This is a genomic window from uncultured Amnibacterium sp. (assembly GCF_964245895.1).
GTDB lineage: Bacteria > Actinomycetota > Actinomycetes > Actinomycetales > Microbacteriaceae > Amnibacterium.
In genome coordinates this window covers 1-40,837 of sequence record NZ_CAXTOQ010000011.1, presented here as the reverse complement: position 1 = coordinate 40,837, position 40,837 = coordinate 1, and the positions used below count along the sequence as shown (strand labels likewise).

At 73.5% G+C, this 40,837-nt stretch carries 40 protein-coding genes and 1 tRNA gene; 21 read left to right on the top strand and 20 right to left on the bottom strand.

Annotated features, from left to right (window positions below; translation table 11 throughout):
* The 3 genes from ACFE60_RS03275 to ACFE60_RS03265 all read right to left on the bottom strand — a co-directional run.
* The coding region (locus ACFE60_RS03275) for a GDP-mannose 4,6-dehydratase (protein ID WP_375387408.1) at window positions 1-85 on the bottom strand (85 nt) is incomplete at its 3' end.
* A 281-nt stretch (window positions 86-366) separates the two neighbouring features.
* Window positions 367-2,613, bottom strand: a complete 2,247-nt coding sequence (locus ACFE60_RS03270; protein ID WP_375387405.1) for a hypothetical protein — start codon at window positions 2,611-2,613, stop codon at window positions 367-369.
* Complete coding sequence (locus ACFE60_RS03265) at window positions 2,610-3,353, bottom strand: SGNH/GDSL hydrolase family protein (RefSeq protein WP_375387404.1); 744 nt, start codon at window positions 3,351-3,353, stop codon at window positions 2,610-2,612. Before ACFE60_RS03265 ends, ACFE60_RS03270 begins: the two co-directional genes overlap by 4 nt.
* Window positions 3,354-3,540: 187 nt before the next feature.
* Between ACFE60_RS03265 and ACFE60_RS03260 the strand changes: the two genes are divergently transcribed.
* A complete protein-coding gene (locus ACFE60_RS03260; protein ID WP_375387403.1) occupies window positions 3,541-4,734 on the top strand; it encodes a lipopolysaccharide biosynthesis protein in 1,194 nt (397 codons plus the stop codon).
* Here the strand turns inward: ACFE60_RS03260 and ACFE60_RS03255 are convergent.
* From ACFE60_RS03255 to ACFE60_RS03235, 5 genes are all read right to left on the bottom strand, one after another.
* The gene (locus tag ACFE60_RS03255) at window positions 4,688-5,980 is read right to left on the bottom strand and encodes an O-antigen ligase family protein (RefSeq protein ID WP_375387402.1); all 1,293 of its coding nucleotides are present in this window, start codon (window positions 5,978-5,980) and stop codon (window positions 4,688-4,690) included. The two genes, ACFE60_RS03260 and ACFE60_RS03255, sit on opposite strands and share 47 nt — an antisense overlap.
* Entirely contained in the window at window positions 5,977-6,978 is a 1,002-nt protein-coding gene (locus tag ACFE60_RS03250) for a glycosyltransferase family 4 protein (RefSeq protein WP_375387407.1), read from the bottom strand. The genes ACFE60_RS03255 and ACFE60_RS03250 overlap by 4 nt, the downstream gene beginning before the upstream one ends.
* 98 nt (window positions 6,979-7,076) lie before the next feature.
* On the bottom strand, window positions 7,077-8,354 hold the full coding sequence (locus ACFE60_RS03245; RefSeq protein WP_375387401.1) for a YveK family protein: 1,278 nt from the start codon (window positions 8,352-8,354) through the stop codon (window positions 7,077-7,079).
* Window positions 8,355-8,364: 10 nt separating this feature from the next.
* Window positions 8,365-9,330, bottom strand: a complete 966-nt coding sequence (locus tag ACFE60_RS03240) for a glycosyltransferase family 2 protein (protein ID WP_375387406.1) — start codon at window positions 9,328-9,330, stop codon at window positions 8,365-8,367.
* Window positions 9,331-9,403: 73 nt separating this feature from the next.
* The gene (locus ACFE60_RS03235) at window positions 9,404-10,231 is read right to left on the bottom strand and encodes a glycosyltransferase family 2 protein (RefSeq protein ID WP_375387400.1); all 828 of its coding nucleotides are present in this window, start codon (window positions 10,229-10,231) and stop codon (window positions 9,404-9,406) included.
* Window positions 10,232-10,727: 496 nt separating this feature from the next.
* Between ACFE60_RS03235 and ACFE60_RS03230 the strand changes: the two genes are divergently transcribed.
* On the top strand, window positions 10,728-11,279 hold the full coding sequence (locus ACFE60_RS03230) for an NYN domain-containing protein (RefSeq protein ID WP_375387399.1): 552 nt from the start codon (window positions 10,728-10,730) through the stop codon (window positions 11,277-11,279).
* A 606-nt stretch (window positions 11,280-11,885) separates the two neighbouring features.
* On the opposite strand, the gene ACFE60_RS03225 is transcribed toward ACFE60_RS03230, so the two are convergent.
* From ACFE60_RS03225 to ACFE60_RS03210, 4 genes are read right to left on the bottom strand one after another with little or no spacing between them, the layout of a single operon-like run.
* A complete protein-coding gene (locus ACFE60_RS03225; protein WP_375387398.1) occupies window positions 11,886-13,055 on the bottom strand; it encodes a hypothetical protein in 1,170 nt (389 codons plus the stop codon).
* On the bottom strand, window positions 13,052-13,843 hold the full coding sequence (locus ACFE60_RS03220) for a hypothetical protein (RefSeq protein WP_375387397.1): 792 nt from the start codon (window positions 13,841-13,843) through the stop codon (window positions 13,052-13,054). The genes ACFE60_RS03225 and ACFE60_RS03220 overlap by 4 nt, the downstream gene beginning before the upstream one ends.
* 58 nt (window positions 13,844-13,901) lie before the next feature.
* Window positions 13,902-14,282 carry a hypothetical protein gene (locus ACFE60_RS03215; RefSeq protein ID WP_375387396.1) on the bottom strand — a complete coding sequence of 127 codons (381 nt, stop codon included), beginning with the start codon at window positions 14,280-14,282 and terminating at the stop codon, window positions 13,902-13,904.
* Window positions 14,283-14,319: 37 nt separating this feature from the next.
* The gene (locus ACFE60_RS03210; RefSeq protein ID WP_375387395.1) at window positions 14,320-14,877 is read right to left on the bottom strand and encodes a hypothetical protein; all 558 of its coding nucleotides are present in this window, start codon (window positions 14,875-14,877) and stop codon (window positions 14,320-14,322) included.
* Between the two features lie 461 nt (window positions 14,878-15,338).
* Between ACFE60_RS03210 and ACFE60_RS03205 the strand changes: the two genes are divergently transcribed.
* Window positions 15,339-15,590 (top strand): hypothetical protein, encoded by a 252-nt coding sequence (locus tag ACFE60_RS03205; protein ID WP_375387394.1) that lies wholly within the window; start codon window positions 15,339-15,341, stop codon window positions 15,588-15,590.
* Between the two features lie 167 nt (window positions 15,591-15,757).
* Here the strand turns inward: ACFE60_RS03205 and ACFE60_RS03200 are convergent, their stop codons facing one another.
* Together ACFE60_RS03200 and ACFE60_RS03195 are read right to left on the bottom strand one after the other, a co-directional pair.
* Window positions 15,758-16,186 (bottom strand): cytotoxic translational repressor of toxin-antitoxin stability system, encoded by a 429-nt coding sequence (locus tag ACFE60_RS03200; protein WP_375387393.1) that lies wholly within the window; start codon window positions 16,184-16,186, stop codon window positions 15,758-15,760.
* Window positions 16,183-16,632: a hypothetical protein gene (locus ACFE60_RS03195; protein ID WP_375387392.1), complete on the bottom strand. Its 450-nt coding sequence runs from the start codon at window positions 16,630-16,632 to the stop codon at window positions 16,183-16,185. Before ACFE60_RS03195 ends, ACFE60_RS03200 begins: the two co-directional genes overlap by 4 nt.
* A 193-nt stretch (window positions 16,633-16,825) precedes the next feature.
* Between ACFE60_RS03195 and ACFE60_RS03190 the strand changes: the two genes are divergently transcribed.
* The gene (locus ACFE60_RS03190) at window positions 16,826-18,091 is read left to right on the top strand and encodes an acyltransferase family protein (protein ID WP_375387391.1); all 1,266 of its coding nucleotides are present in this window, start codon (window positions 16,826-16,828) and stop codon (window positions 18,089-18,091) included.
* A gap of 267 nt (window positions 18,092-18,358) precedes the next feature.
* Here the strand turns inward: ACFE60_RS03190 and ACFE60_RS03185 are convergent, their stop codons facing one another.
* Entirely contained in the window at window positions 18,359-18,484 is a 126-nt protein-coding gene (locus tag ACFE60_RS03185; RefSeq protein ID WP_375387390.1) for a hypothetical protein, read from the bottom strand.
* Window positions 18,485-18,569: 85 nt separating this feature from the next.
* On the bottom strand, window positions 18,570-18,818 hold the full coding sequence (locus ACFE60_RS03180) for a hypothetical protein (protein ID WP_375387389.1): 249 nt from the start codon (window positions 18,816-18,818) through the stop codon (window positions 18,570-18,572).
* Window positions 18,819-18,930: 112 nt separating this feature from the next.
* Between ACFE60_RS03180 and ACFE60_RS03175 the strand changes: the two genes are divergently transcribed.
* Together ACFE60_RS03175 and ACFE60_RS03170 are read left to right on the top strand one after the other, a co-directional pair.
* Window positions 18,931-19,527, top strand: coding sequence for an acetyltransferase (locus ACFE60_RS03175; protein ID WP_375387388.1), 597 nt, complete (start codon window positions 18,931-18,933; stop codon window positions 19,525-19,527).
* A 120-nt stretch (window positions 19,528-19,647) separates the two neighbouring features.
* Window positions 19,648-20,274, top strand: coding sequence for a hypothetical protein (locus tag ACFE60_RS03170; RefSeq protein WP_375387387.1), 627 nt, complete (start codon window positions 19,648-19,650; stop codon window positions 20,272-20,274).
* A 19-nt stretch (window positions 20,275-20,293) separates the two neighbouring features.
* On the opposite strand, the gene ACFE60_RS03165 is transcribed toward ACFE60_RS03170, so the two are convergent.
* Together ACFE60_RS03165 and ACFE60_RS03160 are read right to left on the bottom strand one after the other, a co-directional pair.
* Window positions 20,294-21,178 carry an excalibur calcium-binding domain-containing protein gene (locus ACFE60_RS03165; RefSeq protein WP_375387386.1) on the bottom strand — a complete coding sequence of 295 codons (885 nt, stop codon included), beginning with the start codon at window positions 21,176-21,178 and terminating at the stop codon, window positions 20,294-20,296.
* A gap of 106 nt (window positions 21,179-21,284) precedes the next feature.
* A complete protein-coding gene (locus tag ACFE60_RS03160) occupies window positions 21,285-21,470 on the bottom strand; it encodes a hypothetical protein (protein WP_375387385.1) in 186 nt (61 codons plus the stop codon).
* Between the two features lie 211 nt (window positions 21,471-21,681).
* On the opposite strand from ACFE60_RS03160, the gene ACFE60_RS03155 reads away from it, so the two are divergent.
* The 15 genes from ACFE60_RS03155 (at window position 21,682) to ACFE60_RS03085 (ending at window position 39,506) form a co-directional block, all read left to right on the top strand.
* Window positions 21,682-23,598 carry a glycoside hydrolase family 127 protein gene (locus ACFE60_RS03155; RefSeq protein ID WP_375387384.1) on the top strand — a complete coding sequence of 639 codons (1,917 nt, stop codon included), beginning with the start codon at window positions 21,682-21,684 and terminating at the stop codon, window positions 23,596-23,598.
* A gap of 426 nt (window positions 23,599-24,024) precedes the next feature.
* Window positions 24,025-24,822 (top strand): glycosyltransferase family 2 protein, encoded by a 798-nt coding sequence (locus ACFE60_RS03150; RefSeq protein WP_375387383.1) that lies wholly within the window; start codon window positions 24,025-24,027, stop codon window positions 24,820-24,822.
* A gap of 61 nt (window positions 24,823-24,883) precedes the next feature.
* Window positions 24,884-26,107: a glycosyltransferase gene (locus tag ACFE60_RS03145; RefSeq protein ID WP_375387382.1), complete on the top strand. Its 1,224-nt coding sequence runs from the start codon at window positions 24,884-24,886 to the stop codon at window positions 26,105-26,107.
* 49 nt (window positions 26,108-26,156) lie between these two features.
* Window positions 26,157-29,513, top strand: coding sequence for a hypothetical protein (locus tag ACFE60_RS03140; protein WP_375387381.1), 3,357 nt, complete (start codon window positions 26,157-26,159; stop codon window positions 29,511-29,513).
* Complete coding sequence (locus ACFE60_RS03135) at window positions 29,510-30,259, top strand: hypothetical protein (protein WP_375387380.1); 750 nt, start codon at window positions 29,510-29,512, stop codon at window positions 30,257-30,259. The genes ACFE60_RS03140 and ACFE60_RS03135 overlap by 4 nt, the downstream gene beginning before the upstream one ends.
* Window positions 30,256-32,496 (top strand): glycosyltransferase family 4 protein, encoded by a 2,241-nt coding sequence (locus ACFE60_RS03130; protein WP_375387379.1) that lies wholly within the window; start codon window positions 30,256-30,258, stop codon window positions 32,494-32,496. Before ACFE60_RS03135 ends, ACFE60_RS03130 begins: the two co-directional genes overlap by 4 nt.
* Window positions 32,493-33,602 (top strand): glycosyltransferase family 4 protein, encoded by a 1,110-nt coding sequence (locus ACFE60_RS03125; RefSeq protein ID WP_375387378.1) that lies wholly within the window; start codon window positions 32,493-32,495, stop codon window positions 33,600-33,602. Before ACFE60_RS03130 ends, ACFE60_RS03125 begins: the two co-directional genes overlap by 4 nt.
* Entirely contained in the window at window positions 33,599-34,813 is a 1,215-nt protein-coding gene (locus tag ACFE60_RS03120) for a cellulase family glycosylhydrolase (protein ID WP_375387377.1), read from the top strand. Before ACFE60_RS03125 ends, ACFE60_RS03120 begins: the two co-directional genes overlap by 4 nt.
* Complete coding sequence (locus ACFE60_RS03115; RefSeq protein WP_375387376.1) at window positions 34,810-35,826, top strand: hypothetical protein; 1,017 nt, start codon at window positions 34,810-34,812, stop codon at window positions 35,824-35,826. The genes ACFE60_RS03120 and ACFE60_RS03115 overlap by 4 nt, the downstream gene beginning before the upstream one ends.
* Window positions 35,827-35,899: 73 nt before the next feature.
* A complete protein-coding gene (locus ACFE60_RS03110) occupies window positions 35,900-36,169 on the top strand; it encodes a hypothetical protein (RefSeq protein ID WP_375387375.1) in 270 nt (89 codons plus the stop codon).
* A gap of 158 nt (window positions 36,170-36,327) precedes the next feature.
* Window positions 36,328-37,005 carry a LuxR C-terminal-related transcriptional regulator gene (locus ACFE60_RS03105; RefSeq protein ID WP_375387374.1) on the top strand — a complete coding sequence of 226 codons (678 nt, stop codon included), beginning with the start codon at window positions 36,328-36,330 and terminating at the stop codon, window positions 37,003-37,005.
* The gene (locus ACFE60_RS03100; RefSeq protein ID WP_375387373.1) at window positions 37,002-38,159 is read left to right on the top strand and encodes a sensor histidine kinase; all 1,158 of its coding nucleotides are present in this window, start codon (window positions 37,002-37,004) and stop codon (window positions 38,157-38,159) included. The genes ACFE60_RS03105 and ACFE60_RS03100 overlap by 4 nt, the downstream gene beginning before the upstream one ends.
* A complete protein-coding gene (locus ACFE60_RS03095; RefSeq protein WP_375387372.1) occupies window positions 38,156-39,133 on the top strand; it encodes a hypothetical protein in 978 nt (325 codons plus the stop codon). The genes ACFE60_RS03100 and ACFE60_RS03095 overlap by 4 nt, the downstream gene beginning before the upstream one ends.
* A 108-nt stretch (window positions 39,134-39,241) precedes the next feature.
* Window positions 39,242-39,376 (top strand): hypothetical protein, encoded by a 135-nt coding sequence (locus tag ACFE60_RS03090; RefSeq protein ID WP_375387371.1) that lies wholly within the window; start codon window positions 39,242-39,244, stop codon window positions 39,374-39,376.
* A gap of 59 nt (window positions 39,377-39,435) precedes the next feature.
* Window positions 39,436-39,506: transfer RNA gene (locus ACFE60_RS03085), tRNA-Gly, on the top strand.
* A 48-nt stretch (window positions 39,507-39,554) separates the two neighbouring features.
* On the opposite strand, the gene ACFE60_RS03080 is transcribed toward ACFE60_RS03085, so the two are convergent.
* Window positions 39,555-39,944 carry a DUF6855 family protein gene (locus tag ACFE60_RS03080; protein WP_375387370.1) on the bottom strand — a complete coding sequence of 130 codons (390 nt, stop codon included), beginning with the start codon at window positions 39,942-39,944 and terminating at the stop codon, window positions 39,555-39,557.
* A gap of 314 nt (window positions 39,945-40,258) precedes the next feature.
* The gene (locus tag ACFE60_RS03075) at window positions 40,259-40,549 is read right to left on the bottom strand and encodes an excalibur calcium-binding domain-containing protein (RefSeq protein ID WP_375387369.1); all 291 of its coding nucleotides are present in this window, start codon (window positions 40,547-40,549) and stop codon (window positions 40,259-40,261) included.
* Window positions 40,550-40,837: the final 288 nt, after the last annotated feature.

The following is a 40,837-nucleotide window of genomic DNA, read 5'->3' as shown; positions in this document are numbered from 1 at the left end:
ACCCCTTCGCCAGCAGCAGCTCAGCCAGGTACGACCCGTCCTGACCCGTGATCCCAGTGATGAAAGCGACCTTCTTGAACGGCACGGGCGGCTCCGGATGACGGGGTAGACAGGGACGGCGCGCGCTCCGTTGGACACGGTTGGTCCTATGGTGCCAGGAGTTCGCGCATCTGGGCACTACGTCTGCCGCCTATACGCATGCTGTTGCGCTGCAGTGTCAGGACCCGGCGCTTGCTCGAGGCCCGTCAAGATCGCAAACGAACCTGACTGCAACATCCGCTGTCCACGGCTCACCGGGGTGAACCTCAGCGACGATTGGGGCTCCTCCCGGGCCTTTCCCGCTCGTATCGCGACCACCAGGGCGGGTCAGCGCATGAACCGCAACGCCACATCGATCACGGCGTAGCCGCTGCCGCCCGTCGCGAGGTAGACCCGGCCGGATGCGCGCGGGTCAGCGGCGATCGAGCGGACGGGTGCCGCCAGGTCGAGCACTGGGCCGGCGCAGCGGCGCCAGGTCTTCGCACCGTCGATGGAGACGTGCAGACCGGCATCGTCCGGCGCACCCGCGTAAAGGTAGACGGCGTCGGCGGGACCGTTCGCTTGGCGCGGACCGGCTGCGAGCGCGACGCCTCCCCGGACCGAAACGTCCGACGTCCAATCCCCCGCCGGGGTGCCGCGGAGCACGCCGCCGTCACTCGTGCCCGTGACCGCAAGCAGGCCCGAACCGATGGCCAGAACTCTGACGCCGTACCGCGCGTTCCGCACGGTCTCGAGTCCGCGGGTGGCGACCTTGCTCCAGGACGCTCCGCGATCGGTGCTGCGCCAGAGCACCGGGGTCCCCTCGCGGGTCGACCCGAAGATGGTGAACTGACCGCGATGCCTCGGGTCGGCCACGAGCGCCTTGCGAGCGAGCGTGAAGGTCGGGTGCAGCAGGTCGTCTTCCGTCAGGCCGAGCAGGTGCGCGCGCACCCAGGTTGTGCCGCGGTCGGCCGTCCAGTAGACGGCGGAGGCGGTGCCGGACAGGTTCGAGGGCAACCAGACGAGGTTGTCGTTGTCGTCGGCGGAGATCGCGATGTTCCCGAAGAGCAGGTCGGCCGGGGGGCTCTTCTGCAGCGCCGGGAAGCGGGTCCAGGTGCGGCCGCCGTCGGTCGAGTAGCCGGAGGCGCGTCGCTCGTGGACGGTTCTGCCCGTCGGGTCCTGGTGGTCGTCGAGCACGGCGGCGACGAAGGTCGGATCGGTCGGCGAGACGCTGAGGTCCCAGGCGGAGCCGAAGCCTCGGCGAAGCGGGGTGACGGTCGGCCGCGAGCCGGTCGGTGGAGTCACCGCGAGCACGCCGCGGTCGAACGATGCCGTCAGCAGCGGGCCGTCGGCCGGCTTGAGGACGCTGTTGCCCACCAGCTCCTCGATGCCGCTGCTCGCCAGGGTCAGCAGCGCGGCGCCTCCGGTGGCATCGATGTCCCAGACGCCCATCCCCTCCGCGTACAGCAGCCGGTCGTCGACGTATCTGACCTGGCCGCTCGACAGGGTCTCCAGGGTCACCCGTTCGGGCCAGGTGCTGCTGCCGCCACCGCCGATCGACCAGCGGCGACTCGTCCACATCGGGCGGGCGGCGGTCAGGTCGCTGCTCGCGTAGAGCACCTGCGAGGGGTCGACGTACGACGGCACGAGGAAGCCGTGATCGGGATCCGTCGGGTCGACGGCGATCGACCGGGCGCTGACGGCGCTCGGCCCGATCGATGTCGCTCCTCCCCCGTCGAGATCGGCGCGGAACAGTCCGCCGGTGCCGGCCATCGACTCGACGCACAGCAGCAGGCCGCCGTCGCTCGGTTGCAGGTCGCTGATCCGATCCATCGGGTGCTTGAGCGGGTGCACCTTCGTCCAGCTGCCGCCGCGGTCGGCGGAGCGCCACAGGCCGGAGCCGACAACGGCGAGCCACAGCACCGGGAACGGCGTGCCCTCTCCCGCGCTCGTGGCGAGCACCGCGGAATACGTCCCGGTCCCCGCGGATGGCACGGGAAGGGTCGACCAGGTGCCGCCGAAGTCGTCCGACGCGTACAGCTGCCGGTCCCCCGTTGCGACGACGAGGCGGCTGTCGTCCTGCGGATCGAACGCGATGCGGTCGCCACCGGCGCCGTCGGTCGTCTCGGCGACCGGCCACCTGGACCTCGACCGGGTCCACCGAACCCCGCCGTTCTTCGACAGCAGCAGGTTCCCGAGCGTTCCGCTGTCGCTCGGGGCGACGAGCAGCGCGACCCTCCGCGCGTCGGTGGCGGCGCAGGCGATCGCGTCCACGCGGTAGTCGGCCGGGTCGACGTCGTCGCCGACGGCCGCGACCGTGAGCAGCTGGCGCCAGACGCCCTGGGGTCCGAGCGCGTAGGCGCCGCCCACGTCGGTGCGGGCGTAGGTGATCGCGCCGGACTGGGCGAAGCCCGTGACCCAGCCGCCTCCGCCGATGGCGACCGGGCGATAACCACCGACCGGCGTACTGGTCCGGCGATCGGTCGGCTCGTCGGGCGTCTCCGTGCAGCCGACCAGGCCGGCGGTGACGGCGCCCGCGCCGAGCAGTGCGAACGTGCGACGGGAGACGGCCGCGCCTGGATCCCGGTCGGTCACCGCGCCCCGTCGAGCGCGGTCACGACCGCCCGGGCCAGCACCGCGTGGCCCTCGTCGTTCGGGTGGACGCCGTCGCTCACGATCAGCCCCGACTTCCCCCGCAGCGGTTCGCCGATGTCGAGGTAGCGGCCGCGGCTGCACGTGCTCACCGCACCGCGGACCAGGTTCTGGATCGTCACCAACTGCGACGGCGGCGTCCTGCTGTCCCATACAGGGGACACGGCGTAGACGTCGGCGTCCGGGTACTTCGCGCAGAGCGCGTCGTAGAACGTCGGGATCGCCTTCTGCAGGTTCGCGGTGGATCGTCCGACGTCGTTGCGGCCGCCGAACACCAGCACGGCGTCGGGGGCGTTGTCGGGGGCGTCCGAGAGGGCGCCGCTGAACGTGGGGCAGGAGGACGTGTCGCACCCGGCGACGCCCGTCGTGCCGGCCGTGGCGTAGCCGGTGCCGCCATGCGCCTCATCGTCGATCCGCCAGCGCTCGAGCACGGCCAGCCGTCGCACGAATCCCTGCTCCGTCGTCGACGCACCCGTTCCGACCGCGTACGAGTCGCCGAACACCGCGACCCGCCGCAGAGGGAGCGGTGTCGTCATCGGGGCGGGCCGGAACTGCTCGGACGAGCTGTCGACCAGACCGAGCGCGCTCTGCCTGGCGGCGAGCGCCGCGCCCAGCAGCACGAGCAGCACGACCGCCCCGCCGATCACCGGGATCACCCGGAACCGCCTCAGCCACCGCCCCACGCGGCAATGGTAGGTGCGCCTGCTGGCGGCCCCGCCTCCCCTCCGCGCAGCCGGAGCCCCTCCGCTACGCTCGCCCGGCGGAGCCCCGGTCGCAACGGACCTCACGTTCCCGGAGCCGGAGGTCGACCCCATCGCCAGGACCCGCGACGCCGAAGCAGCGGCGCGTCTCCTCGGTCGCTGAGCGCCCGTGCCGGTGCCGGTGCTGAAGCGGCTCCTCGAGCTCGCGCTCTACGCGACGTCGCCGCTGGCGACCCTGATCACCGCTCCCCTACTCGCGCGAGGGCTGGAGCCCGCCGCTCGGGGACAGTTCGGCGTGATCATGGCGGTCGCCGCGTTCTTCGTCACCGTCGGGGCATGGGGGCAGCAGGAGCTGATCATCGCCCGCGCCCGCGAGGGTGATCTGCGCTACCGCGAGCACCGTCGCGTCGCCCTGGTGTTCGGCGGTGGCGCCGCTGTCGCCACCCTGATCGTCCTGCTCGTGCTCGGCCTGCCACTGGCCGGGTCGATCGCCGGCGCGGTGTTCGTGCCGCTGCTCGTGTTCACCGGGCTGTGGCGGTCGCTCTCCATCGCGGGCGGACGACTGCGCGGGCCGGCCTTCATGAACCTCGCCACGGCGCTGATCCGGATCGCCGCCCTGGGGACCCTCGTCGCCGCCTCCGCGCTCGACCTGACGACGGCCGTCGTCGCGTCGCAGGCGTCGGTGGTCCTCGGCGCCGTGATCGCCGTGCTCCCGTACGCGCTGCGTCACCACGGCGCCGACGGCGCCACCGGTCCCGGTCGCTCGATGCTCGCGCTGGGCGCGGCGGTCATCGCGTTCGACGTGTTCAACGCCGTCGCGCTGCGCGCTGACCTGGTGGTGCTGCAGCTGCGGACGTCGCCCGAGCAGCTGGGCATCTACGCCGCACCCGCGAGCGTGACCACCGCCGCGCTCGCCCTCTCCGCGCCATTCAAGGCGCGGATCCAGATCCTGCTGGTGCGGCATCGCCCCGTCGGCGAGATGGAGAAGGAGATCCTGCTCGTCGGCATCATCGGCTCGCTCGGCGCCGCCGCACTGGTCCTGCTGGCGCCGTTCCTCGTCGCCGTCCTGTTCGGTGCGGATTACGCCGGCTCCGTGCTCCCCCTGCAGATCCTCGCCGTGGCCGTGGTGCCGCTGCTGATCTTCGACCTGGCTCAGGGCATCCTCACGACCCTCGCCGCGCGTCGTCAGCTGATCGTCTGCGGGGCGTTCTCCGCTGCGGCGACGGTCGTCGCGATGCTCGTGCTCGTCGGCGGCCCGCAGGCCGCCGTGCAGGCCGCGATCGCCTCCCTCCTGAGCAACGTCGCCAGCGCGGCGGTCACGCTGGCGGTGGCGCTGCGAGCGGCGCGGAGCGCGACGCGCTGAGCACCTCCCGCGCCCTGCCAGCGGCCGCGAGCGCCGCGGCGAGCAGGTAGATCGTCAGCGACGACAGGATGCTCGCCTCGGCGTAGTTGTGCAGCACCAGCGCGCCCAGCAGTCCCACGCCCCACGCGCCCGCGAACTCGCCGCGGATGAGGTTACGCACCGAGAGCACGAGCAGCACCAGGACCACGAGCCCGAGGAGCGCGGCACCCACCCAGCCGGTCTCGAGCAGGGTCTGCAGGTAGCCGCTGTGTGCGCTGGAGACGGCGAACCCGACGGACGACGACATGAAGTCGCCCACCACGCTGCCCGCGTCCCACGGCACGCCGCGGCCGAAGCCGATGAACGGCCGCTGCTGGATCAGGTCCTGCGCGGCCTGCCAGATCACGACGCGGCCGGTCAGGGTGCTGTCGCGCTGCAGGCCGGTGATCGCCGCCTCCGGATCGGAGGCCGCCACTGCCGCGACCGCCACCACCCCGACGAACAGCAGCGGGACCACGACGGTCCGCGCCCCGCGGGGCAGCAGCGCGATGATCCGCAACGCCACGAGCAGGGCGGTCGCCGCGAGGAAGGCCGCGAGCGCCGTGCTCGAGCTGGTCGCGAGGAGCCCGGCGACCATCGCCGCCGCGAGTCCGAGGCGCGGCAGCAGGCGCTCCGCGCCGCCGATCAGCAGCAGCGCAACGGCTGCGACGGTCGGGACCAGCAGCACGGCGGCGAGCACGTTGCGCTCCACGTAGATGCCGTGCAGGGCGCCGTTCTGGTAGTCGCCCTGCTCCAGGGCGGCCGCGGGGTCGACCACGGCGAACAGCACCGATGCGGCGAGCGCGAGGAAGCCGCCGAGCGCGACCCCCGCCAGCAGCTGCTGCCGCGACAGCGCAGTCCCGGCGACCGAACCCGCGAGCACGGCGAGCGCGCTGGCGGTCGTCTGCACGAGCGTGAAGCTCGGGTCGACGCTCCAGGTCGTCGTCACCAGCCACCACGCCAGCAGCGCCACCAGGGGCAGGGAGACCCGCACCGCGGCCGCCCGCACGCCCATGGACCGGATCAGATGCAGGTGCAGCAGCACGACCGGGATCAGCACCGGGACGAGGCGGAGGAAGTTGAGCGCGCCGGGCGGGCTGATCAGGAAGACGCTGCCCGCGGTCAGCAGCACTCCGATCCGCGCCAGCCGGGCCGGGTCGCCGGGGGCGCGCGGATCATTGCCGGGCCGGTGGAGGACGCTCAGCGCGGCTGCCGGCGAGGTGCTCATCGCGCGAGGACCTCCGCGTACAGCCGGTCGACGGACTCCAGCATGACGTCCAGCGTGAACGCGCGCTCGTACGCCTGACGGGCAGCGTGGCCCCACGCCGCCGGCGAGCCGCGGTCGGCCTCGTCCGCGAGCCTCCGGGCGAGCACGGCGTCGCCCTGCCCTGGCGGGTACAGCACGCCGGCGGCGGGCTCGACCTCGAACACGTCACGGCATGAGCCGACGTCCGGCAGCACCACGCCGCGTCCCGCGCTTAGCGCCTCCAGCGCGACCAGCGGCAGGCCCTCGTGGCGCGAGGTCATCAGCAGCACGTCGGCCGCGTCGAGGTGAGAACGAGGAACGTCGACCGGGCCAATGAACTGCGCCATTCCACCCAGGCCGCGGTCCGCCGCCGCCGCGTTCCAGCGGGCGACGTCACCTGGGCCGACCCAGACCGCCCGTTCGATTGCGTCGAGGTGGTGCAGCTCGTCCACGACGCGGAGGAAGCGGGCCGGGTCCTTCTGCTCGGTGAGACCGCCCACGGAGACCAGGCGCAGCCCTCGCGAGCGGCGCGCGTCCGGCATCGGTTCTTGCGCGCCACCGTCCGGCACGCCGTTGACGATGAGTCGAACGGAGTGGGGCGGCCGGGCGAAGTCGTCGACGAGCATCCGCTGCACCGCGGTCCCGCACGCGATGAGGTACGGGCTTCGGAAGCTGACAGCGCGAGCAATCTTCGTCGCCGCGAAGGTGTTGTGCACGTGCTCGACGACCACGGTCGACAGTCCGCGAACGGCCTGGTTGGCGACGATGGCCAGCATCCGTCCGTGCACGTGCACGATCTGCACCCGTCGGCGTCGAAGAATCCGGCGCAGGCGAGCGATCATCAGTCCGGCGTCCACGAGCCGTGCGGATGGACGCCACGGCAGTCGATCGACGGCGGCGTCGAGGTCCTGCCACAGCGGTCCGCCGTCTCGAGCGACGACGGCGACCGCATCGCCTCGCGCTGCACGGTCGTTGCTCATCTGCACGACCAGCTGCTGCGCGCCGCCGATCTTCAGATCGTCCACGAGGTGCAGCACGCTGCGGGCTGGACGACGCGTGCTGTCGCGGACCGGCCAGCTCACGAGCGACCGATCGACTTCTGCTGAGGAGGCAGGCCGCTGCGACCCGCCGGCTTGGGCTTCGGTCGCTGCTTCGGCGCGGTCCGGGTGTCGCGGAACGGGACCATGAACAGCTCCGGTGACGCGAACGAGGACGCGAGATCGAGGGCGTCCGCGAGATCCCGCCTGGACGTCCGGCCCAGGCCGACGACGACGAGCGTCGCATCGACCTCGCGGGCCACGAGCATCTCGTAGATCGTGCGGGAGGTGCGGTCCGCGCGGACGAAGATCATGTCGTTGTAGGGCCGAGCGGCGCCGATGATCGACCGCATGTCCGCGCGCAGGTCGATCGTCCCCGTGTTCGCGGCTCGGCGGCCCTGCCGTGTCGGCGGCTCCTGACCCGGCACGGACGTCAGGTCGTACAGCTGCGCGCTGAGGCCCAGTTGCACCGCGCTCTCCAGCAGCAGAGCAGCGGCGTCCGGGCTGCCGCCGGGCGCGGCATCCACCAGAGCCACGACCCGGGCCCGAGCATCCCGCTGCGGCAGCGTCGCCAGCGCGGTGACCGCCTGCAGGCCGGAGGAGGGCTCGGTCACGGTCAGCACGGACAGGCGGCGCTCGTCGCGGCCGGATCCCGCGCCGAAGGTGCCGAGGAAGGGCACGTCCGTCTCGTGCCGCACGTCCGCGCCGTCGCGGATGCGGCGCTGCAGCCGCTCCAGCAGCAGCGCGAGAGCGACCGCGAGCACGACTCCTGCCCCCGCACCGGCGGCGAGGTACTGCAGGAGCGCGTTCGGATCGACCAGCTGCGCTCGCGTCGCCGGCTGCACCGAGGTGATCGTGGCGATGGGCGCACCACCGGCCGACGTCGGGATCAGCGCCCCGATCGCGTCGACGCTCTGGCCCGCGATCGTGTCGGCGTACTTGCGGGCATCAGCCGGGTCCGGGAGTCGAACGGTGAGGTCGATGATCGAGGTGGAGGGCTCGACCTCCACGTCGATGCGCGACGCGAGGTCGGTCACCGAGTACCGACCGCCCGAGCCGCGCGAGACCGGTTCGAGGACGAACGGGCTGGAGCTCACGGTGGCGAAGCTCTTCGCGACGAGCTGCGTGTAGGTGGTGCCCTGCGCGAGGTCCGTGCCGTTCGTCGCGATGTCGACGCGCACGAACAGCCGCGCCGTGGACTGGTAGTCCACCGGGCGCAGGATGAAGAGCACCGTCGCCGCGCACAGCGCGGCCAGGATCACGAGGGCGACGAGCGCGCTCCGGCGGCGCACCGCCAGCAGGTAGGTACCGAGTTCCACTGTCGTTCCTTCAGGCGTCGCGCCGCGCGGATGCCGGCCCGGTCCGCGCGACGCGGTCCGTCGGCGCTGCGGGCGTCGGGCGCCGCGTGGACCTCCGAGCGTGCAGGCGGTACCGCAGCGCCGACGGCAGCAGCGCCATGGCGATGAATCTGATCAGACTCCGCGCCGCGATCCGGCCCCGCATCGCGGTGACGAGCGCCACGATCACCCCGCGGAGGTCCCCCGATCCTCTCGCACTCCGCGCGACCTCCGTGAGACAGAAGTCGGAGAACGCCCGCAGGCTCAGCCGATCGCGTCGTCCCACGACCCAGGACAGCGAGTCCCGCCAGGTCGACGCGGTGCTGACCGATTCGCGTGCGCGAGGGGCGTGCACCACGGCGAGCGGCTCCATCAGCACGGTCCAGTCCGCTCCCGCGGCCTCCAGGTCCAGGTACCAGTCCCACTCCTCGTGCGTCCGGAGGTGCTCCGGGAACGGGTGCTCGACCGCCAGCTGTCGGGGGACGACCAGCGTGGGCAGCGCGAGCAGCCCCTCCCCCGCCGCGCTGCGCACGAACATGTAGTCGCCGATGGGCTCGCCCGCGCGGTTGGCGCGCGTGGGCCACAGGAACACGTCGCCGTCGATGCGCCACTCCGCGACCGTCGCGCAGACCGTCCGCGCACCGCCTCCCGGACGCTGCCCGATGTGCTGCAGCTGGCGCTCGAGCTTCGTCGGCAGCCACTCGTCGTCGTCGTCGAGCAGCGCGATCCACGGGCTGCTGCTGTGCGCGATGCCGACGTTCCGCGCCTGCCCGGGGCCTCCGTTGCGCTCCAGCGGCACGACGAGGAGCCGGGGATCGGCCACCTGCTGGAGCGCGCGCGCCGTCTCCGCGTCCGGTCCGTCGATGACGACGACGACCTCGGCCGGAGGCGAGGTCTGCTGCAGGGCGCTGCGGACCGCGCGGAGCACCTGCTGGGGACGGTTCCGCGTCGGGATCACGACCGCGACAGCGCCGTCCCGAGGGTGCTCGCGGGACGCCGTCACCAGGAGCGGGCCGAGGGAGGGCGCTGGCTCATCGGTCGCTCGCCGGCGGCTCGTCGCGCCGCAGCTCGCGGGTCTTGACCCCGATCTGCCAGTAGTAGGACGCGAGCGCGAAGGCGTAGTCGAATCCTGCTCGACCGTCCAGGAACCCTCGTCGCAGCAGGTAGCTGTATCCGAAGAACACCGCCGGCTTGAACGGCAAGCGGGCGAACCGCTGCCCCTTGGCCGAACGAGCCTCGGCGATCGTGTGCTTCAGCTCGGGATGCACGTTCAGGTACGCCTCCCAGTCCGAGTACCGGTTGTGCCGGTCGAACCAGGAGGACACGGGATCGACGTCGTCGTGCTGCAGGTGCTCCTGCAGGCGTCCCGTCTCCCCGATGACCTCCGGCTGGTAGTGCCCCTCGACCTCCCGGATGCCGGGCGCCTCGAGGTCGTTCACCTCGGGGAACCGCACCCGCGAGCGGCGTAGCAGGGAGCGCTTCGTCACGCGGTGGCCGTGCTCAAGCACGCGGCCTGCAAACCAGTAGTCCAGCTCGATGTCGTACGCGCTCGCGATCGCTTCGGGGGCCGTCGCGTCGGCGATCTCCTGCACCAGCTCTGCCGACGGATACTCGTCCGCGTCCAGCAGCAGGACCCACTCGTTCCGCGCACCCGCGTGATCGAGCGACCACTGCTTCTTCTTCGGGTGCCCGCCGTTCCAGGTGAACTGGACCACCGTGGCGCCCGCGTCCTGCGCGATCTGCACGGTGCGGTCGGTGCTCCAGGAGTCGACGACGATCACCTCGTCGAAGTCGTCGAGACGGTTGAGCGTGAAGCCGATCCCCGCCTCCTCGTTCTTCGCGAGGACGATCGCGGTCACCGGGATCGTCCGGCGCCCCCGCTGACGGAGCTCGGCCGAGGTGCCCGGTCGGTGGGTGCCGGCACGGTCCACGCCACGTGCTCGCGGCCGCCTGACCAAGCCTGACTCGCCGCGCGGGCCGCCGCGACCGCGGGAGCCGCCTGCCCTTCGCGGGTCGGTGCGCCGGTCAGTCAACGCCGAGCCCTGCTTCGGTTCGGACCATCCGGTCTCCTCGCCTTCTCACCGCGGCCGTGCTCAGTCCGTGGTGTTCGTGTCGGAGTCCGCGCGGACGCGAACCGGCCATCGCCTCTGATCGCGACAGTCTGGGTACCGCGACCGGGGAGCAGCGTTCTCGAACCCGTGGGTCCCGGAACTCGACCGCGATGCTCCCAGTCCATCATGCCGACGCCGCGGCGCACTTCCAGACGTCCACGCATTCATCGTCGATCCACGTCCGACCGCGCCTCGGTCACCCGGCTCCCACTCCGCGCCCCCGGGCACGCCGTAGCGTTCGCCCATGCCCGACCGGACCTACGTGCTGATCGACGGGGAGAACCTCGACGCGACCCTGGGCACGGCGATCCTCCACCACGCGCCGAAGCCCGCCGACCGCCCTCGCTGGGAACGGGTGATCGAGTTCGCCCGCGGCCTCGGGCGGCCGGACGTCATCGGCCTCTTCTTCATCAACTCCAGCCGCGGCGACACGCCGTGGCCCTTCGTCGCGGCGATCCAGAACGCCGGCTTCCGCGCGATCCTCCTGGCCGGCACCGGCCCCGAGAAGGTCGTCGACGTCGGCATCCAGAAGACCCTCGAGGCCCTCGTCGCCCGCGACTGCGACGTGCTGCTCGGCTCCCACGACCGCGATTTCGCCCCGCAGGTCGAGCAGCTGATCGACAGCGACCACGGCGTCGCCATGCTCGGCTTCCCGGAGGCCATGAGCGGCGTCTACGCCGAGCTCGGCGTGCGCACCTACGACCTCGAGTACGACGCGAAGGCCTTCAACCAGCGCCTCCCCCGCATCCGCGTCATCCCCCTCGCCGAGTTCGACCCCGAGGAGTTTTTGGACTGAGGAGAGCCAGTCCAGCTGCTTGCCGCGAGGAGCTCACCGGTCGCTGTGCGCAGCAGTGACAGCAGCACAGACGCCGCGAGCGCCAGCACCACCCCGGCGAAGATCGCGACGCTGACCCAGATCGGCTGTCCTGCCGGTGAGCGGCCGGAACCCCTTGAGAAGAACGCCGTGGTGATCGGCACGATGGCGAGGACGCCCACCGCGACCTCGACCGCACGACCGAGCAGGCGGCCCATGCCTTCGAGTGCCGGCCCGCCGCTCGACGCCACGCCGTAGAGCACACCGCACGCCCCCGATACGGCCACGTCGGTCGCGGTGCTGCCTGGTGCGGGTTCGGTGAACAACCCGAGCACGACCTGGGCGGCCAGCGTGACCGTCAGCCACTTCCCGGGCTCGCGCCAGCCGCCGGGCGCCTCCCGCAGCGACAGCGGACCACGTCGGCCGCCGACGCCCCTGAAGGAGGACCATGGAGACCACACCCGGGCTGGCGAGCAGCAGGACTAACTCACCGATGCCCGCCGTCACGACCGGTGCTCCAAGCTCGGTGACCGACGATCACAGGCGTGAGGGCGGCAGAGCGATGTGTCGCCCGGCCGCCCTGTTCGGTCATCCGCAGAGGCCGACGCCGTCCGACGTGAGGATCACGCGCCGGTTCGCGGCGGCGATCTCGTCGGCCGATCTGCCGTCCGTAGCGACCTCCTTTTGGAAGCCGCACCACTCGTGTCCGACCCCTGCGGGCGGCGCTAGCAGGTCACTCGGTACATGCAGCTTCTCGAGCAGCGCGATCACGGTCTGAGCCCGACGCTTGGAGAGCCCGAGATCATCCACCTGCGTCGCTTCGCCCTGCGCGGACGTCGCACCCGTGACGGTGACGTGCACCCGGTACTTGACGATGCTGGTGGCGACCGGCCTCAGGACCGCCTCCGCGGCCTCCCGATCCGACAGCCGATCCGATCCGCCCTTGAAGTGCAGTTGGTCGTCGTTCAGCGAGAACGGCGCCTTCCAGATGTCGGGCTTTCCGATCGGGACGGTCGTAACCGTCGGGAGCCCCGACCTCGGCGCGTCAGTGAGGTGCTCCGACAGGGGCTTCAGCTCACCGCCCGCCTTCGCGATCACGGCTGACCAGATCGCCTCGAGGTTCTGCTTCGCGGACTCCGGCAGGACGGCCTGCGGCGCGGCAACGTCGCCGAGCCCGGACCAGTAGATGGTCAAGCCCTTCAGCTCCGCCGGTAGCTCGTGGTTCGCAGCCAGGGTGTCGGCCACGGACTTCGGGGCGCGATAGAGCAGCCCGTCCTTGGCGAAGTCGAGCATGCCGGCCGTCTGCAGCCCGCTGCCGACCACGACGACACCCATCGACGACCCGCTGTCCGTGCTCGCCGCGTCGGCGATCGCGCCGAGGTAGTCGACCTCCTTGGTCGTCGCCGCGCTCTTCGCGAGCGCCTGCTTCACCGTCGCCACGGCCTTGACGTGGTCATCGATGCAGATCGATACGTCGTTCGCGGCTGAGGAGAGCGGGATCGGTCCGGTAATTTGCGGGGTCCCGCTCGGCGTGACGATCGTCACGGAGCCGTTGCTCATGGCCGCGTCGTCGAGCAGGTTCGATGCCTCCGTCGAGAGCTTCGGCGCGGCCGAGTTGCTCGTGGCGCCGTACACGATGCCGAGGTGGCGCGGACTGCTGCGATCGCACGACTGGGAGTCGGAGTCGCTGCAGGCCGTGAGCGCGGTCAGGCTGATCAAGGACGCCGCGGCGACTGCGACGAGGCGGGACGTCCTCAATGCTCCTCCCCCTTGTCGGCGAGGGGCAGCACGGTCAGCGGATCGCGACGGGCGTTCAGCTCCCGCATGAGGTGGGAAGTGATGCTGGGGTCGCTCTCGGCCTCGGCGATGACCGCGAAGATGTCGGCGCGCAGCCGGGTCATCCGCTCGTCCACGACCTTCTTCGCAAGCAGGAGACGCTCCGCGTCGCGCTGATCCATCTCCTTGGCCGACTCGAGATCGGATTCGGCCTCGTGCACCGCGACAGCGCTCGCATCGCGCTGCTGCAGGGCGGCACGCTCGGCCTTCTCGGCGCGTTCGACCGCGACGAGCAGGGGGCGGCTGGTGAACCAGGTGATGAAGAAGCTGGCGAGACCGGTCGCGGTCAGGAAGAACGCGGTCATGTACGCCATCAGGCTCGAAGGCGCCAGCAGGTCGACGCCGCCTGCACTGCTGATTCCGGTCGCCAGCTGCGCGGCGGTCGGGAAGTCGACGTTCGCCGCGATCCGCATGGCGGTCACAAGCACGAGCACGGCTACCCACACGACGCCGATGACGACGAGGAACCGGCTCCACCCGCGATACAGGATGCCGTCGGCGATGCGACGTCCGACGATCGCCGCGATGTGCGGGAGCAGGATCATCATCACCGAGAAGCCGGCGGTAACGAGGTACAGCTCGCCGCTGATCGAGCCCGCAGCGCTCGCCGTCCGGTTGAGCATGACGAGCGACTGGTGCAGCAGCACGTAGTCGGCGGTGACAAGCACGAGCAGGATCGCGTACACCCCGACGTGCTTCCAAGTCGACATGTGTCCGGGGCGAGCGGGCTCCTCGCTGAGCCGCAGCCTCGAGGCCATTGTGCGCAGGTCAGACATGATTGTTCCCCTCGGGGTCGTGGCGCTCGAGCTTCGCTTCAAGGTTCTGGCGGGTCCTGGTGGCGCGGTCGAGGTGCACCTGCGCCTCTTCCAGCTGCTTGTTCGCGGCGGCGAAGTTGCCGCTCGCGATGTCCACGAGCGCGGTCGCGACCGTCGTGTGGTGGGTGCGTTGCACGTCGAGCCCGTGATCGAGCTCGGCCTGGCCGGTGGCCAGATGCACGTCGAGGGCACGGAGCGTCTCGCCGTCGACCGAGTGGGACGCAACGAGGCGTCGAAGCGTCGCGATGACACTCGCCTCGAACGCGTGCACGTCGCGGAAGTCGTAGTCCAGCGGTTCGACACCCCGCGTGTGCGTGAGCGACGACATCGACACGCGGGACGCGTCGCCTGCGGCTCCGGTCGGGGTCCGGTCAGTTCTTGGCACGACGTTTCCTCTCGTTCAGGTCGACCGGGGTCGACGGGTCCGCCAGGCGCGGGCTGGCAGCCACGGCATCGGTGTCGACCCAGGCGGGGATGCCGAGCGCCAGCGGCTCGGCGGCGAGCGCGGCGCGGTGCCGGTGATAGCGGCGAAGCGTGTGCCAATAGAGCGCCGCATGCAGGTTCGCGCGGGCGTAGATCTGCTCGATGGCGAACACCGATGCCGTCGCGTGCTCGTCGATCGAGGCCGCGTGCACCGCGATCTCGCCGTGCAGCCGACTCTCGATCCGAGCGCCTCGCCGGAGCGCCTCGCCGTCCTCCGTCGCGTCGTTCATGTCAACGCCCCGCTTGGTGAGCTCCGCATTTGATCGCATGGTGCTCGCGAGGCCGGCCTCAGCGACGCCGCGCGCTAGTCGGATCGGCTGCGTCCTCTCGTGCAGATCGAGCCACTCGGCGCGCGCGCGGTCCTCGGCGTCGGCGTCGAGCACTTCGATGCGGGGCGTCGAGGCGTTGACGCTGCCAGGCTCTGCCATGGGGTCGATGAAGGGCACGTTGCGGGGGCCGTCTTGGCGCGCGCACCACCAGAGCTTGAGCCTCGTACGGAACGAGACGTCGGCATGGGGGCGCACAGGAATTGCTGCTGTTCGGGTCATGAGTCTCCACGTCCGGGACGGCGCACGGATGCGCAGAACCGAATCGCTCGGGTAGGAGAGGGCAACGGAGGTGGGTGGCCTCCGCCGTGAACACTAATGGTTTGCCCGATTGCCGCATTACCCCCTATTCAGGGGACAGGGCAAATCCCTTTCTCCGCCGACATAACCTGAGCAGCCTTTCCGAATCAATCGATGTCGCCCGGGAAAACGGGGGCAGACAGCACGGAATAATGACGCGATGATCGCGATCGCCCGCAACAAGAAGCGTAAAGTCTCGGCTCGTTCGTCGCCGTCACGCCCGCGCTGGCGGCACCCTTCGCCCACTGCATCGAGACGCACGCAAGCAGGTGAAGGCGACCATGAAGATTGAGTCGCTCGTCATCACGAAGACGCTGCCGCTGGCACAGACGGCGCTCCCGCGGGAGCGCCTGGTGCAGTCGGCCGTGGTCGCCGACGTGGCGAGTACCGCTTTCGACCGCGGCCTGGCCCCTGCGGATGTGATGCTCGCGAAGCAGCGGGTCGTCGCCGCCGGCGTTCCCGCACGAGCTAGAGCATGCCAACAAGCCATCGTCCTCAGCGGAACGCAAGCATCCAGAAGGAACGTCCGCTGACTCCGAGACGCCGAGGCGAGCCGATGACGACGTCACCCGCTAGCTCGCTCATTCACGATCCAACTCGGTACACAGCGCGTCCGGACGAAACGTCAAGGGACAGCGCAACAGGGCGACGAGCGTCCCGACTGCACTGGACCCCGCCCAGACACTGCAGGAGTTGCGGTTCACCCGCCTCCCGTGGACCAGAACTCGGCGATCCGGCGCGCGGCCTCCTCGCGGTCCATCGCCCCGATCTCCTGCTCCGTGAGGTGCAGCCGACGCTGCAGCTCCCGCACGAGCGCCAGAGGCACCGCCTCGCTCGGGGCGGAAGGTGCGGACCGCGCCGGCATCACCCCGTTCTGCACGCAGGTCCAGAACGTCTCTGCCGATACGGCGAGCTCGTCGCCGAGGATGTGCGACCACAGCCGCGCGCCGTAGGTGTCGCCGTTGACCGGCTTCGAGATGTGCGTGCGCAGCACCTGACCGTCGGGCAGGACGAGCTCGTACGTCCGGTGGTGCTCGACGGGGCGGCCGCGAGCGTCGAGCACCTCGGACCATCCCTCGATCCGGCAGAACGTGTCGTGCGCCGACCGGTTCGGGGCCGGGAAGCTCACGCCGCGTTGATCCAGTCGCGCAGCTGCGCGTCGGTGCTCAGCCCGATCAGCTGCACGACGCCCCAGTTCTCGGTGTGGTTCGGTGCCGACCGCAGCCGAGCCGTCCAATCGAACGCGTACTGGCGCAGGCCGATGATCAGCTCGTCGACGGCGCCGTCCAGCGTGTTCGAGACGGCATGCACGGGAAGCCCGGGCAGGAAGGCCGCCCACTCGCCCTCCTCGAACAGGACCTCGGCCCGCGCGTCCGTCAGCGCGGCGAGCGCATCACGGAGGCGCGTCGCATCGACGACCGCCACCCGCTCGGAGTCGCGGTCGACGGTCGCCACCCGTCCGCCGTGCGCTGCGTCGAGCAAGTCTTTCAGGTGCGCTCTCGCATCGGATGCGGAGGCGTAGTGCAGCACGTCCATCGCCGTCCCCTCGTCGTACGTCGAGTACACACTGTACATGACGTACAACCGTGGCCTAGCGGTAGCACGATCAGCTCGCGCCGAGGGATCCAACGGGGCGCCCCTGCACACGCCCTGATCCTTCCGGCGCCTGATCGCTCGCGCGTGACGCGCCGCCATCCGAATCCCCCCGTTCGGGTGACACGCGGGCCGCCTCCCTCCGATCCGGCGTGCGGCTGCTGGCATGGGCGGCATGTCTTCGCGCCCAACCACGCCGGCGCCCGTGCTGCCGGAGCGGCTCTCCTCCCTCGACGGGCTGCGGGGCGTCGCCGCCGTGGTCGTGCTGATCCACCACGCGCTGCTGACCGTGCCGTTCCTGGCCCGCGCCTACTACCCCGACCTGCCTCCCGTGCCGCCGGGGACGCTGGCCTGGTACCTGACCTACACCCCCCTCCATCTGCTGTGGGGCGGGACGGAGGCGGTGTTCCTCTTCTTCATCCTGAGCGGCCTGGTCGTCACCCTGCCCGCGCTGCGCTCCCCCGGCTTCGACTGGGTCGCCTTCTACCCGCGCCGTATCGTCCGCATCTACGGACCCGTCGCGGTCGCGCTGCTGCTCGGCGTCGCGCTCGCGCTCGCCGTGCCGCGGCACAACGAGCGCATCCTCGGCCACTGGATGAACACCCGGCCGAACCACGTCACCCCCGCCGACCTGCTCGGCGACCTGATGCTCGTCGACGGCACCTCCGGGATCATCAGCCCGCTCTGGAGCCTGCAGTGGGAGATCCTGTTCTCCGCCTTCCTGCCCCTGTTCGTCGGCATCGCCGTGATCGGGCGGAGGAGGCCCCTCGCGGTGCTGGCGGCGCTCGCGGTGTGTCTCGGCCTCGGCTCGTTCTTCGGCGCGAACGCGATGTTCTACCTGGCGCTGTTCGCCGTCGGGGCCGTCGTGGTCGTGCTGTGGGACGTGCTCGTCGTGGTCGCCCGCGTCGTCTCCCGTCGAGCCTGGGCGTGGCCGGTGCTCGTCGCCGTCGGGCTGCTGCTGGCCAGCGCGGTCTGGTGGCTGCAGGGCCTCGGCCTCTCGCAGCACCGCGCCGACATGCTGCAGTGCGTCGCGATCCCCGGCATCGTGCTGCTGCTGCTCGCCGCGGCGTTCTGGCGGCCGGCCGTCGGGCTGCTGAACACGCGGCTGTTCCAGTGGCTCGGGAGGATCTCCTTCAGCCTTTACCTCGTGCACGAGCCGATCGTCATCGCGGCCCGGTTCCTGCTGGTCCAGGTGCAGGCGCCGACCTGGGTGTCGATCGCGGTGTCGATCCCCGTCGCGTTCGGCGTCGCGGCGCTGTTCACCCGCTTCGTGGAGGCGCCTTTCCACCGCCTCGCGCGCACCGCGGGGAAGCGCGTCGCGGCCGCCTCGCGGGACTTCGTGCAGCCGAATCGCACCTGGCACGAGGCCGCCGCGACCACGGGCGCGATCCCGGTGGCCGCGCGGAAGCCGTCCGAGCAGCGCGAGCCCGTCGGGGTGTAGCGCTCGCGGGCTCGCGTCCGGCCGCTGCGGGGGCCGTCCGCTGCTGGACCTGCGGTGCGCACCGTCGAGCGAGCAGCGGAGGACCCCGTCAGCGCACCCGCGAGCGGGCTGCGTTCCGCGGGGCCGCCCCACCGCCTCGCGCGGTACCTCCACCACGTCGCGCGGTCCTCCCACCTCCGCGCGGTGGGTGGACCTACCGCGCGGAGGTCACGGCTACCGCGCGACGCGTCCGTCGGTCCCGCCGCACCCACCGCGGGCGGGCGGCGGTCAGATCAGCTCGTGGAGACGGCGGTCATCGGCGACGCAGATCGTCCGGCCGACGGCGAGCGCGAGCAGGGCGCCCGCGATCAGCCACACCGCCGCGCCGATCGCGATCCCGATCCACATGGGCAACGAATACCCCCTCCGCAGCCGCGGCGGGCCCGATCGCGCAGCGCGGAACCGCACGGATCCCGCACGGTTCGCGCTCGGAGGCCTGCTACGCCAGGCGGCGCCGGCCGAGCAGCCGGGTGAGCAGCAGCGACGCGGCCATCACGATCGGCACGACCGCGACGCCGCGCCACCCGAACGCGGAGATCGCGCCGTTCGCCGCTCCGCTCTGGAACACGTGACCGACGGGGTGGAAAGCCGCCCGGAGGCGCCGGACGCGCGGGTGCTCCCCCGCGTGGGCGACCAGCAGGACCAGCCGGCCCGGGCGCGCCGGACGGGGCGACGTCGCTGCGCGCATCGGGTGCTCCTTCCTCGGCTCGGTCGGGGAACGGTAGGTGGTTCGGAGCCGCGGGCAGGGACGGAGCGCCGCGATGTCACACCGACTGGGGGCGCCTGCCTACGCTCGTGGGGTGGCCGATGACCAGCACCCGCCCGTGATCGACCTGTCGCGGGCCCCCGGCGCCGGCGAGGCGTGGGACCGCTCCCGCGGCACCCTCGCGCTGTGGCTCCTCGTCGAGCTGCTGCTTGTGACCAACCCGCTGCAGATCTCCTCGGCCGTCCGCGCGGCCGCCCTCCGACGCTTCGGCGCACGAATCGGCCGCGGGGTGATCCTCCGGCCGCGCCTCCGCGTGAAGCTGCCGTGGAAGCTGACGATCGGCGACCGCTCCTGGATCGGCGAGGGCGTCTGGATCCACAACCAGGACATCGTGACGATCGGCACCGACGTCGTGCTGAGCCAGGACACCTTCCTCACCACCGGCAGCCACCGCCACCGCACCGACATGGGCCTCATCACCCGCCCGGTCGTCGTCGAGGACGGCGCGTGGATCACCTCCCGCTGCGTCGTGCTCGGCGGCACGCACGTGGGCCGGTCCGCGCTCGCCCGGCCACTCACCGTCGTCACCGGCAGGGTGCCCGCGAACGCGATCGTCAGCGGACCCGACTGCGAGGTCGTCGGAGCACGGTTCCCCGGCGTCTCGGTCGGCGGAGTCGACGTCCCCGACTGACCCGAGGCCCCGGTGGGCGGGTTCCCGGCTGCCGCAAGGTCTCGCCCAAAACCCGCACGGATCAGCACAATCGCGAAACGGGGGATTGTGGAGCGCGCGCCGAAGCACTTGCATGCTCCCGTGTACCCACCCAGATACCGCATCCTCACGAGCGCGCTCGCCGCCTCGATCCTGCTCGGCTCGACCCTCGCCGCGGCGCCCGCGATCGCCGCTCCCTCCGCCACCTGCGCCGAACCGCAGGCCGCGAAGGTCGCGCGCAAGGCCGTGCAGGCCACCATGAAGACCGAGTCCGTCGCGTTCACGAAGACGCTGAAGCTGGCTCGGACCTCCCTCCCCGCGAAGCAGCGGGCGCAGGCGGCCGTGCTCGCCGACGCGACGAGCACCGCCTCCGACCGCGGCATCGCCGCCGCGGACGTGACGCTCGTGCGGCAGCTGATCACCGCAGCGAGCGCCACCAGCAAGCCGCTCTCGGTCGACCGCGCCAAGCTCGCGCAGTGCGGCGTGAGCGCGATGAAGCGCCTCGCGAAGCACGCCGACGTGCGCGAGGCCCGGTTCGGTCTCGACGTGCTCACGGCGCTGCGGAACCACGAGCGCGCGCTCGTGAAGTGGGACAGCGTGACCCGCGACCGCTTCAAGGGCACGGACGCCGCTCAGTACGCGACCTGGCGCACGAAGGTGAAGGACGAGCAGGCCTCCGCGGCGGCGCTCACCAAGCAGATCGCCGCGACGAAGAAGCAGCTGCGCTGACCGGGCCGGGCTCCCCCGGCTACTCGCAGGCGACGCCGTCGCCGTCCCGGTCGAGCCCGCCTCGGTAGCCCGGCTGCCCGCGCAGCAGCGGCGACTTCCCCGCCGCCCGGACCGCGGCGCAGCTGGCGTAGTAGGCGCCGCCGGTCCCGACACCGACACCCGCACCCGCGCCCGCGCCGAGCAGCACCGCGACGCTCGGCTTCCCGGGCTTCCGCACCGAGACGGACGTGCAGTACGTCGTCAGATCGGCGGCGAGCGCCCGCTGCTCGACCGGGTCGACGGAGAGCCCCCAGCGGTACTTCGTCGCGATCCAGTCCTTCACGTAGGTGCAGCGGTCCGACCGGAGGGACGGCAGGTACGCGTCGGGCTCCCGCGAGCCCTTCGCGCGGGCCGCCTTCACGGAGATCACGGCGAGGGCGGGCGCGAACCCGAGGTCGTTCGTGAAGGCCTGCCGCTTCGTGGAGGTCCAGGAGGCGGCGCCGGAGACCCACGCCTCCTTCAGCGGGACGAGGTGGTCGACCCTCGCCTTCGCCACCGAGCTCACGGTGACGCCGTCGTAGGGCGACACCCACCGGCCCGTCCGCACGGCCCCCTTCGCGTCGACGGTGACCGGCGTGGTCGACTCGCTGCTGAGGACCTCCGCGCGGGTGTCGGCGCCGTCCCCGTCGGCGTCGACCCAGCCGGAGAACCGAGCGGCCCGGAAGCTCGCGGCTCGCGCCTCCTTCGCCACGTCCAAGCGGGCGAGCAGCGTCCGCGCGGACACCGACGGCGCGGCGGCCGCCCGCACCGGGGCCGTCTTCGCGGGCGCGGGCGCCGGCGACTCCGCGAAGGCCATCGTCGGGATCGCGGCGGCCACGCACATCACGGCGCCCACCACCAGGGAGGCGAGCGGCGGCTTGCGCATGGGGCTCCTTCGGTCGGGACGCCCGCGACGCTAGGGCGAGCCGACCGGCGGACGATGCCGCGACGCGCTGATGCCCCCCGCTCGTGTGTCGTGGAGCGGAGGCGCCTCAGCCGGCGGTGCCGTACCGGGTCGCGTGCCAGGCGAGGAAGCCGTCGGCCTGGCCGCGGGTCAGCGCCTCCGGGGCCTCCTGCCCGGTCTGCTCACCGAAGTACTCGTGCAGGTGCGAGCGCAGCACGTGCTCGTGCACGCCCAGCTCGCGGGCGAGGTCGATGCGGGAGACGTCGTCGGTCATGTGCGCGACGGTACCGGGACCGCCTCCGAGCCCCCTCGCGTCTCGCGGATCCGCAGTTCCTGGCCGACACGCCGCGGCGCGCGCACTCGGAGCGGCGCGTCGCCGAAGAACTGCGGATCCGCGAACGGCAGAGCCGGCCCGTTGAGGGGCCGCCGATCCGGGCGGGGCACGATGGCCGCGCGGATCGCCCGCAGGACCGGAGGACCGAGCGATGCCCCGAAGGACCCAGACCATCGCGCCGGCGCTGCCCGCCTCCGGCGCCCTGCGCCCGCTGGGCCTCGACGAGGTGCGGATCACCGGCGGGTTCTGGGCCGACCGCGTCGACACGAACCGGGACGCGACGCTGCCGCACATCCTGCACTGGCTCGAGCGGGAGGGATGGCTGCCGAACTTCGACCTCGCCGCGGCCGGGACGCTGCCCGAGGGCCGCCGCGGACGGGAGTTCGCGGACTCGGAAATCTACAAGTTCCTCGAGGCCGCAGCGTGGTCGCTCGGCACGTCCCCCTCCGCCGCGCTCGAGGCGACGTTCGGGTCCGTCGTCGCGCGCGTCGCCGCGGCGCAGGAGGCCGACGGGTACCTGAACACGTACTTCGGGCGGCCCGGGCAGCCGCCGCGCTGGTCCGAGCTGGGGTTCGGGCACGAGCTGTACTGCCTCGGGCACCTGTTCCAGGCCGCGGTCGCGCGGGCGCGCACGCGTCCAGACGAGACGGACGGCCTGCTGTCGGTCGCGACGCGGGCCGCGGACCTCGTCTGCGCGGTGTTCGGCGACGGCGGGAACGACGGCGTCTGCGGGCACGCCGAGGTCGAGACGGCCCTGGCGGAGCTCGCCCGCGTCACCGGCGACGACCGCTACGCGCGGCAGGCCGAGCTGTTCGTCGAGCGGCGGGGCCACGGACGGCTGACCCCGAACGAGTTCGGTGCCGCCTACTTCCAGGACGACCTGCCGGTGCGGGCGACGACGACGCTGCACGGGCACGCCGTGCGCGCGAACTACCTCGCGGCCGGGGCGGTCGACGTGGCCGTCGAGACCGGGGACGCCGCACTGCTGGACTCGCTCGTGACGCAGTGGCGCACCGCCGTCGCCCGCCGCACGTACATCACGGGCGGGCAGGGCGCCCACCACCAGGACGAGGCGTTCGGCCTGGACTGGGAGCTGCCGCCGGACCGCGCCTACTCCGAGACCTGCGCCGGCATCGGCTCCATCCAGTTCAGCTGGCGGCTGCTGCTCGCCACCGGTGAGCCGCAGTACGCGGACCTGATCGAGCGCACCCTGTTCAACGTCGTCGCGACCTCCCCCTCCGCCGAGGGGACCGCCTTCTACTACTCGAACACGCTGCACCAGCGGGAGGAGGGGCGGCCCGCCGACCCGGACGTGCCGTCCGCCCGAGCCTCCGCCAGCCTGCGCGCGCCGTGGTTCGAGGTGTCCTGCTGCCCGCCGAACGTGGCGCGGACCCTGGCGAGCCTGCCCGCGTACTTGGCGACCGTGTCGGAGTCGGGCCTGCAGCTGCACCAGTACGCCGCCTCCACCATCCGGACCGCGCTGCCGTCCGGCGAGGCGATCGACCTGGCGGTGGAGGCGGACTACCCGGCGAGCGGCGTGATCCGTGTCGTCGTCGGCCGGGACGCCGCGCAGGAGTGGACCCTGTCGCTGCGGATCCCCTCCTGGGGCGCGGGCGCCACGGTGTCGGTGCGATCCGGCGGGTCGGTCGAGTCCTCCTCCCCTGGCCCGGGCGTCGCGGCGGTGACGCGGCGGTTCCTCGCGGGCGACGTCGTCGAGCTGACGCTGCCGGTCGCGCCCCGCGTCACCCACCCGGACCCCCGGATCGACGCGGTGCGGGGCTGCGTCGCGATCGAGCGGGGCCCGGAGGTGCTCTGCCTCGAGTCGGTCGACCTGCCGGCCGGCCTGGCCGGGCGGTCCGTGGACGACGTGCGGCTCGCCTCCGCAGCGGTCACGCCGGATCTGACGGTCGCGCTGCGGGTGCACGACGACGACGACGACGACGGCTGGCCGTACGGGCCGGAGCGGCCGCGCGCCTCCACGGCGGGCACGGCACGCCTGGTGCCGTACCACTCGTGGGCGAACCGCGGCCCGTCGACGATGCGGATCTGGCTGCCGGTCGCCGAGTAGCGGCGGGCCTCCACCCGCATCCCCGTACCGTCGCCGCCCGACGCTGACCCCGCGATCACCCGTCGCGCGGGAGCCGCGCCGCTCCGCGGTACGTAGACCTACCGCGCCGAGGCACGGGTGCCGTGTGACGCTATATCACGCCGGCGCGCCGGGCGGAAGGGGTGGACATCGGCGGATCGATCCGGCCGATTACGCCTCCTGACCAGGTGGAACGCGCAGTCGGACACCGATCTCGCCGGTCCACGGCGTGTCGCGGGGCCGATTCACGAAAAGCCCCTCGACTGCTCGATTCACGAGGATATGTTGTCGACCGTCAACGACGAACCCCGACGGATCCGTCGTCGACTCCCCCAAGGTCGGCGCTCGACGGACGGGGTCGCGTCCCTCCCCCCGCCGCATACCCATGCGGGACCTCGAAGGACAGCTGTGCCCTCCTCCGCCCCCACCGTCAGCATCGTCGTACCCGCCAGGAACGAGGCCCGCAACCTCGAGGTGGTGCTGCCGCTGCTCCCCGCGGTGCACCAGGTCGTGCTCGTCGACGGCCACTCGGTCGACGACACCATCGAGACCGCGAAGCGGGTGATGCCCGGCATCCACGTCGTGCAGCAGACCCGCCGGGGGAAGGGCAACGCCCTCGCCTGCGGCTTCGCCGCCGCCACCGGCGACATCATCGTGATGTTCGACGCGGACGGCTCCGCCGACCCGGACGAGATCCCCGCGTTCGTGCGAGCCCTGACGGAGGGCGCCGACGTCGCCAAGGGGTCGCGGTTCACCCGCGGCGGCGGCAGCGAGGACATCACGCGGTTCCGCTCGCTCGGGAACCTGTTCCTGAACACCGTCACGAACCTGCTGCTCGGCAGCCGGTACACCGACCTCTGCTACGGCTACAACGCGTTCTGGCGCCGGCTGGTCCCCGGGCTGCACCTGCCGGACCACACCTTCGAGGCCGCCGACACGATGATCTGGGGCGACGGCTTCGAGATCGAGACCGTGCTGAACTGCCGGTTCTTCCTGGGCGGCCACCGCATCGTGGAGGTGGGCAGCGTCGAGAAGAGCCGCATCTTCGGCGAGAGCAACCTCAACGCGATCCGCGACGGCTTCCGCGTGCTGCGCACCATCCTGTCCGAGCGCCGGCACGCCCGCCGCACCGCGCGCCTCGCGGTCGTCGAGGGCGCCGTGCGCGGCACCCAGCGCCGCAGCGAGACCGCGCGGAAGGCCGCGTGAACGCCGGGCTCCCCGCGGGCGGGTCCGCATCCGTCCCCCCGACGGGCGGGGGCGGACGCGCATGAACGCGATCGTCTCCCCCCTCCACTCGCGCGACACGCGGCGCCCCCGCGTCATGGTCGTCGGCGCGGGCTGGCGCTTCACCTCCGGCATCAGCTACTACACCTGCCGGCTCACGAACGCGTTCTCGGAGGTCACCGACACCAGCGCCGTACTCATGCGGCAGCTCGTGCCCACGCGCCTCTACCCCGGTCGCGCCCGCGTCGGCCGCGCCGTCAACACGCTGCAGTACGTGCCGGAGGTGCACGTCCACGACGGCATCGACTGGTTCTGGGGCCGCAGCATGCGCGACGCGGTGCGCTTCATCACCTCCGAGCGGCCCGACGTGCTCGTGCTGCAGTGGTGGACCGGCGCGGTGCTGCACTCCTACCTGCGGCTCGCCCGCCTCGTGCGCCGGTACGGCGGTCGCGTCGTCATCGAGTGGCACGAGGTGCAGGACACCGGCGAGGCCCGCATCCCGGGCGTCACCCGGTACGTCGTCGCCGCGATGCAGCAGCTGCTGCGGCGCGTCGACGGCCACGTCGTGCACTCCCGGTACGACCTCGAGCTGCTGCGCGGCACCTATCCGCTGCCCGAGGACCGCGTCGTCCTCGCCCCGCACGGTCCGTACAACCACTACGACGCGGCCGATGTCGACGGCGAGCGCGACGGCGACTTCGTGTTCCTCTACTTCGGCGTGATCCGGCCGTACAAGGGCGTCGAGGACCTGGTCGCGGCGTTCGAGCTGCTGCCGCAGGCGGTCCGCTCGACCTCGCGGCTGGTGCTGGTCGGGGAGACCTGGGAGGGGTGGACGGCGCCGCTCGACGCGGTCGCCGCGAGCCCGGTGCGGGACCGCATCACCGTCGTCGACCGCTACGTGGACGACGCGGAGGTGGCCGCGCACTTCGCCGCCGCCGACGCGGTCGTGCTGCCGTACCGGCGGTCCTCCTCCTCCGGTCCCCTCCATATCGCGATGAGCGCGGGCCTGCCCGTCGTCGTCGCGAGCGTCGGCGGGCTCGTGGAGGCGGCCGGCGACTACGCGGGCGTGACCTTCGTGCCGACGCAGGACCCGGCGTCCCTGGCCGCGGCCATGGCGGACCTGCCCGCGCGACGCGGCGAGCGCTTCGACGACCCGCACAGCTGGGACCGCACGGTCGACGCGTACGGCGAGCTGCTGACCCGACTCGGCCTGCCCGGGCTGATGAGCGACTCCGCCGCCGGCGCGCCCGAGCGCCGCGGAGCCTGACCACCACCACCGGCCGCCCGACCCGGGCGGCGAGAGAGCAGCACCCACGATGAGCCACGAGGTCCTCACCGGCGTCCGAGCCGGTGACCCGTCGACCGAGGTCCCCGCGCAGCGCGCCGGGACGCTCCGTCGACCCCTCGCGCGGATCGCGGCGTCCGGGTTCGGCCGCATCGCGGGCATCAGCGCGTCGCTCGTCGGCACGCAGGCGTTCACCAGCGTCCTCGGGCTGCTGTTCTGGGCGCTGGCCGCCCGCGTGTTCCTCACCACCGACGTGGGCGTCGCCGGCGCCGCGGTCGCGATGATGATGCTGCTCGGCTCCCTCGGGTCGCTCGGCCTCGGCACCGTGCTCATCGCGCGGCTGCCCGCGACCGCCGGCCCGGACCGCCGCGTCCTCGTGCGGACGTGCCTCGCGGCCGCCGGCACCGCCGGGGCGCTGCTGGGGCTCGTCGTGCCCGCGGTCGCGGTGCACGGCTTCGGCGCGGCCGGCCTCGCGCCGATCGCGGGCTCGTTCTGGCCCCTCGTCGGTCTGGCCGCGGCGACCGGCCTCACCGCCGTGGTGATGGTGCTGGACCAGGCGGTGCTGACGATCGGCCTCGGCACCCTGCAGCTGGAGCGCAACGTCACCGCGAGCGCCGTGAAGGTCGTCGCGCTGCTCGCCCTCGGCCTCGCCGGGGTGCAGGGCGGCATGACGATCCTGCTCGCCTGGACGATCGGCAACCTGCTCTCGCTGCCGCTCGTGTCCTGGCGGACGCGCGGCGGGCGGGCGGCCGGAGCCCACCGGCGGCTCGTGGAGCCGGCCCTGCTGCGGGGCGTCGGCCGGCTCGCCGTGTCCCATCACGCGCTGAACGTCAGCATCCAGGCCGCGCTGCAGCTGCTGCCCGTGCTCGTCGTCGTGCTCGTCTCCGCGCAGGCGAACGCCGCGTTCAACGCGGCGATCATGCTCTCCGGGTTCGTCTTCGCGCTGCCGTACGCGGTGAGCGTCGGCCTGTTCGCCGCGGCGCGGGGCGACGAGACGGAGATCGTGCGCCGCATGCGGCTGACGGTCCCGTTCGGGCTGGCCGTCAGCGTGACCGCGAGCCTCGTGCTGCTGCCGCTGGCCGGTCCGCTGCTGCACGTCTTCGGCCCGCAGTACGCCGCCGACGGCACCGTGCTGCTGCGCCTGGTCGCGCTGGCGGGGATCCCGTTCGTGATCAAGGACCACTTCATCGCGCTGCGCCGGGTGCAGGGCCGCACGACCCAGGCGCTCGCGGTCACCCTGGTGTTCCTCGCGGCCGAGCTCGCCGCCGCCGCCATCGGCGCGACGGCCGCCGGCGTCGTGGGGCTCTGCGTCGGCTGGCTCGGCGTGCTCGCCGTGGAGGCGCTGGTGCTGGCCGTGCCGCTGGTGCGCGCGTACCAGCGGGACGCCGCGCTCGTCCGCGGCACGGAGCGCATCGCCGACCCGCTGCCTCCGGTGCCGGTCGCGGTGCCGGCCGCAGTCGAGGTCCCGGCCGCAGTCGCGGCCCACGCCGCAGTCCCGGTCCCCGCCGTGGTCTCGGCCCCCGTGGCCGCCGCCTCGGTCCCCGAGCCGACTCCCCCCGCCCCGGCGCGCGCGGGGTGGGCCGCGCGGAACCTGCTCGGCCCGCTGGTGCTGCTGATGGCCTGCGGCGTCCTGGTGATGGCCGTCGCCGCGAACCTCGGGCGGCTCGGCAGCACCGGCCTCGGCGCCCAGCTGCTGTGGTACCTCGGGCTGGTGCTGCTGTTCCTCCCGGCGGCGCTGCGGATCGTCGCGCGGGCAACCCCGCACGTCGAGCGGCTGGTCGCGGTCGTCGCGCTCGCCGTGCTGCTGCAGGTCAGTCGCCTCTTGCTGAACCCGACCGCGTTCGCGTTCCACGACGAGTTCATCCACGCGGACACGCTGCGGCAGATCGAGGACTCCGGGCACCTGTTCGCGGTCAACCCGCTGCTGCCGGTCTCCGCGTACTACCCGGGGCTCGAGATCGTGACCGACGCGGTGCGGACCGTCACCGGGCTGCCCGGGTACGCCGCCGCGGTGCTGACCCTGCTCGCCGCGCGGCTGATCATCGTGCTCGCGATCATCGGGCTGATCGGCGCGATCGGCGGCTCCCGCCGCGCCGGAGCCGTCGGTGCGCTCGTGTACCTCGCGAACCCGCAGCTGCTGTTCTTCAACTCGCAGTACTCGTACCAGACCCTCGCGCTGCCGCTCGCGGTGCTCTGCGTGCACCTCGTAGCGACCCGCCGGCGCGGGCGCTGGTCGCTGGTGCTGCCGATGGCCGCCTCCGCCGCGGTCGTGCTGACCCACCACCTGACCGCGGTGCTGCTGATCGCGGCGTACGTGCTCTGGCTCGTCGCCGTGCTGGTGCGCGGCGGGCGCCGGGAGGCGGGCGGCGAGCGCCGGGGACGCGCCGCGCGCGACCACCTCCACCTGGCGGTCCTCGCGGTCTGGACCACCCTGGTGCTCGGCGCCACCGTGCTGAACCCCGGCAACCCGCTCGCGGCCTACCTGGAGGCGATCTTCGGCAGCTCGGGCGCGCAGCTGCTCGGCCTGTCCCAGGGCCAGAAGCCGAAGGCGCTGTTCGCGGACAGCGCCGGCAGCGGCCCGCTGCCGTGGGAGCAGGTGCTGCTCATCGCGTCGGTGCTGCTCACCACGGTGTCGCTGCTGGTCGTGCTCGGGTCCATCCGCACCGCCTGGCGCGGCGCCCGGCCCCTGGCGCTCGTGCTGGGCGTCGTCGGCCTGCTGTACCCCGTGGTGCCCGGCGGGCACCTCACCAGCGCGACCGCGGAGGTGGGCGACCGCGCCTCCGGGTTCGTCTTCGTCGGGCTCGCGGCGGTGCTCGGCACCTGGTGGTGGGCGAAGGAGCGCCGCCGGCGCACGACCGTCGCCTTCGGGCTCGCCGCGACGGCGACCTTCCTGGGCGGCGTGGTCCTCGGCTCCGGCCCGGCGTCGAGCCAGCTGCCCGGGCCGTACCAGGTGTCCGCGGACGCCCGCAGCGTCGACGCGGACAACGTCGCCGCCGCGACGTGGGAGGCGACCGGGCTGCCCGACGGCAGCGTCGTGTTCGCCGATCGCACCGCCAGCCTGCTCGCGGCGGCGGACGGCGAGCAGGACGCGGTGCTGCACGTGGCGACCGGGCTGAACCTGTCGCCCCTGCTGCTGGCGCCGACCTTCACCACCGAGGACGTGGCGCTCATCGAGCGGTCCCGTCTCGACTACCTGATCGTCGACCAGCGGCTGTCGACGAGCCTGCCGCACCAGCAGGTCTACATCGAGAGCGGCGAGTACGGCGAGGTCGGGCGCACCGCGCCGGTCTCCGCGGCCGCGCTGGCGAAGTTCGCGGCGGTGCCCGGCGTGACCCGGGTCTACGACAACGGGAGCATCGTGATCTACGACGTCCGGGGGCTGCGATGAGCGCGGCGCACGCGACCACCCCGCTGGGACGCCCGGTGCTGGTCGACGCCGGCTGGCGTGCCGCGCTGGTCGTGGTCGCGGCCGTCGCCGTCGCGCTCGAGGCGCCGGCGTGGGCTCGGCTGCCCCTCAGCGCGGCCGCCGCGCTCGCGGTCGCCACGTTCCTCCTCCGCCGCAGCGATCGCGGCGTGCTGGACGGCGTGCTCGTGCAGGTCGGCGGCGCCGTGGTCGCGCTCGTGCTGCTCGGCGTGGTGCTGAACCTGCTGCCGTTCGGGCTCGGCCCGGTCGGCTGGGCGCTCGCCGTCGGCGCGCTCGAGCTGGCGGCGCTGGCCGGCCTCGCGGCGCGCCGGGCTCCCGCCTCCCACGCCGTCCGGCGGCGCCGGATCCCGGTCGCCGGGATCGCGTGGGGTGCCGCTGCCGCCGCCGTGCTGGCCGCCACCGTCGCGTACTCGGCCGTCTCCTTCGGCACGACGCACGTGGCGCCGCTGGCCATCGCCGCCGAGCCCGCGGGCGATGCGGTGACCGTCACGGTGACCGCGGGCGACGCGGTCGGCCCGTTCGACCTGCGGCTGGTGACGGCTGACGGTCGCACGACGCTCGCGACCTCCATCGAGGTCGGCCCCGGCGACACCTACACGACCCGCGTCCCGATGCCCTCGACGCGTGCGGTCCTGCAGCTGGTGCCGACCGGATCGGGCGCCCCGGTGCGGCAGCTGATCCTCGACGACGCCGCGGCGGGCACCCGATGAGCCGGCCGATCCGCGTGCTGCAGGTCGTGCAGCGCTTCGCGCCCGAGCTCGGCGGGCTCGAGACGCACGTCGCCGAGGTGACGAAGCGGCTCGCCGACCTGCCGGACGTCGAGGTGACGGTGCTGACCACGGACCGCACCGGCCGGCTGCCGCGGGAGGACCGCGTGAACGGCGTCCGCGTGATCCGGCGGCGATCGTGGCGGCGGAACGGCGAGGAGTACCTCTCCCCCGGCATCGTGCGGGTCGTCCGCCGCGGCGGCTGGGACCTCGTGCACGTGCAGGGCAGCCAGACGACGGTGCCGACCCTCGCGATGCTCGCCGCCCGCAGCGCCCGCATCCCGTACGTGCTCACCTTCCACAGCGGCGGGCACTCCTCCGCCTCCCACGCGCCGATCACGCGGATCCAGGACCGGATCAACCGGCCGCTGCTCGCCCGGGCCGCGCGCCTGATCGCGGTCAGCCGGTTCGAGCGGTCGAAGTTCGTCGGCGTGACCGGGCTGCCGGCCGACCGCTTCGACGTCGTGCAGAACGGCGGGGCCCTGCCTCCGGTGCCGACCGGGACCGCGCCGGTGCCCGGCAGCATCGTCACCAGCGGCCGGCTCGAGCAGTACAAGGGCCACCACCGGGTGATCGCCGCGCTGCCGCTGATCCGCGCGCAGGTGCCCGGGGCGACGCTGACGGTGCTGGGCAGCGGTCCCTACGAGGAACCGCTGCGCCGGCTCGCGGAGCAGCTGGGCGTCGCCGACGCGGTCGTCTTCCGGCACCTGCTGCCCGCCGAGCGGTCCGAGATGGCCGGCATCCTCTCCCGCTCCGCCGTGATGGCTGCGCTGTCCAGCTACGAGGCGCACCCCGTCGCGGTGATGGAGGCGGTCGCGCTCGGCCTGCCCGTGGTCGGCTGCGACGTCGCCGGGATCGGCGACCTCGTCGAGGACGGGCTGGTCACCGGCGTGCCGCTCGACGCCGATGACGCGCAGGTGGCCGAGGCGCTGGTCGCGCGGCTGCGCGCGAGCGACGGCACGCCGCATCGCGCGCCGGAGATCACCCTGCCGACCTGGGAGCAGGCGACGTATGCCCTCGCGGGCATCTACCGGGACGTCGTCGCGGGACGGGCGGCGCGCGCCTCCGTCGTGCAGGTCATCACGACCCTGACGACGGGCGGCGCCGAGCGCCAGGTCGAGTCGATCGTCGCGCACAGCCGCCACCGCCAGCACGTCGTCGCGCTCTACGGCGGCGGCGCGGTCGCGCAGTCGCTCGAGGCGGCCGGGCACTCGGTGGAGGTGCTCGACCTCGCGGGCCCGCGGCGGCTGCTCGCGCTGCCCGTGCTGGTCAGGCGCCTGCGCGCGCTGCGGCCCGACGCCGTGCAGGTGCACCTGCTGAGCGGCCAGCTGTGGGGGCTGCCGGCCGCGCGCCTCGCGCGCGTGCCCCTGGTGCTGTCCACCGAGCACTCCCTGATGGCCGACTCGATCGAGAACCGGCCGCTCACCGAGCCGCTGCGACGCCTCTACCTGGCGCTCAACCGGCTCGCGGACCGCACGATCGCCGTGTCGTCGGCCACCGCCGAGCGCCTGGTCCGCTGGGGCGTGCGGCCCGCCGCGATCACCGTGATCGACAACGGGATCGACTTCGCGGGACTCGAGCCGTCGTCCGAGGCGAGGGCCGCCGTCCGTGCCGGGCTCGGCATCGGCGCGGAGGTGGAGGTCGTCGGCGCGATCGGCCGCCTCGAGCCCGTGAAGCGGATCCTGCAGGTGCTGACCGCCGTCGCCCCGACGCTGCAGCGCGGCCGCCGCGAGCTCGTGATCGTCGGCGACGGACCGCTGCGTCGCGCCCTGACGCAGCTGGCGGCGGCGCTCGGGGTCGCCGACGCCGTGCACCTCACCGGGCCGCGCTCCGACGTGCCCGCGCTGCTCTCCGCGATGGACGTGCTCGTCAGCGCCTCCCGCGACGAGACCTTCGGCATGGCCGCGCTCGAGGGCATCGGCGCCGGCCTGCCGGTCGTGCACGCCGAGTTCCCCGCGCTCGACGCGCTGCCCGGACCAGTGCCCGGCACGTTCCCGATCGGCACGGCCGACGACGCCGCGGAGCCCGCCGCGATCCTCGCCGCCGTCGAGCACGCCCTCGCCTCCACCTCCGGCGCGCGCCTGCCCGTGCCCGCCGCCGTGACGGAGGCGTACGACATCGCCCGCACCACCGAGCGGCTCGACCTGCTCGTGGAGACCGCCCGCCGGGGTGCCGCGTGATCGCCGCGCCGCCGACCACACGGCTCGCGCTCGCGTCCCGCGGGGACGCGCTGACGCCCTACCTGTCGGCCGCGCTCGAGCGCCGTTACGGGTCCGTCGAGCGCATCGACCCCGAGCTGACGGCGCTGCAGCGCTACGGCGTGGCGGCGCTGACGATGCGGCCGAGCCGCAGCGCGTGGGCGGAGCGCTTCTACAAGAGCGGCACCGGGACGCGGCTCCGCTCCGCGAACGCGGTCAGGCAGCTGCTGGAGCTGCCCGCATCCCCCGACGTCGTGCTGCAGGTGCACGCGCTGTTCACCCAGCCGGTCACCGCCTCCGCGCTCTACATCGACTGCACCCACCGCCAGTCGGCCGAGTCCTGGCCGGCCTGGAACCCGCTGCGCGGCCGCGGGCTCGACGACTGGTACCGCCGCGAGCAGGCGTCGTACGACGCCGCGCAGCACCTGTTCGCGTTCTGCGAGCCGACCCGACGCAGCCTGGTCGAGGACTACGCGATCGATCCCGCGAAGGTGACCGTCGTCGGCGCGGGCGCGAACCTGCCCGAGCTGCCGGCGTCTCGGCCGCAGCCGCCGGCCGGTCTCCCGACGATCCTGCTCATCGGCAACGACTTCGTCCGGAAGGGCGGCCAGGTGCTGCTGGAGGCCTTCCGCCTGGTGCGCCGGCGGCTGCCGGCGGCGCGCCTGGTGCTGGTCGGCACCCGCCCGCCGATCGCGGCGCAGGCCGGCGTCGAGGTGCTGGGCCGGGTGCGGGACCGGGCCCGCATCGCCGGGCTGTACCGCGAGGCGTCGGTGCTCTGCGTGCCGTCCTTCTTCGACCCGTTCCCGCTGGTCGTGCTGGAGGCGATGGCGTTCGGCGTCCCGGTCGTCACGACCGAGCAGGCCGGCACCCCCGAGATGATCACCGACGGGCGCACAGGGCTGCTCGTGCCGACCGGGGACGTCCCGCGGCTGGCGGAGGCGCTGCTCGACCTGCTCCTGGATCCCGAGCGGGCGGCCCGCCTGGCGGAGGCGGCCCGGCGCGACGTCGAGGAGCGCTTCACCTGGGACCGCGTCGTCGAGCGGATGGCTCCGGCGCTGGAGTCGATGGCGCCGGACCGCAGCCGATGAGCCGCGCCCGCCGCGCGGTCCTCGCCGCGGTCGTCGCCCTGTCGACGATCGCGGCCGCGAGCGGCTGCAGCGGCCCCGCACCCGCGCCCCCCGCTGCGGCGCCGAGCGCCTCCGCGACGACACCCGCCGCGGCACCGACGTCCTCCGCCGACGCCGCCGACTTCGTCACCGCGCACGGCCGGTCGTTCGAGGTCGCCGGAGAACCCTTCCGCTTCGTCGGCGTCAACATCTACGACGCGGCGGCGACCGACCGCTACAGCTGCCGCAGCGGCAGCCGGATGTCCGACGCGCAGCTGCTGGACACCCTGCGGTACCTGCACGACGAGGCCGGCGTCACGGTCCTGCGCTTCTGGGCGTACCAGACCTACACCCAGGGCGCGACGTGGTGGGGCGGGATCGACCGCGTGCTGGCGGCGGCGAAGGCGACCGGCCTGCGGGTGATCCCCGTGCTGGAGGACGGACCGGGCAACTGCACGACCGTCGCGGACGCGACCCCGAAGGCGGACTACCGGGGCGACACCTGGTACTCGTCGGGTTACACGAAGCCGTACGGCACGGCGACGCTCTCGTACCGCGACTACGTCGCCCGCGTCGCGGCGCACTACGCCGACGACCCCACGATCCTCGGCTGGATGATGATGAACGAGGCGGACACGAGCGCGCGGGACCCCCTCGGCCGGTCCGTGCTGATCGACTTCGCGACCGACGTCGCCGACGTCATCCGGTCGGTCGACCGCCACCACCTGATCACCGTAGGAACGCAGAGCAACGGCGCGCCCGGAGCGAGCGGCCCCGACTTCACCGCGCTGTACCGCCTGCCGTCGATCGGCTTCGCGGAGGTGCACGACTGGGGCTACTGGGGCTCCGACACCGAGGCGATGCCGGGCGGCACCGACGGCACGCCGCCGAGCGCGGCTTCGCTGGCGTGCTCCCTGGGCAGCGCCCCGATCGGCTGCTCGTTCGCGCGCGCCGCGTCGCTGGACAAGCCGCTCGTCGTCGGCGAGGCCGGGATCCGCGGCACGACCCCGGCGGAGCGGACGACCCGCGCCCGGCTGCTGGGCGCGAAGATGCGCGCCGCGTTCCGCGCGGGCGCGTCCGGCTACCTCGTCTGGAGCGTCACCACCGGCGAGACCGACGGCTACGACCTGCTGACCACCACGAACGACCCGCTGATCGCGCAGCTGCACGCGGTCGGCCAGGAGATCCGATGACCCGCACCCTCCGCGCCGCCGCCGCGATCGGCGTGGCCGCCGTCGCGCTGCTGTCGGGCTGCACCGCCCAGGGCACGCTGCCCGCCACCGGCACGACGGCCGCGCCCGCCGCCGCGACGCGGTTCGCCTGCCCCTCCGCGTCCGAGGTCGCCGCGCTCACCGCGGTGCCGCTGACGGCGAGCACGACCGCCGCCTCCGGCTGCAGCTACACGACGGCGTCCGACGCACCGGTCGCCACGTCCGTGACGGTCAAGCACCCGGGCTCGGGAGCGACGCTCGCTGCGCTGCGCCTGGCGGCGGTGAGCAGGGGCGACCGCACCGCGGACCTGCGGTCGCTGTCGTTCGACGCATTCACCGCCAGGACGGCGTCCTCCTGCACGGCGTGGTTCACGGCCCCCGACGGCGTCGCCACCTCGGTCGCCGCGCGCCGGTCCGGCGGATCCGGCGCCGCCGCGTGCTCGGTCGCCGCGGCGACCGCCTCCCTGGTGGGCCGCGGCGACCCGGCCGGAGCCGCACGGACCGTCGCCGTGCTCGCCCCGCAGCGGCTGCTGGGCGCGATGACCGCGCAGGCGGGCTGGCCCTGGCGCATCGCCGGCGGGTCGTCGCTGCGCATCGATCGCCAGGTCGGCACCGGCTACCTCCGGCCGGCCGCCGCGACGTCGTTCGCGAGCCTGGGCGCGGCCGTGCCGCGGGACAGCGCCGCGGTCGTCGTGGTGAGCGGGACGGCGGAGGCCGGCGCGCCCCGCCTGGAGATCCTGGAGGGGGTGACCACCGCGCTCTCCGCCATCGCGACCCGCGCCCCGCGCGCGCAGGTGGTCGTCGTCGGCCCGGTGGCGGACGCCTCGACCCCGCCCGCGGACCTCGCCGCGCTGCGCGCCGACCTGCGGACCGCCGCGGGCATCGCCGACGTCCGCTACGTCGACCCGGCTGCTGCCGCGGCGCCGGGACTCGACGCCCTCGCCGACGAGATCGCCGCGCGGCTGCGTGCTGCGGGCGTCGCCGCCGGGGGCTGACCCGGCCGACCCGGGAATCCGCCGCAGCTGCGTGGCAGCCGCGCGCCGTCGTCCAGTGTGCTTACATCCAGGCGTGCCGAACCCCGTCTGCGTCTGCGGCCACACCCACGACGCCCATGAGCACTACCGGCGCGGCACCGACTGCGGCACCTGCGGCCCGGAGGTCTGCCCGAGGTTCCGCCGAGCCCTCCTCCGCCGCGGCACGCCGCCAGCGCCGCCGACCTCGCCGGGCGGCGCACCGCGCGTCCAGCGCATCGCCGCCGCGCCGCTGCTGCTGACGGCACCGCTCGCGATCGTCACGGACCTGCGGGCGCACGCCGCGCGACGGCTGCCGGCCGTCTGACGACCCGCCGCCTCCCGGCCCCCTCGAACGACCCGCTGCGGAGCCGACGGAGCGCCCAGGGCCGACCGCCCGGAGCCGTACACCCCCGGCGCCCGCGCGCACAACCTCCTGCGCCCCTCCGTGCCGCACGTCGGTGGTCGTCGTTATGGTTCGGCGAGATGACCGCAGCACCGCCTCCTCCCACCGGCTCGGCGATCACCGGTGGCATCGCATTGGTCGACGACCACCCGCTCGTCGGCCTCGCCCTGCGCGCCGCGTTCGGCGCCAGCCCGCGCCTGCAGCTGATCGGCGTGCACCCCACGGTCGACGCGCTGCTGCAGTCGGGCGGCTCCCCCGCGCTCGTGCTGCTCGACCTGCGGCTCGCCGACGGCTCCTCCCCCGCCACGAACGTGGCGCGCCTCCGCGCGGCGGGCGCCGGCGTGCTCGCGTTCAGCAGCGGCGAGGACGCGCACCTGGTGCGGGAGGCGCTGCGGGCCGACGTGCTCGGCTTGCTCCGCAAGTCCGCGCCGGTCCCCGTGATCACCTACGCGGTCGAGCGCGCGGTGCTCGGGATGCCCGTGATCTCCAGCGAGTGGGCGCACGCCGTCGAGAGCGACCCGCAGATCGACGAGGCCGGCCTCAGCCCGCGGGAGGCGGAGGTGCTGCAGCTGTTCGCGGACGGCGCGAGGTCGCAGGTCGTGGCGGACCGGCTGCACATCACCCTCGGCACGCTCGAGGACTACCTCCGCAGGATCCGCGCGAAGTACACGCGCATCGGGCGGCCCGCGCCGACGAAGATCGACCTCTACAAGCGGGCCGTCGAGGACGGGCTGCTGCCGGCGCCTGGACGCGAGTGACCGGGACGGCGGCGCACGACCGCGTGCTGCGGGTCACCGCGACGCTCTTCGGCGTCGGCGCGGTCGTCTTCGGCCTGCTGGACCTGCCGGCGATCGGGTCGCAGCTGCACGTGACGCCGCCCGGCTGGACCGTCCCGGCGCTGCTCGCCACGCTGGCGCTGCCGCTCGCGCTCGGCGTCGCGGCCCCGTTCGCGCCGGTCGGCGTGCTGCGGGGGCTCGCGATCGCGGTCGGCGCGGCGAACCTGCTGGCCCTGGCGACCGTCGCACCCGTCTCGATCCCGGCGCTCACCGCCGCGCAGTCGCCGTGGGTGCTGCAGCTGACCGCGGTCGGCACCACCGCCCTGGCGCTGGCGGCCCCCGTGCGGTGGATCGCCGCCGACGTCGTGCTGACGACGGTGCTCGTCGCCGTCGACCGGCTGGGCACGGCGCGGGCCGACCTCGCGCTCATCGCGGCGCAGGACGCCCTGTACTCCCTGCTGTTCTGCTCGGTGTTCGCGGCGCTCGCGGTCGGGGCGCTGCGCGCCGGCCGGTCCGTCGACCTCGCGGCGGCGGAGGCGTTCCACGCCGTGACCGCCGCGCACGACGAGCGCGTCCGGACCGACGAGCGGCTGCGCGTGCACGGGCTCGTGCACGACCACGTGCTGACGACGCTGCTCGTCGCGGGGCGCTCCCCCGAACCGAGCGAGGTCGTCGCCGCGGACGCCGCCGACGCGCTGGCCCGGCTCGAGCGCCTGCTGCAGCCCGACGCGCAGCAGCGCGCGGCGACGCCCGGCGAGCTGCTCGACCGGCTGCGTGCGCTGACGACGGCCACCGCTCCCGACGCGGCGCTCGTCGTCGAGGGCGCGAGCGGTCCGGAGGCGATCCCCGCGGCGGTCGTCGAGGTGCTGGTCGGCGCGGCCGGGGAGGGGTTGCGGAACAGCCGCAGGCACGCGGGCGCGGCGGCGACGATCGAGGTGCGTGTGCTGCTCGTCCGCGAGCACGTCGAGATCCTCGTGATCGACGACGGCGCCGGGTTCGCCCGCGAGGCGGTGCCCGCGGACCGGCTCGGCATCGCGGCGAGCATCGAGGCACGCCTCCGGTCCGTCGACGGCACAGCGGAGGTGCGGTCCCAGCCGGGCCGCGGCACGGCGGTGCGCATCCGGTGGCCGGTGTGACGACCCTCACCCCGCCCCTGCGCACCCCCTTCGCCCGGCTGCTGCTCGCCGCGTTCGTCGTGGTGCACGTCGTGCTCGCCGCCGGCCCGGGTCCGACGCCGCCGTGGCGCACGGCGCTCGCCCTGCTCGCGATGACCGCGGCGGCCGCGCTGCTCGTGCTCGACCGCAGCGGACCCCTCCGGGCCGCCCGAACGACCGCGATCGTGCTGCTCGCCGCAGCGAGCACGGCGCTCGTCGTGCTCGGCCTGCCCGCGCGGGGCTGGCCCGGCTACGCCTCCTGGCCGCTCGGCGCGGCCACCTTCGTCGCGGTGGGGCTCGCGATGCGGTCGCGCATCGGCGCCGCCTGGACCCTGATGGCGGCCGAGCTCGCGATCGGGGTGCTGTGGTCGCTCGACGACGGGATGGGCGTGCTGCCGGGCGTGGACCTCGTGATCCGGCACGCCGGCACGCTGCTGATCGGCACCCTCTTCGCGGTCGGCCTGCGGCGGGCGGAGGCGTCGGCCGCCGCGTTCCACGCGCTGCGGTCGCGGCGATCGCTCGAGCGGGACACCGCCGAGGCGGAGCTGCAGGCACGGCACGCGGCCGTGCACCGGGTGCTCGGCCTCTCCGCCGACGCGCTCAGCCGCATCGCGACCGGCGACCGGCTGACCGACGACGAGCGGCTCGCGGCGATCGCGCTCGAAGGGCGGCTCCGCGACGACATCGCGCTCGGGCCGCTGCTCACCGGCTCGCTCGACGCGGCGATTGACGCCGCCCGCCGCCGCGGCGTCGACGTGGTCCTGCTCAGCGACCCGGGCCTCGCCGACGTGCCGACCGCGACCCGGTCGCGCGCCGCGGACTGGCTCGCCGCACGGCTCGACCTGGCCCGCGGCGGCGTCTTCGTCGGCCGGGCGCTCGCCCGCGACGGCGACGTGCGGGTCAGCGCGAGCGGCGGCGACCAGGCGGAGCACCGGGTGCTGTCCGACGAGGACTGAGGCGCGGGCCGCCGGCCGTGCGGACTACGCAGACGCTCGACGGCGCCCCGGCGACGCTCGGACGTACGTAATCGCCTCCGCCCGGTCCGGCCACCTAGCGTCCCGTCCGTGCCCGACCCCGACCCGCCGTCGCCGACGTGCGGCTGGTGCCACGTCCCGCTGCAGGCCATGGGCGACGCGACGATGCCCTACTGGGTGTGCCCGCAGTGCGACGAGGTCTCGATCGACGTCCGGCACGCGTGAGCCGTCCCGCGTGCTGGGGGGTGGTCGATCGCCGCCGACACCGTAGGGTTGAGGGCGCTGCGGGCGTTGTTCAACGGCAGAACCCCGGACTTCCAGTCCGGTGGCGCAGGTTCGACTCCTGCCACCCGCTCTCCGTCCCCCGGTCGCCCTGCGCGGCCGGGGGTCCCTGCTTCCGGCGTCAGACGGCGCGCATCCGGTTGTTGCGGGCGTCGTGCGTCAGCTCCGCGAGTCCCAGGGCCTCCATGAGCGGCGGCAGGTACATGCCGACCCGGCCGCGGTAGCCCTTCCGCAGCCCGTACCAGCCGCCGACCGGGTTCGACTCGGAGCGGCCCCAGGCCTCCACGGTGCCGTCCGCGGCCGGCTTCTGCTCGTCGGCGGCGCCGAGCGCCACCCAGTCGCCCTGCTCGCGCAGCCACGCGGCCAGGTCGTCGATCACGCGAGCCTGGTACCGCAGCGTCGTCGACCCGACCACGCAGACCAGCTCGTCCCCGGCACGATGCATCGCGTACGCGGAGGTGCCTGGCGGCGTCCTGAGCTGCCACGGATCGTCCACGGTGCCTGCGGTCATCTCGGCCTCCTCGCCTCGAAGACCAGCAGTCTCCTGCGGCAGGGGGCGCGGCGCCAGTGGTGCGGGTCGGTCCGTCAGCGCTGCGTGCCCGGGCGGAGCGGCAGCGGACGGACCACGCTGACGATCGCCGTCACCTGCTCGATCGCCCAGTTGCGGACGACGACGATGGGCTTCGACACGACGGTTCTCCTTCATCGGGGATCAGTGCGTCGATCCTCCCGACACCCCCCGTTCGGGGGTGGGAGCGACACGCCGCAGCTCGCGCCGATCCACCGCCGGCCCTCGTGGGCCGCCGCTCGATGTCGCGCTCCGGGTCAGGTCTCGCAGGCGACGCCGTCACCGTCCCGGTCGAGGCTCCTGTTCCGCTTGTAGAGCGCGGTGGAGTGCTTCACCTCGCCGTTCAGCGGCACGCGCACCTTCTTGCCGCTCCTCGTGAGCAGGTTGGTCGTGACCCCGGGCTTCGCGATGCCACCCGAGTAGTCCTTGTGGACGGCGGCGCAGTTCTTGTAGTGCTGCACCTCGGCCTGGGCGGGTTCGGCGGTGACCACGAGCACGCCGAGGCAGAGGGTGCCCGCGGCGAGCAGGGGAACGAGACGGGACGGCATCGTCCTCCGATCGTCGATGTACCGGGACCGGAGCAACGAGCGCACCGCCTCTCGTCAGCGGATGCAGCGAATTCCTCAGGAACCAAGAGAGATTGTGCGTACTACTACGCACGAATGGTGAATTCTTCATGGAATCCGCGCGATATCGCGCAATTGAGCCCTGAAGCGGGGGCATCGTGACCTTGAGTTCGGCTGTGAGCCCGCGGTACGTTCCGACGAACACACGGCCGCGAGAGCCCCCCTTGGTGATCTACCCGGATCACGCCCGGCCGTGAAGAGGCCCCCGTG

Excerpts from the sequence above, each read along its gene's own strand:
- ACFE60_RS03080 (WP_375387370.1), bottom strand. The coding sequence starts at position 39,944 with ATGACCGCAGGCACCGTGGACGATCCGTGGCAGCTCAGGACGCCGCCA.
- ACFE60_RS03105 (WP_375387374.1), top strand. The coding sequence starts at position 36,328 with ATGACCGCAGCACCGCCTCCTCCCACCGGCTCGGCGATCACCGGTGGC.
- ACFE60_RS03255 (WP_375387402.1), bottom strand. The coding sequence starts at position 5,980 with ATGAGCACCTCGCCGGCAGCCGCGCTGAGCGTCCTCCACCGGCCCGGC.
- ACFE60_RS03205 (WP_375387394.1), top strand. The coding sequence starts at position 15,339 with ATGAAGATTGAGTCGCTCGTCATCACGAAGACGCTGCCGCTGGCACAG.
- ACFE60_RS03250 (WP_375387407.1), bottom strand. The coding sequence starts at position 6,978 with ATGAGCAACGACCGTGCAGCGCGAGGCGATGCGGTCGCCGTCGTCGCT.
- ACFE60_RS03075 (WP_375387369.1), bottom strand. The coding sequence starts at position 40,549 with ATGCCGTCCCGTCTCGTTCCCCTGCTCGCCGCGGGCACCCTCTGCCTC.
- ACFE60_RS03190 (WP_375387391.1), top strand. The coding sequence starts at position 16,826 with ATGTCTTCGCGCCCAACCACGCCGGCGCCCGTGCTGCCGGAGCGGCTC.
- ACFE60_RS03155 (WP_375387384.1), top strand. The coding sequence starts at position 21,682 with ATGCCCCGAAGGACCCAGACCATCGCGCCGGCGCTGCCCGCCTCCGGC.
- ACFE60_RS03160 (WP_375387385.1), bottom strand. The coding sequence starts at position 21,470 with ATGACCGACGACGTCTCCCGCATCGACCTCGCCCGCGAGCTGGGCGTG.
- ACFE60_RS03220 (WP_375387397.1), bottom strand. The coding sequence starts at position 13,843 with ATGTCGACTTGGAAGCACGTCGGGGTGTACGCGATCCTGCTCGTGCTT.
- ACFE60_RS03165 (WP_375387386.1), bottom strand. The coding sequence starts at position 21,178 with ATGCGCAAGCCGCCGCTCGCCTCCCTGGTGGTGGGCGCCGTGATGTGC.
- ACFE60_RS03140 (WP_375387381.1), top strand. The coding sequence starts at position 26,157 with ATGAGCCACGAGGTCCTCACCGGCGTCCGAGCCGGTGACCCGTCGACC.
- ACFE60_RS03145 (WP_375387382.1), top strand. The coding sequence starts at position 24,884 with ATGAACGCGATCGTCTCCCCCCTCCACTCGCGCGACACGCGGCGCCCC.
- ACFE60_RS03115 (WP_375387376.1), top strand. The coding sequence starts at position 34,810 with ATGACCCGCACCCTCCGCGCCGCCGCCGCGATCGGCGTGGCCGCCGTC.
- ACFE60_RS03230 (WP_375387399.1), top strand. The coding sequence starts at position 10,728 with ATGCCCGACCGGACCTACGTGCTGATCGACGGGGAGAACCTCGACGCG.
- ACFE60_RS03180 (WP_375387389.1), bottom strand. The coding sequence starts at position 18,818 with ATGCGCGCAGCGACGTCGCCCCGTCCGGCGCGCCCGGGCCGGCTGGTC.
- ACFE60_RS03135 (WP_375387380.1), top strand. The coding sequence starts at position 29,510 with ATGAGCGCGGCGCACGCGACCACCCCGCTGGGACGCCCGGTGCTGGTC.
- ACFE60_RS03120 (WP_375387377.1), top strand. The coding sequence starts at position 33,599 with ATGAGCCGCGCCCGCCGCGCGGTCCTCGCCGCGGTCGTCGCCCTGTCG.
- ACFE60_RS03130 (WP_375387379.1), top strand. The coding sequence starts at position 30,256 with ATGAGCCGGCCGATCCGCGTGCTGCAGGTCGTGCAGCGCTTCGCGCCC.
- ACFE60_RS03195 (WP_375387392.1), bottom strand. The coding sequence starts at position 16,632 with ATGTACAGTGTGTACTCGACGTACGACGAGGGGACGGCGATGGACGTG.